The sequence below is a fragment of the Planotetraspora sp. A-T 1434 genome (assembly GCF_025420585.1).
Lineage (GTDB): Bacteria > Actinomycetota > Actinomycetes > Streptosporangiales > Streptosporangiaceae > JAOEGB01.
In genome coordinates this window covers 114,766-172,436 of record NZ_JAOEGB010000001.1, presented here as the reverse complement: position 1 = coordinate 172,436, position 57,671 = coordinate 114,766, and the positions used below count along the sequence as shown (strand labels likewise).

Below are 57,671 nucleotides of genomic sequence, written 5' to 3'. Positions count from 1 at the left end.
CGGATCGCCCTCCGGGTGACCGACGGCAGGGAGTCGGCCGACGTCATCGACGTGCCCGACGCGGCGCACATCTCCCGATCGACACCCGGCCGTTGCTACGTCAGGTCCGGGTCCGGCCCGGCGGTGGCCGTACAGACCGCCCGCATCGGAGGGCGCACTCCGTCATCCGGCCCCGGGAGCGGCGGCCCCGGCCGTGGCCGCGCTGTTGACGGCCCGCACCATGGCGGCGACGGGCCGCGTCATATCGGGGCGCGTCATGCCGAGGCGGGGCGGGGCGGCGACGACGTGCGGGTGATCGACCTGTCCTGGCAGGCGCTGGGCCACCCTCTCGAGGTCTCGGCCCGGGTGGAGACGTCGGCCGACACCGACCTCGCGCTGCTCGTGGACGCGATTGTCGAGGCCGGTCGCGGGATCCCGCGACAGCCCAGCCCGTGGCTCCCGCCGCTCTCCGACCGCGTCACCCTGGACGACCTGCCCGAGGCCGCCACGGGCCCTGACGCCGCCGGCCCGGAGACCAGGGACCCGGGCGCCGCCGGCCCAGGTGTAAGACGCGCCGAGGGGACCGGCTGGACGGCGTCTCCTGCCCAGCCGTACCGGCCGGGAGCGGAGGAGGTCCCGCCGCTGCCGTTCGGGATCGCCGACCTGCCGTGGGAGCAGGGCAGACGACCTCTCGTGCTCGATCCACGGCATGGGGGCCACCTGCTCATCGCCGGTACGGCACGCAGTGGCCGTTCGACGGCGCTCCGGACGATCGCGGGGTCGATCGCGGCCGGGGCGTCGCCCGAGGACGTCCACATACATGCCGTCGACTGCGGCTCCGGAGCCCTGCTGCCGCTCGTCGGCCTGCCGCACTGCGGCGCGGTGGTGACCCGTGACCAGCTCGACCGGGTCGAGCGCCTCCTCACGCGCCTGCGCGCCGAGGTCGGCCGCCGCCAGCAGCTCCTGGCCGAGGCCGGTTACGCGTCGCTGGCCGAGGCCCGCGCGGCGGCCAGGTCCCACCTGTCCCCTTCGGGCGCCGGCCGGGCCATCGGGCCCGAGGTCGGGCGGCTGCCGTACCTCGTGCTGATGGTCGACCGGTGGGAGGGCTACGTCGCCGCGTTCGAGAACTACGACTACGGGCGGCTGCTCGACGCGCTGATGCAGCTCCTGCGAGAGGGTCCGGCCGTGGGACTTCGTGCCGTCGTCACCTCGGACAGGTCGGGACTGCTCGGGCAGATCTCGACCGTCTTCGAGGACCGTCTGATCCTCCGGCTCGCCGACCCCGCAGACTACGGGCTGGCCGGGCTGCCGGTGCGCACCCTGCCCACCTCGATGCCGCCGGGCCGGACACTGTCGATCGGCGAGCACGGCCTGGTGGAGAGCCAGATCGCCCTGCTCGCGGACGACCCCTCCGGCCCCGCGCAGGTGGCCGCCCTCCAGGAGCTCGGCCGTACGGCCACGGCCCGGTTCGGCGGCGACCCGCGACTGCGAGGAGGCCTGACGCCTGGCGGATGGGCCTGGGAATCGGAGCCGCCGCTGCGGGTGGACGCACTGCCCATGCGCATCACGGCCGATCAGGCGCTGGAGCTCGCACCGTCGTTCGAGCCGCCGTCGCCGCTGTGGGCGCTGCTCGGCGCGGGCGGCGACGCCCTGGCCCCGCTCGGCGTCGACCTGCTGGCCCAGGGCCCGGCCGCGGTCGTCGCCGGACCGGCCCGCTCGGGACGGTCGTCGTGCCTCGTCACGGCGGCCAGGTCGCTGCTCCAGCGCGGCACGCCGATCCTGGCCGTCACTCCGCGCCGGAGCCCGCTGCGCGAGCTGGCGGGCTCGCCCGGCGTGCTGGCCGTACTGGACGGAAACGCCAGAAGCGTGGACGGCGGAGGCGCGGACGACTTCGGCGGCCTGCCGGGGGCGCACGATCCGCTCGCGCTGGTCGCGGGCCAGGAGCGGTACGTGCTGATCGTGGACGACGCGGAGCTGATCTCCCCCGAGTCGATGCTCGGCCTGGCGGTTGAGGAGGCGCTCCGGACGGCTCGGGACGGGGAGCACGGGCTACTGCTGGCGGGGACCACTGGGGACCTGGCGACGGCCTACCGCGGGTTCGTGGCGGAGGCGCGCAAGTCGCGGACGGGACTCCTACTGGCCGTGCAGAGCCCGGCCGACGGCGACCTGTTCAACGTACGGCTGCCGCGCGGCGCCGTGGGAGGCCCTCCGGGGCGCGGCCTGCTGGTGGTCTCGGGGACCGCGACCCCGATCCAGGCCGCGATCCCCGGATAGCCGAAATGGCTGTCTAGCTGTATTGCGGGCTTTATTGCGGGAGGCGTTAGCGGGTCGCGGACTCGATGTTGCCGCGGTAGGTGTTGATGACCCGGGACGCCTCGTTGAGCTCCTCCGACATGCGCTGGAACGCCGCCCGATAGCTCTGCCAGGCGTCGTGGAAGCGCTGCGCGCCGGGGCCGGTCCAGGCGGTGCCGACCTTGGCAGCCTCACGGTCGAGGTTGGCCATCGTGGCGCGAACCTGGTCCGCCTGCTGGGTGAACTGCGCGGCCATGCTCTGCATCTCCGCCGGGTTGCCGCCGAGCAAGCTGTTACTCATTCGGTCACTCCTTCATCGACAGGGGGCCGCCCTCACCGTAGATCCTCAGTCAATTCTGTGAACCCTTTATGCCGAGCGGCTATACCACTGGCGCCCGGCGGGCGCTTGACGCGCGCGGCTCCGCATCCCCTGAGGAGGACGCGCTTTGCCGGGGGTGGGGATCTCCCGAGCCGACTGGCCGCTTACACTCCATGAAGGTCAGCCAGGCCCGGGACGAAGGGATGACGGCGGTGCAGAAGGTCTTGATCGCCAACCGCGGCGAGATCGCCGTACGGATCGCCCGCGCGTGCAAGGACGCCGGGCTGACCAGCGTCGCGGTGTACGCCGACCAGGATCTGGACGCGCTCCACGTCCGGGTGGCCGACGAGGCGCACGCGCTCAACGGGCAGAGCCCGGCGGACACGTATCTCAACATCGGCAAGCTCCTCTCCGTGGCCCGGCAGACAGGGGCGGACGCCGTCCACCCCGGCTACGGCTTCCTCGCCGAGAACGCCGACTTCGCGCAGGCCGTGGAGGACGCGGGCCTGATCTGGATCGGCCCGCCGCCCGCCGCCATCACCGCCCTCGGCGACAAGGTCCAGGCCCGGCACATCGCACAGCGCGTCGGCGCCCCGCTCGTGGCGGGCACGCCCGACCCCGTGTCCGGAGTGGACGAGGTCATCGCGTTCGCCGAGGAGCACGGACTTCCGATCGCCATCAAGGCGGCCTTCGGCGGAGGCGGCCGCGGGCTCAAGGTGGCGCGCACGATCGAGGAGATCCCCGACCTCTACGAGTCCGCCGTCCGCGAGGCCGTCACCGCCTTCGGGCGCGGCGAGTGCTTCGTCGAGCGCTACCTCGACCGCCCCCGGCACGTCGAGACCCAGTGCCTCGCCGACCGGCACGGCAACGTCGTGGTCGTCAGCACCCGCGACTGCTCGCTCCAGCGCCGCCACCAGAAGCTGGTCGAGGAGGCCCCCGCGCCGTTCCTCTCCGGCGAGCAGCGGGACCTGCTCTACTCGTCGTCCAAGGCGATCCTGCGCGAGGCGGGCTACGTCGGCGCGGGCACCTGCGAGTTCCTCGTCGGCCAGGACGGCACCATCTCCTTCCTCGAAGTCAACACCCGGCTCCAGGTCGAGCACCCCGTCACCGAGGAGGTCTCCGGGATCGACCTCGTCCGGGAGATGTTCCGCGTCGCCGACGGCGAGGCCCTCGGCTACGACGACCCCGTGCTGCGCGGCCACTCGATCGAGTTCCGGATCAACGCCGAGGACGCCGGCCGGGGCTTCCTGCCCGCTCCCGGCACGCTGACGTCGATGCGCGCTCCTTCGGGCCCCGGCGTACGGCTCGACTCGGGCTACGAGACGGGTATGACCGTGCCGCAGTCCTTCGACTCCCTCGTCGCGAAGCTCATCGTCACCGGCTCCTCGCGGCGGCAGGCGCTGGAGCGGTCGCGCCGGGCGCTGGCCGAGTTCGAGATCGGCGGCATGCCCACCGTCCTTCCGTTCCACCGCGCCGTCGTGGAGGACCCCGCCTTCGTCGATGAGCCCTTCTCCGTGCACACCCGGTGGATCGAGACCGAGTTCGTGAACGAGATCCCGCTGTTCGAGGGGCCGGTGGAGGCCGGGGAGCAGGTCGAGCGGGAGCGCATCACCGTCGAGGTCGGCGGCAAGCGCCTCGAGGTCGTCCTCCCGTCTGAGCTCGGTACGGCCAGCCGTACAACGGCCAAGAAGACGCCCAGGCGTGGCGGTGGAAACAACCCGAAGAAGGCGGCGGTCGGCGGCGACTCCCTCGTCAGCCCGATGCAGGGGACGATCGTCAAGGTCGTCGCCTCGGACGGGGACACGGTGGCGGCCGGAGACACGATCGTCGTCATCGAGGCGATGAAGATGGAGCAGCCGCTCGCGGCCCACAAGGCCGGCACGGTCACGGGCCTCACCGCCGCGGCCGGCCAGACCGTGACCGCGGGAGCCGTGATCTGCGAGATCAAGGACGCCTGAGGCCCTCCCGGCGGGATCGGGCCGTCCAGGGCGTTCGACCAGGCGGTCCATGGGTAAGGGTTCGAGGATCTCTGAGGCATGAACATCTTCCGGAGAGGAACCATCGCGCCCTGCCGTTCGTCCTGTAGGGCGAAGGAGGCTTGAAGCCGTGACCATCACACAACCGCTGGGCCGCGTGGGGGCCGCCATGGCGGCGCTGCTCGTCGGTGTTTTCGCGCTGTTCGCGCTCTCCCCCGCCGCCCATGCCGCGACTCCGCCGAATCCCGACACCGTGATCGCGGCGTGGAAGAGCGGCGACCCGCTCTTCGTCCAGAGCGGCGCCCCGCTGTCGTCGAGCCAGCAGGACGACATCCGCAAGGCGCTGAAGGGCTCCAAGTCCAAGATTTACGTGGCCGCGCTGCCCGACGGCACCGTGACCACCGCCGAGGCGCGCACGTTCATCAACAGCCTCGGCAGGGGGCTCGACGCGGCGGGCCGGTCGAGTGCCACAGTCGCCGTCCTGGACGGGACCAGTGTCTTCGCCGCCTCTACGGCCCTGCCGCCGAACGTGTCCGCGGCTCGGCTCGCCAGGCTGTCCACCGCCAGCAACAAAGACGTCGCCACCGGCATGGAGGACTTCGTCAACCGCGTCAACCTCGCCGTGGAGGGCGACAAGGACGCACTGGACAGGGGCAGCGCGGCCGGAGGCGGAGGCGGCGGCGTGCTGGTCGGCATTCTGGGAGTCGCCGTCGTCGGAGGTGCCGGTTTGTGGATCATCTCTCGCCGCATGAAGCGGAAGCGCGAGGAGAAGGAGGCGGCCGAGCTCGCCGCGGTCAAGCAGACCGTCGAGGAGGACGTCACCAAGTTCGGTGAGGAGATCACCGCTCTGGACCTGGATGTCAAGATGCTGCCGCAGGCCGAGACCTCGTCCGACTGGCAGCGCGCGCTCGACTCCTACGAGCGGGCCAAGAACGAGCTCGCCGCGGTCAAGCGCCCCGACGAGCTCCGTACGGTCACCTCGACCCTGGAGGACGGGCGCTACGCCCTGGCCTGCGTCAAGGCGCGGGTGAACAACCAGCCCCTGCCGGAGCGGCTGCCCCCGTGCTTCTTCAACCCGCAGCACGGCCCGTCCGTCCGCACCGTCCGCTGGGCCCCGCCCGGTGGCGCGGTCCGCGACGTCCCGGCCTGCGCGGCCGACGCCGAGGCCGTCGAGCGCGGCTTCGACCCGCAGATGCGTGAGGTCGTGGTCAACGGCCAGCGCCGGCCGTACTGGGACGCCGGTCCCGCCTACCAGCCCTACGCCTACGGCTACTACGGCGGCTTCGGCGGCGATCTGCTGACCGGCATGCTGGTCGGCACCGTGCTCGGCGGCGCGTTCGGCGGCGGCTGGGGCGGCTACGGATACGGCGGCTACGGCTCGGGCTACGAGTCCGGCTACCAGGACGGCGTCGAGGCCGGTGGCGGCGACTGGGGCGGCGGCGGAGGAGACTTCGGCGGCGGAGGCGGCGACTTCGGCGGAGGCGGCGACTTCGGCGGAGGCGGCGACTGGGGTGGAGGCGGCGACTTCGGCGGCGGCGACTTCGGCGGCGGCGACTGGTAACCCCCCTCCCCCGGCGTGATCATGCACAGGTTCCCGATCACGGTGGGTGACCAGCGCATCCTTAATTGGTGATCATGCGCACTTTCCCGGGGTAGCCCGGTGGCCAGCGGTTTCTCCCCTCGTGACCTTGCACTTCACTCGGAGTGCGAGGTCACGAACGTTTATGGGCCGTACGGATCACGTGCATGATCACGATGTGAGGATGGCGCGGTCAACGGCCATCCGCGGGAAACTGCGCATGATCACAACTCGGGAATGGCGTGGTCAACGGCCAGCAGGGGAATGTGTGCATGATCACCACGTGCTCATCACGTGCTCATCACGTGCTCATCACGTGCTCACCACGTGCTCACCGCATGATCACCGCAAGGGGTGCGGCCGCGCGGTCGCGGAGGGATGTAAGGGGCTTGCAAGTCAGGGTTAAGATCACGTGAGAAACTCGGGGCGTTCCCCCAGGAGGCCCCCCAGTGCGTATCGCTCCCCTCACCGCCCCGCGTCGTTTCGATTCGCTCGTCGCCCCTCGTCGCATCGCCGCCCTCGCCGGCGCCGTGTTCTTCGCCGCCGCGTTGTCCGTCGCCGTCCCGGCGACAGCCGTACAGGCCGCCGCTGGGCCGTGCAAGCCGGGCAGCGGGCCCAACCTGCGCGGCAGGGACTTCACCCACGGCGCGACCCTCCCCTACGACCTGCGATGCGCCGATCTCACCAAGGCCAAGCTCGACGAGGTGGACCTCACCCAGAAGGACCTCACGGGTGCCATCCTGCGGGACGCCTCGCTGAAGGAAGCCGACCTCACGCAGGCCCACGTCGAGTACGGCGATCTGCGGGGAGCCGACCTCAGCAATGCCGACCTCGGGCAACTGCGGGCCAAGCAGGCCGACCTCCGCGGCGCGATCCTGATCGACGCCGAGGCCGGTCAGGCGGAGTTCCCCCACGCGGACCTGACCGAGGCGGTCCTCACCAGGGCTGTGCTGACCCAGGCCAACCTGACCGACGCCAAGCTGGTCGACACCGACCTCACGGGGGCCACACTCGGCCAGATCAAGGGCCGGACGGCCGACTTCACCAGGGCCAAGATCAAGGACGGCAAGCTCGGCCAAGCGGAGCTGCAGTACGCCGTGCTGAAGAACGCCGACCTTTCCAGGGCCGAGCTCACCCAGGCCGATCTGCAGGGCGCCGACCTGACGGGCGCCAACGTCCAGGGCGCGTCCTTCACCCAGGCCAGAGACCTCAACCTGACCGGGGCGCGCGGTGACGCCGTCAACCTCCCCGACGATGCCATCAAGGGCCGGCCCGCGTCGGCCGAGGAGACCGACGACCCAGGTGCGGGCACCCAGGACGTCCCGGATTCGGGGCCCTCCAAGGGTCTGTCGCCGGCGCTGATCCTGGTGATCGTGAGTGGCCTGGGGCTCAGCCTCACGCTGCTGATCTGGGGCGTCTCCCACCGGCGCAGGGAGCGCTTCGTGGCCGCCATGGCGGTGGCCCGTCACGCGGCCGAGGAGGAGGTCACCCGGTTCGGCGAGGAGATCGACGCTCTGGACTTCGAGATGAAGATCAACCAGGTGAGCGGGCCGACCCACGAATGGCGGGCGGCGCTCGACGCCTACGAGGCCGCCAAGCAGGCGCTGAACATCGCCCAAACGCCCTACGAACTGCAGGCCGCGGCGTCAGCCGTACAGCATGGGCGGTATGCCTTGCAGCATGTCAGGTCGCGGCTGTCAGATACCGGCGGTCAGCGGTGACATGAGGCGGCGGGCCGCCTCGGTGATCGACCCGGACAGCGACGGGTAGACGGCGAACGTGTGCGCGAACTGGTCGACGGTCAGCCGGTGCTGGACGGCGACGGAAACTGCCAGGATCAGCTCGGACGCCCGGGGAGCCACGATGACGCCGCCGAGCACGATGCCCGTGTTCGGCCGGCAGAACAGCTTGACGAAGCCGTCGTTAAAGCCCTGCATCTTGGCCCGGGCGTTGGTGGCGAGGGGCAGCTTGACGACGTTGGCCTCGATCTCGCCGCACTCGATCTGCTTCTGCGACACGCCGACGGCCGCGATCTCCGGGTCGGTGAAGATGTTGGAGGCCACAGTGGCCAGGCGGATGGGCTGTACGGCCTCGCCCAGCGCGTGCCAGACCGCGATGCGGCCCTGCATGGCGGCGACCGAGGCGAGCATCAGCACGCCGGTGCAGTCGCCGGCCGCGTAGACACCGGGCGCCGAGGTCCTGGACACCTTGTCGACCTCGATGAACCCGTTCCGGTCGAGCCGGACGCCGTTGTCCTCCAGGCCGATCCCGGCGGTGTTGGGCACCATGCCGACGGTCATGAGGCAGTGGGTGCCCTCGGCGGTCCGGCCGTCCTCCAGCGTGACGACGACGCCGTGCTCGGTGCGCTTGACGGACGAGGCGCGGGAGCGGCCCATGACGTTCATTCCGCGCCGCCGGTAGACCTCTTCGAGCACCTCGGCGGCGTCGGCGTCCTCGTTGGGCATCATGCGGTCGCGCGAGGACACCAGGGTCACCTCCGAGCCCAGCGACTGGTAGGCCCCGGCGAACTCGGCCCCGGTCACACCGGAGCCGACCACGATCAGGTGCTCGGGCAACTCCTGGAGGTCGTACAGCTGCCGCCAGCTCAGGATGCGCTCCCCGTCGGGCTCGGCGCCCGGCAGCACACGGGGGTGGGCTCCGGTGGCCACGATGACGACGTCGGCCCGGATCGTCCGGTCGCCCGCGCGAACGACCTGGGGATCGACCAGCCGTCCCGAGGCCCGGACGACCTCCACGCCCTCGGCGGCCAGCCGCGCGGCGACGTCGGCGGACTGGGCATGGGCCAGCTCCTTGACCCGTTTGTTCACGAGGGGCATGTCGGCCGTCACGCCGCCGACCTCGCCGTCGCCCCCACCGCTGAAATGGACGCCCAGGGAGGACGCGTCCAGCAGCGCCTGCTTACGGACGGAGGTGGCGATCAGGGTCTTGGAAGGCACGCAGTCGGTGAGCACGCACGCGCCACCAGGGCCTTCCTGCTCGACCACTGTGACCTGGGCCCCCAATTGCGCGGCCACGAGAGCCGCCTCATATCCGCCGGGGCCACCACCGATGATCACAATCCTCGTCACATGCTCCATTGTCCCGTATCGGGGCAACTGTGTCCCGATGAGGGGCCCATGAGAGGCGTGGTAACGGCTCGACTACGCGGATTTCCCCCGGGGAGCAGGTGGTCTTTCTCCCAGGAGTAGCTCGTCCGCGCTCCGTTCGTTCAACTTTCAGGATCTTGGATTAGTCTTGTGTGCCGTGCCTGTTTACGCGGCCTATGGCAGCAACATGGACCCCAAACAGATGGCAGAGCGGGCTCCCCACTCTCCCATGCGTGGTACCGGCTGGCTTCCGGGCTGGCGGCTGACCTTCGGTGGGGAGGACGTCGGCTGGGAGGGCGCTCTCGCCACCATCGTCGAGGACTCCGACGAGCAGGTCTTCGTCGTCCTCTACGACGTGCCGGAGTGGGACGAGTCCTCCCTCGACCAGTGGACCGGCACCGACCTGGGGTTCTACCGCAAGGTACGGCTCCGCGTCGCGACCCTGGAGGGCGACGTGCTGGCCTGGTCCTACGTGCTCGATTCGTACGAGGGCGGCCTGCCCTCGGCCCGCTACCTCGGCATCCTCGCCGACGCGGCGGAGAAGGCGGGCGCCCCGGACGACTACGTCGGCGGCCTGCGCACCCGGCCCTGCAAGTCCCTCGGCGACTGACGCCCTGTTCAATACGGCCGTGCGTGAGGTGGCGTGGTTGTTCCTGCGGCTCGGGACGATCGCGTTCGGCGGTCCCGCCGCGCACATCGCCATGATGCACGACGAGCTGGTCCGGCGCCGCGGCTGGCTCACCGAGCAGCGCTTCCTCAAGATCGGCGCCGTGCTGTACGGCGGCGGCTACGTGCTGCTGGCCTTCCTCCATGGGGACTTCGTCGAGCGGCTGCACTGGCTGACCGACGCCCAGCTCACGGACGCGATCGCGATCGGGCAGGTCACCCCCGGCCCGGTGTTCACGACGGCGACCTTCGTCGGCTACCTCGTCGCGGGAGTGCCGGGGGCCGTCCTCGCGACCGTGGGCATCTTCCTCCCGTCGTTCCTCCTGGTCGGCCTGCTGACGAAGCTGACCGACAAGATCCGGTCGAAGGAGTGGTCGTCGGCGCTGCTCGACGGGGTCAACGCCGCCGCCCTCGCGCTCATGGCCGGGCTGGGCGCCCAGCTTGCCCATGGGCCGCTCGTCGATCCGCTGACGGTGATCCTGTGCGCGGCAGCCGTACTGGCCCTGTGGAGGACTTCGCTGAACACCGCGTGGCTGATTCTGGCGGGTGGTGTTGCCGGGGTGCTTCATGCCGTTCTGTACGCTCACTAAAGTGACCAACGACGCTTACGTTCTGGCGGCAGAGGCCGCGACCACGCTGCGGAATCTCGCCGGCATCCCCTCCTTCGACGTCGCCCTTGTCATGGGCTCCGGCTGGGTGCCCGCGGCGGACGCGATCGGCGAGACGATCGCCGAGTTCCCTGTGACCAAACTGCCCGGTTTCACGCCACCCGCCGTCGCCGGCCACGCGGGCGTCATCCGCGCCGTGCGGACCGGCGCCGCGCTCAACGCCCTCATCTTCCTCGGCCGCACGCACCTCTACGAGGGCCGCGGCGTCGAGCCGGTGGTCCATGGCGTCCGTACGGCTGTCGCGGCGGGAGTGCGCACGGTCGTGCTGACCAACGCGGCGGGCGGCCTGCGCCCCGAGAGCCAGAACGTCGGCGACCCGGTCCTGATCAGCGACCACATCAACCTGACCGGCAGCAATCCGATCACCGGGGCCACGTTCGTCGACCTCACCGACGTCTACACCCCGCGCCTGCGGGAGCTCGCCCGCGAGGTGGACCCGTCACTGACCGAAGGCGTCTATGTGGCGTTCCGCGGGCCGACCTACGAGACACCCGCCGAGATCCGCATGCTCCGCACGCTGGGCGGCGACCTGGTGGGCATGTCAACCGTGCTGGAGGCCATCGCGGCCCGCGAGGCCGGCGCCGAGGTGCTCGGCATCTCCCTGGTCACCAACCCCGGCGCCGGCCTGGTCGGCGAGCCGCTCAACCACGAAGAGGTACTGGAGGTCGGCCGCGCCACCGCCGCGCGCATGGGCGTCCTGCTCGCCAAGGTCGTCGACAAGCTGTAACCCCACAACGCGATGGCAGCCCCCGGAAAGCAATGGGAGAATGAACGTTGACCTCCACTGACCTCGTACGGCTGGCCCAGGAGTGGCTCGACCAGGACCCCGACCCGGAGACCCGCGCGGAGTTGCAAGGCATCCTCGACCGGGAGGACCACGCCGAGCTGGCGGAGCGGTTCGGGGCCAAGCTCGAATTCGGTACGGCGGGCCTGCGCGGCGAGCTGGGCGCGGGGCCCAACCGGATGAACCGGGTGACGGTCATGCGGGCCGCCGCGGGGCTGGCCCGCGTCCTGGGGCGGGGGAAGCACGTCGTCATCGGCTACGACGCGCGGCACAACTCCGACGTCTTCGCCGCCGACACCGCCGCCGTGCTGACCGGGGCGGGCCTGCGCGCCTCCGTCATGGCCGGCAAGTGGCCGACGCCGATCCTGGCATTCGCCGTACGACACCTCGGCGCGGACGCGGGAGTCATGGTCACCGCATCGCACAACCCGCCGCGCGACAACGGCTACAAGGTCTACTGGGGCGACGGGGCGCAGATCGTCCCGCCCATCGACGGCGAAATCTCCCGCGCCATCGACACGGTCGGCCGCGTGGACGAGCTCGCCCTGGGTTCGGACTGGGAGACGCTGGGGCATCACGAGATCGTCGAGCCTTACCTCGACGCCGTGACCGCCCTCCCGATCGGCGATGACCGCGAGATCGCCATCGCGTACACACCCCTCCACGGCGTCGGCGGCCACATCCTCGCCGAGGCGTTCCGCAAGGCCGGATTCGAGACTCCGGTGCAGGTCGGACGGCAGGCGGCGCCCGATCCGGACTTTCCCACCGTGTCGTTCCCCAACCCGGAGGAGCCGGGTGCGATGGACCTCGCGCTCGACCTCGCCCGCAAGACCGGCGCCGACCTCGTGCTCGCCAACGACCCCGACGCCGACAGGTGCGCCGTCGGGACGCCGCTCCCCCTAGGCGGTTACCGCATGCTGAGCGGCGACGAGGTCGGCGGGCTGCTCGCCGAGCACGTGCTGCGCCACACCACGGGCGACGCCCGGCTCGTGGCCACCTCGATCGTGTCGTCGTCGCTGCTCAGCAAGATCGCCGAAGGTTACGGCGTCCGCCATGCCGAGACCCTCACCGGCTTCAAGTGGATCATGAAGGCCGGGTCCGGCTTGGTCTTCGGCTACGAGGAGGCCCTCGGCTACGGCGTCGGCTCGAACGCCGGCCTCCCCGTCCATGACAAGGACGGCATCGGCGCCGCCCTCACCATTGCCGGAATGGCCGCCCAGGCCAAGCGCGAGGGACGGTCGCTCATCGACCTCCTCGACGACCAGGCCCGCAGGTACGGCCTGCACGCCACCGGCCAGCTCTCGTTCCGCGTCGATGACCTGTCCCTCATCTCCCAGGCCATGGAACGGCTGCGCGCCAACCCGCCCATGGAGCTCGCCGGCCGCACCGTCGAGTCGGCCGAGGACCTCTCCGAAGGCGCGGCGGGCCTGCCGCCCACCGACGGCCTCCGCTACCGCCTCTCCCACGGCGCCCGCGTGATCGTACGGCCCAGCGGAACCGAGCCCAAGCTCAAGTGCTACCTGGAGGTCGTCATCCCCGTAGAGGACGACGTCACAAAGGCACGAGCTCAAGCCGTACAGGACCTCGATGCCCTCAAGAAAGACCTGGCCGTCGCCCTTGGACTTTAACCACACCAGCCCCGAACAGTGCTTCGCGCGACCTTGAAGGCCGGCCGCCACTACACCCCCACCCAAGCTCAGGAGCCTTCGCCCGGGCTCGTTGAAGCGATCACGCGGGCTACGGGGGCCGGCCTCACATGTTGATCATGTGACCGGCCAGCCCGTGGATCGCCTCCTTGATCGCCTCGCCGAGCGTGGGGTGGGCGTGGACGTTGCGCGCCACCTCATTCACCGTCAGGTCCCACTGCTGGGCCAGGGTCAGCTCGGGCAGCAACTCGGTTACCTCGGGCCCGATCAAGTGGGCGCCGAGCAGTTCGCCATACTTCGCGTCGCTGAGGATCTTGACGAACCCGGTGACGTCCCCCAGGCCGTGTGCCTTGCCGTTGGCCGTGAACGGGAACTTGGCCACCTTGACGTCGAAGCCGCGTTCGCGCGCCTGCGCCTCAGTGAAGCCGAAGCTCGCGATCTGCGGCTGGCAGTAGGTGGCCCGAGGGATCATGATGTAGTCGAGCTCCATGGTCTCCGCGCCCGCGATCGTCTCCGCGGCGACGATGCCCATCGACTCGGCAGCGTGGGCGAGCATCAGCTTCGCCGTGACGTCGCCGATGGCGAAGATATGCGGCACGCTGGTACGGCATCGCCCGTCGATGTCGACGGCGCCCCGGTCGGTCAGCCGTACGCCGGTGTTCTCGAGCCCGTAGCCATCCACCCGGGGCTGGAAACCGATGGCCTGCAGCACCTTGTCGGCCTCGATCACCGACGGCTGCCCGTTGCGTGAGACGGTCACACGGACCTTCTCGCCCGAGTCGTCGATGGACTCGACGCGGGTCGACGTCAGCACCTCGATGCCGAGCCGCTTGTACCGCCGCGCGAGCTCCGCCGACACCTCCTCGTCCTCGAGGGGCACGATCCGATCGAGGAACTCGACGATCGTCACCTTCACGCCGTAGCTGTTGAGCACGTACGCGAACTCGACGCCGATGGCGCCCGCGCCGGCGATGACGATGCTCTCCGGGAGCTTCTCGCTGAGGATCTGCTCCTCGTATGTCACGACACGCTCGGACAGGGAGGTCCCGGGCAGGAGCCTGGTTGTCGCACCGGTGGCGATGATGCAGTGGCCGAACGTCACCGTCTCAGTGCCGCCGGGGCCCTCCACCCGCAAGGTGTTGGCGTCAAGGAAGGCGCCGCGGCCGTCATACTCCCTGATGCCGTTCTTCTTCATGAGGTAGTGCACGCCTTTGACGCGCCCGTCGGCGACCTTGCGGCTGCGCCTGAAAGCCTCGCCGTAGTCGAAGGTCAGCTGGCCGTCCACCCTGATGCCGAACGTCTTGGCGTCGTTCGTGAGCAGATGGACGAGCTCGGCGTTGCGCAACAGCGCCTTCGAGGGGATGCATCCCACGTTGAGGCACACGCCGCCCCAGTAGCGTTCCTCGACTATTGCCGTTCTGAGTCCGAGCTGGGCTGCCCGGATCGCGGCGACATACCCACCCGGGCCCGCGCCGAGGACCACGACATCGTAGTGATCAGTCATGTACCGGACCTTATGCTCGCCGAAACGGCGCCCTTCACCAGGGGCGGCAGTATCCGCTCCGGAATGACGGCGGATGGAACCCCCGCGCCCCCACGCCGAAATTTGGCTCAGGCCAGGACCAGGGTGACCGCGACGAGGACGATGGCGGCGGCGGCAGCGGCGAGCGCGGACGGCGACCAGGTCACGCGGGTCTCGCCCGTTGAGGCACTATTCCTCGACGCGCTCATCTCGGTCAGCTGCTGCGCCACCCAGTCGGCGTGGGTGCGACCGGCGGCCTCGGCCATCGCGCGCTCGGCCATGGACATGCCGGCCCGTGAGGCCGCTTTCCCCGCGCGGCTGACGGCCTTGACCCGCTCACGGGTGCTGGCATGCGGGGTCCAGCAGCGGACCGTCGTATGTCCGGATTCGATGACGATCACGTTGGACACCAGCACGTCGCCGACGGCGTTCCAGGGGATCCAGGCGTTCCTCAGCGGGTTGCGTACGCGGACGCCGCCCTCCTCGACCACGACCGCCGGGCGGAGCGCCAGCAGGAAGACGAGCACCGTGATGACGCCCAGCACAGCGCCCGCGATCAGGGCCGAGGGCATCGAACCGTGCGCGATCAGGTCCCACGCGTTGTACGCCGCGAACACGAGCCAGACCCAGCCGAACACCTGGGCCACCTTCGACCTGTAGAGCTGTTTCTTCACGCGCGCCACTTCAACTGGGCGAAACCGGGCTTGATCACGCCGTTGATCAGCGCGAGCCGCTCATCGAAGGGGATGAAGGCGGACTTCATCGCGTTGACCGTGAACCACTGGAGGTCGTCCCAGTCATAGCCGAAGGCGTCCACGAGCTTGGCGAACTCCTTGGACACGCTCGTCCCGCTCATCAGCCGGTTGTCGGTGTTGACCGTCACCCGGAAGTACAGCCGACGCAGCAGGCCGATGGGGTGCTCCGCGATCGAGGCGGCGGCCCCCGTCTGCAGGTTCGACGTCGGGCACATCTCCAGTGGGATGCGCTTGTCGCGGACGTACGCGGCGAGCCGTCCAAGCTTGGCCTCGCCGTCACCGGACACCGTGATGTCGTCGATGATGCGGACGCCGTGGCCGAGCCGGTCCGCGCCGCACCACTGGATCGCCTGCCAGATGGACGGCAGTCCGAATCCCTCACCCGCGTGGATGGTGAAGTGGGCGTTCTCCCGCTGGAGGTACTCGAAGGCGTCGATGTGCCGGGTGGGCGGGTAGCCGGCCTCGGCGCCCGCGATGTCGAAGCCGACCACGCCGACGTCGCGGTAGCGTACGGCCAGCTCGGCGATCTCCATCGACCGCGCCTGGTGACGCATGGCGGTGAGCAGAGTGCCGACCTGGATGCGTGGCCGTCCGTCGGGACCGGCGGAACCCAGCCGGAAGCCCTCCAGCACGGCCTCGACGACCTCATCCAGACCGAGGCCAGCCGAGGTGTGCTGCTCCGGGGCGTACCGGACCTCGGCGTAGACGACGCCGTCGTCCGCCAGGTCCTCCGCGCATTCGGCGGCCACCCTTACCAGCGCCTCCCGTGACTGCATGACCCCGACCGTGTGAGCGAAGGTGTCCAGGTAGCGCTCCAGCGAGCCGGAGTCGGCGGCCTCCTGGAACCAGGTGGCGAGGTTGTCCGGATCGGTCGAGGGAAGCTCGTGGCCGCTGTCGCGGGCCAGGTCGACGATCGTCTCCGCGCGAAGCCCGCCGTCCAGATGGTCGTGGAGCAACACCTTCGGGGCGCTGCGGATTTCCTCATAAGTCGGTAGCCGGCTCATGCGCCCTCCTCGCTCCGCTCACTCATTTCACAATCCTATCGTCGGCCGTACAAAAAGGATCTTGAAGGCCGACCTCGCCGCCCGGCACGGGTGTCGGGTGGGCACGTCGATCCCCCTGAGCATGCCCACCAGTTTGTCAGCGCGCCACGTCGATCACGAGCCGGGTCGGCGCGGACTGCTCCAGCACCCGGAACCCGGCCTTGTGGTCGAGCACCAGACCGATGCTCACCACGCCCTCGAAATCGCCGTTGTTGACGACCTCGACGATGTTCGGCAGCTTGGCGGTGACCTGCCGGGGCCCTACCCAGGTGGAGTTGCCCGCGTCGTCGTGGGCGTTCGCCGGGTACAGCGTGAGCTGGAGGTAGGCCCCGCCCTTGACGTCCATCGCCGCGCCGGAGCCGTCCTGGACGATCTTGCTCACCCAGCGGGCCGTGTAGCCGGTCATAGGCCCTTGAAGATCGACGACCACCCTGTCGAAGTCGCCGTGACCCGCGAATCTCACCCCCGTGACGGTAGGAGGCTTCGAGGGGGTGCGCCGCACCGTGACCGGCTTCGTGGAGGACGGCGGCGCCAAATCGGTCGGCTCCGGCGACCCCGAGGGAGGCGGAGTGACCACGGCCGTCCCGGAAGCCGAGGGAGCCGATGATGCCGAGGGAGCCGAAGACGCCGGGGCGGTGGCAGAAGCCGGGGGAGCCGTGGTCAAGGTGGACGACGGCTCGGCCGGTGAGCCGTCCGTGCTGGTGGTCCCACAGGCGATGACGACGGCGAGCGGAAGGACGGCGAGGGCGAGGCGGGTCTTCATGGCGGCGGCTTCTTTCGAAGGATTCGTTGCCCGTTAGATGCGGGGATCAAGCGCTCGGTTCACATGGTGGGCTACTCTGAGCGCCTCCAGAGCACGGCAAGAACGGATATATCCCTATTTGGTACGGGGGCGAGGACGGTAGTGAGCGAGCCGATCGGTGGTCACCCCGAAGCGACGGGCGACAAGGGCTAGCCATGCGCAAGCTGCCCGGGTTCCCGGTGTTCGCGGCCGACCAGACACCGCCGCTTGCCCGCACGGCCTTTCTCCTCACCGGTGACGCGGACCTCGCCCGCGCGCTTGTGGTCAAATCACTCACCAGGGTCGCCGCCCGATGGAGCTCGGTCCGCTGGGTCTCCCCCGCCGAGACCGCCCGTCGTGAGCTGTTCGCGCTTTTCCTGAAGCATCCGCGCTCTGGCAAGGACCCGCAACGGCGGCCCGGCGCCTCCGGTGGTGGTCGTGACGCGGCCAGCGCCTCACAGCTCGCCATGGCCCTGGCCGCGCTGACGCCTGGCCAGCGGGCGCTTATCGTGGCGCGCCACCACGACGGGGCCGCTGAATGGCAGGCAGCCGATCTGTGCGGCTTCAACCTCCACACGGCCCAGACCGAGACCGTCGTCGCCCTTTCAGAACTCCGCCACCGGCTCCCCTCGCTCGCCACCGCCTCCGACCTCGGTACGGCTCCCGCGTCACAGCCCGGCACGGCTCCCGCCTCCGAAACCGGCGAATGTGCCGGCCCAGGGTCCGAAGTGAGTACGGCTCCCGCCCCGGACAACGGAGTGGCACCCCACATCGACTCCGCTGGGACATCGGAGAGAACGGCGGCCGTACGGGATGGGGAGACCTCACAGGGGCTTCTCCCATGGCAGGCGGAGAGCTCGATCACCGACGTGAAAGCGCCGTGGGCGCCGCCCACGGACGAACCGGCCTCACCGACCTCAGCGCCCGCGTTCGCCGACCCGGGACAGGGTCGTACGGAAGACCGGGCCGGCCTTGCGCGGTCTGCGGGATCGCCGGCCTGGGGCGCTCCTCCCGGCCCGGGTGAGGACGCCTGGCATGCCGGGTTACGCCGGGGGCTGGCCACTCTGGGGGCCGAGATGCCCGCCGCCGACATCGTCGACGGGGTCACAGCCGAGACGCTCCGCGCCGTACGGCGGCGCCGCGCCGGCCGGAGGGGCCTCGTCACGAGCGTCAGCCTCATGGTGACGGCCCTCATCCTGACGCCCATCGCCTTCGGCGTCGCCGCCGTGTTCGGCAAGATCCAGGAGAGCGGCGGCGTGGCCGACCCTTTCGCGGACCCGTTCGCGGACGGGGACCACGGCGACTCCGGGAACACGCCGGACCCGCTTCCCGCTGTGGTCGGCGATCCCATCCGATACGCGTACCACGACTTCTGCGCCCCGGGCGCCCATGGGCCGGAGGATTCCGACTGCGAGCAGTGGCGGGTGGTGACCACCAGGGGCGACCAGTGGCGGATCCCCGATATGGATCCCGACTACAGCGGCCTCAGGTCCCCGTTGGCGCTCAGCAGGGACGGCAACCGGATGGCCTACTACAGCAGTTCGATGTCGGAATTCGTCGTGAAGGATCGGCACGGCTCAGTGCCGGTGTCGAGTCACCTGACCGAGGGGATGGATGGGCCGACCGGCAAGGCGGGGCTGTTCATCTCCCCTTCAGGGCGGTGGCTCGCCGCCGACTTCGGCGAGACCGACGGTGCCCACAGGCCACGGGTGCACGACTTCACCACGAGCCGGACGTGGACCCTTCCGAAGCCGATGACGATTGTGGCCCTCTCGGACGACGGCACAGTCACGGCGACGATGACACGGGATGTGACAGACGTTCCCGGGCGCATTCACGCCACTGAACTCGTGCGGATGCGGCCCGACGGCCGCGTGCTGAGCCGGGTGCCCGCTGATCTGACACTGTTCGACAGCGGCGCGGCGTTGTCCCCCGACAAAACCGCCGTCGCGCTGTCGGCCGAGCGCTCCCATCCGGCGGAAGGCGATCACGGACTGCTGGTCACCATGGCCCCGGACACGGGAAGAATCCTGAGCCGGGTCGAGGCCTCCCTCCCGGAGGACACCAGCATCCAGGAGGTCCGCGGCTGGGCGAGCGACCATGAGGCCATCGTGGAGGCGATGACGGACACGGGCGAGGTCGGGGACGAGGAGTACTCCGTCTATGCCGTCGATGTGCGGTCCGGCGCGGCGCGGGAGATCGTCCTCAGTGACGACGGCGTGCCCGGCCAATGGGCCCCCGGCACGCTCAAGTAGGCCTGGCGAATCACGGCGCGGAGATCGCCCGGCGAAGCATCCGCGGCGGCGGGCAGGCGCACGTCCGGGTCACGCCGGGTCAGGCCGGGTCACGCCGGGTCAGGCCGGGTCACGCCGGGGCAGGCCGGGTCAGGCCAGGCCCAGGTCAGGCCCAGGTCAGGTCGCGTCAGGTCCTCCACCATGCCGGCTACCCCGCACGAGGACGATGCGGCGCAGCCAGAAGGGGCGTCCCGCCCCCGGGACGCCCCTTCTCCGCGCGGCCATCAGACCGTTTCGAGCACTCTCTCCTCGGCGGCCTCTGCCGTACGGGGCCGGAAGCGGAGCCCGGTCAGGGCGACGACCAACCCGATGAGGGCGAAGAGACCGGAGACCACGATCGCGGCGCGGAACCGGCCGATCGGATCCCCCTCCGAGCCGGAGGTCAGCACGGCGGTCACGATCGCGAGCACGACGGCTCCGCCGACCTGCCCCGAGGTGTTGAGGAGGCCAGAGGCCAGGCCCTGCTCGTCGTCGTGGACCCCGGACGTGGCCTGGATGTTGAGCGACGGGAAGGACAGAGCGAACGCGATGCCCAGCAGGACCATGCCCGGGAGGACCATCGTCGCCAGGCTGGGGTGCTCATCGACCTGGAGGAAGACGCCGTACCCGGCCAGCAGCGCGATCGAGCCGACCACGATGAGGCGTGCCGTGCCGAACCGGTCGGCGAGGGTGCCCATCTTGGTCGAGCTGACCGCGACCAGCAGGCCCGCGGGGAGGAAGGCGAGTGCGGTCTGGAGTGCGCTCCAGCCGAGCAGGTTCTGGAAGTACTGCATGGCCACGAACTGGAAGCCGACATACGAGCCGAACAGGATGACCAGCCCGATGTTGGCCCGGGCCAGCGGCGCGGAACGGAGGATGCCGAGGCGGACCAGCGGGTGGCTGACCCGGCGCTCCCACCACACGAACAGCGCGAGCAGCGCGGCCACCCCGACGGCCGACAGCACGGTGCGCAGAAGGCTGACCTGGGGAGCCTCCACCACGGTGAAGACCAGGAGCAGCATCGCCGCGGTGATCGTCGCGGCGCCCAGGAGGTCGTGACCGCCCTCGCCGCGCTCGTCGGAGCGGTGGAGCAGCCGGGCACCGGCGACGAGGGCGAGGATGGCGACCGGGACCGGCATGAGGAACGTCCAGCGCCAGCCGATCTCGGTCAGCACCCCGGACAGCACCAGTCCCAGCGAGAAGCCGCTTGCGCCGCAGGCGGTGAAGATGCTCAGGGCCCGGTTGCGCGCGGGCCCTTCGGCGAAGGTGGTCGTGATGATCGACAATGCGGCGGGAGCGGTGAACGCCGCGCTGATGCCCTTGATGAAGCGGGCGGCGATCAGCAGGGTGCCGTCGGTCACCAGCCCGCCCAGCAGTGAGGCGGCGGCGAAAACGACCAGGGCGGCGAGGAACACCCGGCGTCGTCCCAGCAGGTCGGCGGTCCGGCCCCCGAGAAGCAACAGACCGCCGTACCCGAGCACATAGCCGCTCACGACCCATTGCAGTGACGACGTGGTCATCCCGAGGTCCGCCTGGATGGACGGCAGGGCCACGCCGACCATGGAGACATCAAGGGCGTCGAGGAAGATGACTGCGCAGAGAACGGTGAGGGCACCCCACAGGCGCGCCCCCCAGCGCTCGTCCTGAGTGGAGGGAATCATGTCAGCGAAGATACATGCACCTGCATTCAATGCACAAGCATTTAATGCAGTTGCATATATTGCGCGTGCATGCTACGATCACGCGAGAAAGGCGGTTCGGTCGCATGAACGACACGGATTTCATGGTGACGGCATGGCGTGAGCTGCTCGAACGGCACGCGCGTGTGTCGTGCGCGCTGGAGCGGGAGCTCAGCGAGAAGCACGGGCTGGGGGTCAGCGAGTTCGAGCTCCTCGATCGCATGGCCGAGGCCATGACGACCTGCGACGACGAAGGCAAGCTCAAGTTCCGCGTTCAGGAGCTGGCGGAGCACATGCACCTCAGCCAGAGCGCGATGTCCCGGCTGATCGCCCGCCTCGAGCGCGAGGGCCTCGTCATGCGGGCGACCTGCGACGTGGACCGGCGAGGCGTCTTCGTGCACATCACCGATGAGGGCCGCGGGCGTCACGCCGAGGCGCTGCCGACCCACCGCTCCGTCCTCGAGTCGCGCCTCGTCCCCTACCTCACGGGCACACCACCCGAGGGCACGCCGCCCACGGACACGCTGCCCAAGGACACGCCGCCCAAGGACACGCCATCCACGGAGCACGTCCCAAAGGCCCGAGACGCCCACAGCGACCGGAACACCCAGGTCGACCGGAACACCCAGGTCGACCGGGACACCGACGGCGACCGGGACACGGGGAACACCGCCCACGCGCGAGCTACGGACAAGGCACTGGAAGCGAGCCTCACCCGCTGACGGCGAAAGTCCGGCCGAGCGGGGCCTATGCCGTGATGCGGTCGATGACCAGGGGCAGGAGGCCGGGGTCTGCGGTTTCGGTGACCTCGTAGGCTCCCTCGAGGGCCTGGAGCGCCCGCTCGAACCTCGCCGTCTCGTCCGCGTGCAGCGTCATCAGCGGCTGCCCCTTGCGGACGGCGTCGCCGGGCTTGGCGTGCAGCGTGATGCCGGCGCCGAACGACACCGGGTCCTCCTTGCGCGCCCTGCCCGCGCCGAGCCGCCAGGCGGCGACGCCGACACCCAGAGCGTCGAGCCTGGACAGGACACCCGACTCCGGAGCCGTGATCTCCATGAACTCGGCCGCTCTCGGCAGGACGGCATCCGGATCGCCGCCCTGGGCGCTGATCATGCACCGCCACGCGTCCATCGCCGAGCCGTCCTTCAGCGCCTCCTCGGGGTCTCTGGCCCCGGGCAGTCCGGCCGCTTCGAGCATCTCCCGTGCCAGCCGTACGGTCAGGTCGACCACGTCGGAGGGGCCGCCCCCGGCGAGGACCTCGACGGCCTCCTCGACCTCCAGGGCGTTGCCCACGGCGCGCCCCAGGGGGCGGTCCATCGCGGTGAGGAGTGCGACGGTCCGCACGCCCGCGTCGGTGCCGAGCGCCACCATGGTCCGGGCCAGCTCTCGGGCGTTGTCCACATTTTTCATGAAAGCGCCGGAGCCGACCTTGACGTCGAGCACGAGCGAGCCCGTGCCTTCGGCGATCTTCTTCGACATGATCGACGAGGCGATCAGCGGGATCGACTCGACCGTTCCGGTGACGTCCCGCAGCGCGTAGAGCTTCTTGTCCGCGGGAGCCAGCCCGGTGCCGGCCGCGCAGATGACCGCCCCGGCCGTACGGATGACCCCCAGCATCTCGTCGTTCGACAGGGATGCCCGCCACCCGGAGATGGACTCGAGCTTGTCCAGCGTGCCCCCGGTGTGGCCGAGCCCCCGGCCGGAGAGCTGGGGCACGTACGCGCCGCACGCCGCCACGAGCGGAGCCAGCGGCAAAGTGATCTTGTCACCCACTCCGCCCGTGGAGTGCTTGTCGGCGGTGGGCCGGTCGAGCGCGGACCAGTCCATCCGCTCCCCCGACCGGATCATGGCCTGGGTCCAGTCCGCGATCTCCCGGCGGTTCATCCCGTTGAGCAGGATCGCCATCGCTAGCGCCGACATCTGCTCGTCGGCCACCTCGCCGCGTGTGTACGCGTCGATCACCCAGTCGATGTGGGCGGTGGACAGCTCGCCACGGTCTCGCTTGATGGTGATGATCTCGACCGCGTCGAAACCCATGCTTTCCCCTTTATCGCGACAAGTCATCAGGGCCGAAGGCGAACGGCAGGAGATCCGCCATCGGCCACGGGCCCTCCGGCGTCTCGACCAGCAGGTCGGGGCCACCGTGTTCGAAGAGCACCTGGCGGCAGCGGCCGCAGGGCATGAGCAGCTCGCCGTGCCCGTCGACGCAGGTGAACGCCACCAGCCGCCCGCCGCCGCTCGCGTGCAGCGCGGACGCGAGGCCGCACTCGGCGCACAGCCCCAGGCCGTACGACGCGTTCTCGACGTTGCAGCCGGTCACGATGCGGCCGTCGTCCACCAGAGCGGCCGCGCCGACGGGAAACTTGGAGTACGGCGCGTAGGCGTGAGCCATGGCCTCCCGGGCCGCGACGCGGAGCGCCTCCCAGTCGATCGCGCCGCCGCCTGTCGTCTCCCTCGTGTTGTCCCTCGTCATATCGTCTGCCCCCTCCGATAGGGAATGCCGTCGGCCGCGGGCATGCGAAGCCGTTGTGAGGCCAGCGACAGCACCAGCAGCGTGGTCAGGTGAGGGGTGAACGAGGTGAACTGCTCGGGCACCGTGTCCGTCACCGCGAACACCGCGAAGACCACGATCGCGCCGATCGCCGTGATCAGCGCCGCCGTGTTCCGCCGCTGCCGTACGAGCTGGTAGACCGCGACGGCGGCCAGCAGCATCGCCACGACGAGCAGCAGCGCGTGCACCGAGGTCCCGCCCTGCCGCAACTGGAGCGCGTCGGTGTAGCCGAAGAGCACCGCGCCCCCCGCCAGACCCCCCGGACGCCAGTTGCCGAAGATCATGGCGGCGAGGCCGATGTACCCGCGGCCGCCCGTCTGCCCGTCACGGTAGATACCCGCCGCGACGATCGACAGGAAGGCGCCGCCCAGCCCGGCGAGCGCGCCGGAGATGAGCACCGCGATCCACTTGTACAGGTAGACGTTGACGCCCAGGGACTCGGCGGCCCCCGGCCGCTCGCCGCAGGCCCGCACGCGCAGGCCGAACGCCGTCCTCCACAGAGCGTAGAACGACAGCGGGACGAGCAGAATCGCCAGGATGGTGAAAGACGACACGTCCTGGGTGATACCGCGGAGCACCCCGGCGAAATCGGATAGGAGGAACCAATGCCTGGCCTCCAGGGTCCGCAGCGGTTCGCCGATCCCCGGCACGCTCAGCGTCGGCATGTGCGGCAGGCCCGGCGACTGCTTGGCGCCGCCCCCCGGCATGCCGTCGAAGAACAGCTTCGACAGATACTGCGTGAAGCCGAGGCCGACGATATTGATCGCCACGCCGGCGATGATGTGGTCCACCCCGAAGGTCACCGTGGCAAGGGCGTGGATCGCTCCGCCCAGGGCGCCGCCGATCGCTCCGGCGATCACCCCTGCCCAGGGGCTGTGGAACTGGAGTGAGCCCCAGGCCCCGAACCAGGTGCCGAGGATCATCATGCCTTCGAGGCCGATGTTGACCACGCCCGACCGCTCGGACCACAGGCCGCCCAGGCCGGCCAGCCCGATCGGTACGGCGAGGCCCAGCGCGGCGCTGACCGTGCCGCCCGAGGTGATGTCGTTCGCCCCGGTGACGACGCGGGCGATGGAGAGCAGCACGACGAGCGCGGCCACTCCCGCGAGCAGGATGGGGAGCGTCAACCTGAATCGCCGCGCCGGCGGCGCCTCCAGGGGCCGCCCGACCGACACGCCGGTGACGGTCATGCCGCGGCTCCTTCCGGCTGGGAGGGGACGGCCAGCTCGCGGCTGACCCGGCGCTGCTTGGCTGCCTGCGCGTACCGGTGCACCAACTCGTACGCGACGATCACGGAGAGCACGATGGTTCCCTGCATGATTTGAACGATCTCCGGGGAGATGTCGACGAGTTGGAGGCTGTTCTTGGAGTTGTCCAGGAAGCTCCACACCAGCGCGCCGATCGCCATGCCGACCGGGTTGTTCCGGCCGAGGAGCGCGATCGCGATGCCGGTGAAGCCCAGGCCCGTGGGGAAGTTCGTGCCGTACTTGTACGACCCGCCGAGGAGCTCGGGCATCCCCGCGAAGCCGGCGATCGCCCCCGAGAGAACCATCGTGGTCACGACCATCCTCTTCACGTTGACCCCACTGGCCACCGCCGCGGACTCCGACCTTCCGGTGGCCCGGAGGTCGAACCCGAACCGGGTCCGGTTCAGCAGGACGTAGTAGGCCACGCCGAAGATCGCCGCCAGCACGATGAAGCCGGTGACCTGCGCCGACGTCCCGGGGATGACGGACAGGCCCGGAACCCGGGAGTCCGGCGGGATCTCCTTGGTGGCGAGCTCGTTGCCCGAGCGCACGCCCAGATACCTGATCACCAGCCAGGAGCCGATGCCGGTGGCGATGGCGTTCAGCATGATGGTCGAGATGACCTCGCTGACGCCGCGCGTCACCTTGAGCAGGCCCGCGATGGCCGCCCAGAGCGCGGCGACGAGCACCGCGACGACCATCACGAGGATGATGTTCAGCACGCCGGGGAGCAGGGCGGCGCCTCCGACGCCCGCGGCGACCACCGCGGCCAGCCGATACTGCCCGTCCACACCGATGTTGAACAGGTTCATCCGGAAGCCGATCGCCACGGCGAGGGCGGAGATGTAGTACTGCGTCGCAAAGTTGATGATCAGCACTGCCCCGCTCGGCTGGACGACGTAGTGCGCCAGCGCGGTGAAGGCGTCCAGCGGAGGCTTTCCAGCGACGAGCAGGACGCCCGAGGTGATCAGTACGGCGAAGACGACGGCCAGGAGCGGCGCCACCACGGCGAGCCAGCCGCCGAGTTTTACCCTGCCGAACAGCCGGTCGAGGAACGTGCTCATGCGCCCTCCCCGGCGCCCGTCATGGCCGAGCCGAGCTGCTCCGGCGTGACCTCGGCGGGATCGACGTCGGCGACGATCCTCCCGCGCAGGATCACCTTGAGCGAGTCGGACAGGCCGATGAGCTCGTCGAGGTCAGCGGATATCAGCAGTACGGCGAGGCCGGCGGCGCGGGCCGTACGAAGGTGGTCCCAGATGGCGGCCTGGGCGCCGACGTCGACGCCCCGTGTCGGGTGGCTGGCGATCAGCAGCAGGGGATCGCTGCTCATCTCCCTGCCGACGATGAGCTTCTGCTGGTTGCCCCCGGACAGGGCCGCCGCGTCCACGTCGATTCCGGGGGTACGGACGTCATACTCTTCGACGATCCGCCGGGTGTCCTCACGCGCGCCGGCACGGTCGATCCAGATGCCCTTGACGTTGGGCCGGCGGGTCTGGTGGCCGAGGATCCTGTTCTCCCAGAGCGGGGCCTCCAGCAGCAGCCCGTGCCGGTGCCGGTCCTCCGGGATGTAGCCGATGCCGCCCTCGCGCCGCTTCAGCGTCGGCCAGCCGGTGATGTCCCTGCCGTTGAGGGTGAGGGATCCGGAAGCGAGTGGGCGCATGCCCATGATGGCCTCGACGAGCTCGGCCTGGCCATTCCCCTCGACTCCGGCGATGCCGAGCACCTCGCCCTTGTGGATGTCGAAGCTGACGCCCTCGACGATCGCCCGCCCGTCGGCGGTCCGCACGGTCAGGTCGCGTACGGAGAAGGCCACGACCTCGGTGACGGTGGACTCGCGCGTCTCGGGGCTGGGCAGCTCGCTGCCGACCATGAGCTCGGCGAGCTGGCGGGCGGTCACGTCCTGGGGGTTCACCGTGGCCACGGTCGTGCCGCGGCGGATCACGGTGATCGCGTCGGCCACCCGGAGAACCTCGTCGAGCTTGTGGGAGATGAACAGGATCGTGAGGCCCTCGCGGACCAGGCCACGCAGGTTGTCGAAGAGCTCGTCGACCTCGTGTGGAACGAGCACGGCGGTCGGCTCGTCGAGGATGAGGATCCGGGCACCGCGGTAGAGGACCTTGAGGATCTCCACTCGCTGGCGGTCGCCGACCCCCAGCTCCTCGACGGCGACGTCAGGCGTGATGCCCAGCCCGTACGCGTCGGAGATCTCTTTGATCTTCTTGCGGGCCGCGCCGAAGTCGACGGCGACGCCGCCCTTCCGCGGCTCGCTGCCGAGGATGACGTTCTCCAGGACCGTGAGGTTGTCGGCCAGCATGAAGTGCTGGTGGACCATGCCGATCCCGGCGGCGATGGCGTCGGCGGGGGTGTGGAAGGCGACGGGGGATCCGTTGATCCGGATTTCACCCTCGTCCGGGCGCTGCATGCCGTACAGGATCTTCATGAGGGTGGACTTGCCCGCGCCGTTCTCGCCGACGAGTGCGTGAATCTGTCCCTTTGCCACATGGAGATCGATGTCGCGGTTCGCGACGACTCCGGGGAACCTCTTGGTGATCCCGGCCAACTCTACGGCGGGCTCTGTGGCGGTCGCGGTGGTAATGGCGGCCTCCTCCTGCGGAGTGCCTGTTGACGGACGGTGGTAGTGCCCGGGTGACAGACAGTGGTAGTGAGAGTAGACCAAGGGGCCCGGGGGCAGCGCCACCGGGCCCCACGACGGCGCAGGTCAGGAGCTGGGGACCGTGATCTCGCCGCTGATGATCTTCTGCTTGTACTCGTCGATCTTGGACTTGATGTCGTCAATCTTGCCGCCGGTCGTGGAGTAGTCCACGCCGCCCGCCTTGAGGTCATAGATGGCGGGGCCCGCCTTGACCGTGCCGGCCGCGAAGTTCTTCAGGAAGTCGAAGACCGCGACGTCGACCTTCTTGAGCATCGAGGTGATGATGACGTCCTTGTCGTCCGCGTACGCCGGGAGGGCCGCCTGGTCGGAGTCGACGCCGATGGCCATGCCACCCGCGGCCTTCGCGGCCTCGAACACGCCGGCGCCGGAGCCGCCCGCCGCCTGGTAGACCACGTCGGCGCCCGCGTCGAACATGCCCTGAGCGGCGGTCTTGCCCTTGGCCGGGTCGCCGAAGCCGCTGAAGTCCGGCGGCTGGGTCAGGTACTTCTTCTGGATCTTGATGTCCGGCTTGGCCGCCTTGGCGCCGGCCACGAAGCCCGCCTCGAACTTGTGGATCAGCGGGACGTCAACGCCGCCGACGAAGCCGACGTTGCCCTTCTGCGACTTCAGCGCGGCCGCCACGCCGACCAGGAACGAGCCCTGCTCCTCGGCGAACAACAGGTTCGTGATGTTCGCGCCCTTGGCCCCGTCGTCCACGATGGCGAACTTGATGTCGGGGAACTCGGCGGCGACCTTGGTCACGGCCGCGGAGTAGGCGAAGCCGACCGCGATGACCGGGTTGAAACCGCCGGAAGCGAGGAGGCGGAGGCGCTCCTCCTTCTGCGCGTCGGTCTCACCCTGGGTGGCCTCGAGCTCCTTCTTGTCCACCTTCAACTCGGAGACGGCCTTGTCGAGACCCGCGGCGGCGGCGTCGTTGAAGGAACCGTCACCACGACCGCCGATGTCGTAGGCCAGGCCGACCTTCACACTCGCGGCAGCGGGGGCGCTGGAGGCGCCACCGGTCGATGCCGTTGTCGGGCTGTCACTGCCCCCACACGCCGCGGCGGCCATGAGCATGGCTCCCGCAGCAGTGGCGGCAGCCAGCTTGCTAAGTCGATTGCGGAGCAAGGTGAAACTCCCCTTCCGTGTCCGTGCCTGTCCACGGCGTCCAACTTCCGTCGCACGCACGCAGGAACGCACGGCAACCCTGCACGGAAGATAGTTGTTTGACCTGCATAGACCAAACCGGCATACGACTCCGCAATACGTCCGTTATGCAGCTCAGGCCACCTCGTGACCAGGTGGTCAGTCCACGCCGACCCTGATCTTGTGGTGGATGATCTCCTGCTTGAGCTGCTCCAGCTTCGGTTGGATGTCCTTGATGTGTCCCCCGCCGGTCGCGTAGTCCACCCCGCCCAGAGCGAGGTCATAGACCACCGGCCCCGACTTGACGGTACCGTCCACAGTGTCCGCGAGGTAGTCGTACACCGCCACGTTCACCTTCTTCATCATCGACGTGAGGATGTGGTCCCGTACGGCCGGGTCGGCGGTGAGGGCCTGGTCGGAGTCCGCGCCGATGGCCCACGCGTCATGCTCCTTGGCGGCTTCGAAAACGCCGGCGCCCGAACCTCCCGCGCCCTGGTACACGACGTCCGCGCCGGCGGCGTACATGGCGTCCGCCGCGGCCTTGCCCTTGGCGGGGTCGTTGAAGCCGGTCAGGTCCGGCGGCTTGGTCAGATACCTCGCCTGGACGGTGATGCGCGGATCGATGTGGGCCACACCCTGCCGATAGCCGGCCTCGAACCTCTTGACGACCGGCGCCACGACGCCGCCCACGAAGCCGACGTTCCGAGTCTTGGTCTTGAGAGCGGCCGCCGCTCCGACCAGGAACGCGCCCTCCTCATCGGCGAACATCAGGTTGGTCACGTTGCGCGCGGTCACCGAATTGTCGTCGACGACCGCGAACCTGGTGCGCGGGAATTGTGGCGCGACCTTCTTCATCGGCGCGGAATAGGCGTAGCCCAGGGCGATGATCGGGTTGTACCCACTTGCCGCGAGGGACCGGAGCCGGTCTTCCTTGTGTTGGTCCGTCTCCCCCGCGACGCCCTCGACCTCCTTGCTGTGCACGATGCCGAGGTTCTTCTTGGCGTCGTCGAGACCGCTCGCCGCGAAGTCGTTCCAGGAGTGGTCACCACGTCCGCCGATGTCGTATGCGAGGCCGACACGCAGCGTCGAGGCGTCCGCACCCCCGGCGGAGGCCCCGGGACCCTCAGCCGAAGTCCCACAGCCGGCCACGGTGATCAGGAGGGAGGCGCACGCCACCAGGGCTGCGATCGACCGCACGAGGTTCTCCTTTACTCCGCTCAGGTCACCACTGTGACCCACGCGAAGTAAGGCATAACTAGCGACCCATACAACCTTTGTCCAAATAAATCGCCTTAGGCTGTTTCGCCCCAAAGGGCGGTGAGTGCAGTGGCGGCCATGACCTTCACGCCCACGCCGATCGCGCGCTCGTCGACGTCAAACTGTGGCCGGTGGATGTCCACCTCGTCGATCGAGCCCGGAGCACGGGTGCCGAGCCGGGCGAGGGCGCCGGGCACCGACTCGACGTACCAGGAGAAGTCCTCGCCGCCGAGGCTCTGCGGGGTCGGCACCGAGGCGGTCTCCCCGACGACCTGCGTCACCGCGTCGTGCAGCATCTGGATGCTCCTGGCCTCGTTCACCGTGGGCGGCGTGCCGCGCCGGTAGTCGAGCTCCGCGTCCACGCCGTACGCCCCGGCCACCGAGTCCAGCAGCGCCTTGACCAGGTCGGGCGCCTGGTGCCAGGCCTCCTCGTCGAGGGACCGCACGGTGCCCTGCGCCATGCCGACATCCGGGATGGTGTTGAAGGCGGAGCCCGCGGAGACCTGCCCCCACACGAGGCTGAGGCTCGACCGGGGATCGACCCTGCGGGAGAGCGCGGCCGGCAGCTCAGTGATGATCTTGCTCAGCGCGTAGACGAGGTCCACGGTCAGGTGCGGGCGGGCCGTGTGGCCCCCGGGGCCGCCGACATGGATGCGGACGCTGTCGCAGGAGCCCGTGATCGGACCCGTGCGCAGACCGACTTGACCGACGTCGATCCTCGGGTCGCAGTGCACCGCGAAGATGCGGTCCACCTCGTTCAGACCGCCGTCCCGCATGACCTCCAGCGCGCCGCCCGCGACCTCCTCGGCGGGCTGGAAGATCAGTCGTACCCGGCCGGGGAGAGCCCCCGCGTCGGCCTGGGACGCGAGGAACAGCCCCGCGCCGAGGACGACGGCGGTGTGGACGTCGTGGCCGCAGGCGTGGCAGGCGCCCGAGTTGGTCGACCGGTACGGAACGTCCTTCTCGTCCTCCATCGGCAGGGCGTCGATGTCGGCCCGCAGGGCGACCGTGGGCCCCTGGTCCCGCCCGAGGTCCACCCACATGCCGGTTCCACGCGACAGCATCCTCGGCGTCAGGCCCGCGTCGGCCAAACGCTCAGCGATCTTCTGGGTGGTGCGATGCTCGCTGAAGGCGATCTCCGGATGCGCGTGGATGTCACGCCGGAACTCGATCAGCTCATCGTTGTGCTCGCGAAGGAAATCCGCCAGCTGCGCGGCGAGGTCGTTCGCCCCGGGGGGCGCCGCGTCCGGCGGTGCGAGCTTCGATGAGGTGGCCACAGATCTTCCCTTCCCCAGCGAACCGTCCTGCCACGGATCGCGGGATCGAATCAAAACGTCGGATCAGAACATCACGCCAGGCAGATCACGTTGAAAAGCCGAAAGGGCCGCGCGGGCGCCGTCTCGCCACCACCGACCCTTCGTTCACAATCTTTCCATGCCGCGACCTTCCGAGGCGGGGGATTGCCCAGTATTTACCCTGGCAACTGATTTGCCGATCACTTTCCGGAATGCTCGCCCTCGCGGTTGGGGTTCGAGGTCACGAACCTGTCCTCGGCGAGCTCGATCACGGTCGCGTCGACGACATCCTGGAGGGTTCCTCCGTCGGCGAGGATCGCCCGCTGGCGCTCGCAGGAGCTCCCCTGCTCCAGCACGTCCGTCATCACGGCCAGCTCCTCGGCACAGCCGAGCCGATCGGCGACCGGTTCGAGTTCGCGCTGAAGCTCATACAATACGTCGCGCATCGGAGCCGTGGAGCCGTGGTCGTCGGTGATGACGTCCGCGTCGAGGCCGTAGCGCGTGGCGCGCCACTTGTTGTCGCGCACCACCCAGGCCGCCGGATGCGGCAGCTTGTAGCCCCGGTCGATCTGCTGGTCGAACTGCTGCACCAGGCATTGCGACAGGGCGGCGACCATGCCGACCTCGCGCGGCGTGGGGATGCCGTCGAACATCCGGATCTCGATCGTGCCGAAGTCGGGATGCGGCCGGATGTCCCACCACACCTCCTTGATGCTCCGGATCGTCCCCGCGCGCTTCAGCGTGTCCATGTACTCCTCGAACTCCGTCCAGTCCGCCAGCAGGTGCGGAGGGCCGGCCGTCGGCAGGGAGCCGAAGACGATCGCCCTGCTGGAGGCGAGCCCGGTGTCCTGGCCTCCCCAGTAGGGGCTGGAGGACGTCAGCGCGAGGAAGTGCGGCAGATGGGCGGCCAGGGCGTTGACGATGGGGATGACCTTGTCCCGGTCGGTCACGCCCACGTGGACGTGCACGCCGAAGGTCTGGATCCGCCACGCCAGCCACTGCATCTCCTCGACCAACTCGGTGTACCGCTGGATCGGGGCGTAGACGGCGTCCCGCCAGTCGCTGATGGCATGGGTCCCCGTACAGGCGAGCGCCGTCCCCCGCGGCTCGACGGCCTGGCGCAGCCTGTCAATGCTCCTCCGCAGATCCTGCACCGCCTCGGCGACCGTGTGGCAGACGTCGGTGACGATCTCGATCTGCGACTGCATGAGCTCGTGCATCGCCTTCGGCCGCTGGGCCTCGCTGAGCTCCGGAACCGCCGCCAGCACTTCCTTGGCGTCCTGGCGGAGCTGGCGACTGTGCCGGTCGACGAGCTGGAGCTCCCACTCAACGCCCAGCGTCGCGCCGCGCGAGGGGTTGAACTCGATCGTCACCACATGCCTCCATCGGGTCGGAAATCCCCTTTGGTTAAGGCCTACCCCTGATCCAGGCGCGCACGCCAATGCCGCCCAGCACCAGCGCCAGGATCAGGTTGACGGCGATCAAGATGCCGTGAACCACGTAGAAGCCGGTCTCATGGCCGTCCTGCAGGTTGAAACCGAGCGAAATCCACTCAAAGATCATGAAAGCAGCGAGGGCCAACAGAAAGCCCGATACACGTCTCGTCATCTTCACAGTATCGGCGGGTGCGCCTCCGGAGTGTTCCGGTGATCTCTGGGGCATGTGCCATCACATGCGAAAAGACTCGAAGCTAGGCTGACTTCCCTATGGGGACGAACTACCGCGCCCTGGCGGCCGCGTTCATGACGACAGCCCTGATCGGCCTCACTACAGCAGGCTGCGGCGGAGCGCCCGCCGTGACGCGAGCCGTACCCGCCGTGACGCGAGCCGTACCGAAGGTGGAGAAGATCGCGAGCGGGCCCGTCGGCGGGGAGCTGCTCGGCGGGCGCGGGCTGATCGCCCCGGCCGGGATCAAGGAGCCTCCCAAGACGGAGGCCTCGGCCTATGTCATCGCGGACGCCGACACGGGCGCCGTGCTCGCCGCGAAGGACCCGCATGGGCACTACATGCCCGCGAGCACGCTGAAGACGCTGACCGCCGTCACGCTCATCCCAAAGCTCGACAGGGACCGCACGATCAAGCCCAGCCAGTGGGCCTGCAACGAGGAGGGCAGCGCGGTCGGGCTGGTCCCGAAGCCGATCTACAAGATCGACGACCTCTGGCGGGCGCTGCTGATGGTGTCGGGCAACGACGCGGCCGACGCGCTGGCCGAGGCCAACGGGAGCCTGGACAAGACGCTCGCCGACATGAACAAGGAGGCCAGCAGGCTCCAGGCGTACGACACGGTGGCCAAGACGCCCAACGGCCTCGACAAGCCGGGGCAGCAGAGCTCGGCCTACGACCTGGCGCTCATCGCGCGAGCCGGCCTGGCGCTCCCGGCCTTCCGGGAGTACGTCAGCACCAAGACCGCCAAATTTCCCGCGCCCAAGGGCTACTACGAGATCGGCAATCACAACAAACTGCTGTGGCGCTACAAGGGCATGATCGGCGTCAAGAACGGCTGGACGACCAAGGCGCTCGGCAGCTTCGTCGGCGCGGCCTCCCGCGACGGCCACACCATCATCGTCGTGATCATGCACCACCAGGGCGGCTTCTGGGACGAGGTCGCCGGTCTGCTCGACTGGGGGTTCGCCGCGGACGGCAAGGCATCCCCTGTCGGAGAGCTCGTCAAACCGGTCCCCGAGGCGGCCCCTTCGTCCTCCGCCATCGCCGTACGGCCCGGCTCCACTCCCGCGCAGACGCCCGCCTCGGCGGCCAAGCAGAGCGGCAAGGGCCCGCTCGTCGCGACGTTGGTCCTCGGCGCCGGCCTGCTCGCCGTACTGCTCCTCGCCCTGTACGGCACGCGCCGGCGGAGGCGGCCTCGTCACTCCTGATCGGCCGTCGCGGGCGTGGCGTTCGACGGCACGGGAGTCGGCTCGGGAGGCGGTCCGAGCGTGGCCGTGGCCGTCCACGCCGCCGCGTAGAGGATCACCCGGGCGGACAGGTTGATCCACAGGAGCAGGCCAACGACCACGGCGAACGTGCCGTACACGGGATTGTGGAGGGTCCGCGCCAGGATCAGCGTGGCGAGCTGCTTCAGGACCCCGAAAGCGACCGCGCCCAGCAGCGCGCCCTTGAGGACCACCCGGAACGACTGCGCCGGCCTGCCCAGCCAGCCCAGGATGACGAGGAAGAGCAGCAGGTCGAACAGCAGACCGGCGACGACCCCGGTGATCCAGACGAAGGACCCGGCGAGCCCCGACTGGCCCAGCCCGATCCACCCCGCCACCGTGCCGGTCGCCCCGGTCGCGAAGCCGCTCACGATCACTGAAGCGATCATGGTGATGCCCATGAGGACCAGCGCCACGAGGTCGCGGAGCTTTCCCAGGAAGTAGTTGAGCGGTGGCTCACAAGTCATCGAGATTTCGCGGAGCGCGCCGCGCAGGGCGTCCATCGAGCCGAGCCCCGCGTAGAGGAGACCGAGCAGACCGATGATCCCGGCACTCGCGCGGGCGCCCGCGAGCTGGTCGATGTGGAGCTGGTCGGCGAGCCCCGGAAGCTGCTCGTTGATGGCCTTGGTCAACGTCACGAGCGCGTCCGGGCGGAATGTCACGACGTAGCCGAAGATGGCGAACGCGAGGGCGATCAGGGGGAAGAACGACAGGAACGCGAAGTAGGTGATCGCCGCCGCGAGCCGTTCGCCCGACTGCACCTGGTACCGCTGGACCGTCTGGATGAGATGGTCCAGCCAGGGGAACCGGATCCTCTCACGCTCGACGAACCGACGGCCCCATGCCTTGAGCGCATCGATGCGCCGCGTGACTGGCTCGAACATGCCCACCCCCACGGCCCGGCCACTACCCTCCGGAGGCGGTCCGACGCCCCCACCGAGGTTGTGATCATGCAGAGATTCCTTGATCGCACCCCCACCTGGGACAACTGTAGTGGTGATCATGCACAGAATCCCCGATCGCGCGCCTCACCTGCGACAATCCCCGTCGTGATCATGCGCTGCCCCCTCAGAAACCCATGCATGATCACAAGTTGCATCGTCACAGGGTCAGCGGCGCCCACGGGAAACTGCGCATGATCACAAGTTGCATCACCGCAGGTCAACGACGCCCGCGGGAATCCGCGCATGATCACGCCCGGGGTGGGGGCTTTCAGCGCGTCATGGGGTGGGGATGAAACCGATCCGGTCGCGGACCTTGGCCATCGTCTCCTGGGCGACCACGCGGGCGCGGGCGGCTCCGGCGGCGAGCAGCCGGTCCAGCTCGGCCTCGTTGGCGAGCAGCTTCTCCGTACGCTCCCGGATGGGCGCGAACGCGTCCACGATGACCTCGGCGACCTCCTTCTTGAAGGCGCCGTAGCCCTGCCCGGCGAACCGCGCCTCCAGGTCGGGGACGGAGACGCCCGACAGCGCCGAGTGGATCCGCAGCAGGTTGGTGACGCCCGGCTTGTTCTCCTCGTCGGCGACGACCTCGGAGCCGGTGTCGGTGACGGCGCGCATGACCTTCTTGCGCAGCGAGGCCGGATCCTCCAGCACGTCGAGGATGCCCTGCGGGCTGGACGACGTCTTGGACATCTTCGCCGTCGGGTCCTGGAGATCGCCGATCTTCTCGACCTCCTTGAGGATGTACGGGTTGGGCACCTTGAAGGTCTGGCCGTACCGGCTGTTGAACCGCTGGGCGAGGTCGCGGCTGAGCTCCAGGTGCTGCTTCTGGTCGAGCCCCACTGGCACCTGGTCGGCCTGGTAGATCAGGATGTCGGCCGCCTGGAGGATCGGGTAGGTGAACAGGCCGACGCTGGCCGAGCTCTCGCCGTACTTCGCGGACTTGTCCTTGAACTGCGTCATCCGGCCCGCCTCGCCCATGCCGGTCTGGCAGATGAGGATCCAGGCCAGCTCGGAGTGCTCGCGGATGTGGCTCTGGGCGAAGACGGCCGCCTTCTCGGGGTCGAGCCCGGCGCCGAACAGCTGCGCGGCGGCGACCCTGGAGCGGCGGCGCAACTCGTCGGCCTTGGGCGCGACGGTCAGCGCGTGCAGGTCGGCGATGAAGTAGAACGCCTCGTGGGTGTCCTGGAGCGCGACATACTGCCGCACCGCGCCGAGATAGTTGCCCAGGTGGAAGGAGTCGGCAGTGGGCTGGATGCCGGACAGAACACGAGGACGATCCATGACACGTAATTCTGTCAGGAACAGGCGCGTGCCTGCGACAGGGTTACCCGTCCCCCTCGTTACCCGTCCCCTCCGGCGCGTCGCCGTCTTCCTCCGGCGGAGGAGGAGCCGTACGGGTCACCCGGACACGGGAGATTCGGCGGCCGTCCATCTCGGTCACGGTGAGCTTGAGGCCGGGAGCCTCGGCGGCCTCGCCGGTCTCCGGGAGATGACCGAGGTCGGCCATCACGTAGCCGCCGAGCGTCTCGTAGGGCCCGTCGGGAAGCCGGACACCCGTCTGCGCGGCGAACTCGTCGAGGTTGACCAGCCCCTCGATCTCCATGTCGCCGGCGACGAGGCGGACGGGCTGCCCCTCGTCGTCGTACTCGTCGCGGATGTCGCCGATGAGCTCCTCGACCAGGTCCTCCAGGGTCACGATGCCGTCGGTCCCGCCGTACTCGTCGACGACGATCGCGAGGTGGTGGCCCTCGTCGCGCATCTCCGCCAGCGTGGCGAGGACCCGCTTGCTCGCCGGCACGAGCTTGACCGGCCTGATCGGCACGAGCTCGCTGATCGGCTCGACGCGCCCGGTCAGGACCGGGTCCAGCAGGTCGCGCACGTGGACGAAGCCGACGATGTCGTCATACGACTCGCGGTAGACCGGGAACCGGGAGTGCGGCATCGCCGCCGCGAGGACGGCCGCCTCGGCCAGCGGCGTGTCGGCCGCCATGAACTCGACCTCGGTGCGCGGCAGCAGCACCTCCCTGAGCTGGCGTTTGCCCGCCGCAAAGACCTCCGCGATCACGTCGCGCTCGTCCTGGGTGAGCTCCTTGTGGCCCACGACCATGTCGCGGAGCTCGTCGGTGGTCATGGCGGCCCGGTCGGCCGACGGATTGCCGCCGAGCAGCCGGACGACGCCGTTGGTCGACTTCGACAGCGCCCAGATCACCGGTCTCGACAGCATCGCGATACGGTCGAGCAGCGGCGCGACCAGGAGCGACAGTCCCTCGGCGCGCTGCCTCGCGAGCCTCTTGGGCGCGAGCTCGCCCAGCACCAGCGTCACGTAGGAGATGGCCAGCGTGACGACCACGAAGGCGGTCGGGGCGGCCACGCTGTCGTCGAGCCCCCAGCCGACGAGCAGCGGCTTCAGCCGCCCCGCTAGCGTGTCGGCGCCGAGCGCGGCCGACAGCACGGTGGCCACGGTCACGCCGACCTGGACCGCCGACAGGAACCTGTTGGGGTCACGCGCCAGCTTCTGCACCCGGGCGCCCCGGCGGCCGTGCCCGCTCAGCCTGCGGATCTGGCTCTCCCGGAGGGAGACCATGGCCATCTCGGCGGCGGCGAAGAAACCACAGATCAGGATGAATATCAGGACCAGGGTGATGGTCACCGCGACGTTGTCCACGTCCTCAGTCCGTTCACAGGGGTGTTGATCGTGTCAGCGTACTGCCTGGCGTTTGCACGCCCCTCACGCGATGAGCGTAAGCTAGGCAGCTAGTCGTACATAATCAAACAGATCCAAACAGGAGTAAACAGTGAAGCTGCTGGTTACTGGGGGCGCTGGATACATCGGCAGCGTCGTGGCGGCCCAGCTCGTCGAGGAGGGGCACGACGTCACGGCGCTGGACGACCTGTCGACGGGACACGCCGACGCGGTCCCGAGCGGCGCGCGGTTCGTGGAGGGGTCGATCACCGAGGCCCGCGGCCTGCTGTCCGAGGGATTGGACGGGGGGTTCGACGGCGTGCTGCACTTCGCGGCGAAGTCGCTCGTGGGCGAGTCGGTCGAGAAGCCGGCGCTCTACTGGTCGCACAACCTCGGCGGCACGCTCGCCCTGCTCGACGCCATGCGGGAATCCGGCGTGAACCGGATCGTCTTCTCCTCCACCGCGGCCACCTACGGAGAGCCCCCGATCGACGGCACGCGGAGCAGGCCGATCCTGGAGACCGACCCCACCCGGCCGACCAACCCCTACGGCGCGTCGAAGCTGGCCGTGGACACCACGCTGACCGCCTTCGCGGGACTGTACGGCCTGGCCGCCGTCAGCCTGCGTTACTTCAACGTCGCCGGAGCGTACGGGCGGTTCCGTGAGCGCCACGCGGTCGAGACGCATCTGATCCCCAACGTCCTCAAGGTCGCGCTGGGTGAGCGCGAGTCGGTGAGCGTGTTCGGCGACGACTACCCGACCGCCGACGGCACCTGCGTCCGCGACTACGTGCACGTCGCCGACCTCGCCCGCGCGCACCTGCTGGCCCTCGACGCCTGTACGGCGGGCACGCACCAGATCTTCAACCTCGGCAGCGGCACGGGCTTCTCGGTCAAGGAGGTCATCGACGTGTGCCGCCAGGTCACCGGCCACGAGATCCCGGCGGTCGCCGGCCCGCGTCGCCCCGGCGACCCCGCCGTGCTGGTCGCCTCGTCCGACAAGATCCAGCGGGAGCTCGGCTGGAAGCCCGACCGCGCCTCCCTGGACGCCATCGTGGCCGACGCCTGGGCGGCATGCCGAACCCCGGAATCCGGGCCCGCCGCGTGACGGATCGGCTAACCCCTGCGGAGGGCGACGCGCATGCGGGCGCTGTTGTTCGCGGGGCGGCGGTCGCCGAAGCGCTGGGAGTAGACGGTGGCCATCGTCCCCACGGCGTGCGAGGCCCGTGACGGCACGCGGAACACCAGCCGCAGCAGGCCCCTCGACCCCGACCTGATCGGCGGGAGCGCGCAACCGACGAAGGACCGCCCGCCGCGGCACCGCGCTCCCGACGCCGACAGGAACCGGGCCTCGCGGGGCTGGAAGAAGACGTAGGCGTCCCGCACCACCCGGGGGCCCCGGTTGCGCACCTCGGCCCGGACGGCGAACCAGTGCCCCGGCCGGGTGAACCTGGTCGACGACCCGAACCGCACGGCCAGGTCGGCCCCGTCGTCCACTCTCGTCACGGCCTCCGCCGTGTTGTCGGTCTCGTCGCCGTCCACCACTTCGGACGACAGGGTGGCCTCGGCCCGGAGCGGCCCGTGGGCTCCGGGCCGGATCACACCGGTGATGGTCATGCCGCCCGAGCCGCCCGCCATGACGTCCTTCGACGACTGGCAGACCACCTCGTTGAACCCGCGCCCCGGCCCGCACTCGGCGACGTCCACGTTGACGATCTGAAAGTCCCGCGGCATCTGGACCCGCAGGACGGGGAGGACCGCGTCCCCCGGCCCGCTGTTGTGCACGTTGACGTGGTAGGTCAGCGGCTGGCCCGGCTGGGCGACCTTGGGCGAGGCGGAGATCCCGACCTTCAGGTCCGCCGTTCCCCATCGGTCCGTCCCGAGCGCCGGTTGCGGCGCTCCGGCGACGAACACGCAGACCAAACCCGTGACACCCGTGACGACCCTACGACCCATGCGGCTCCCCCGAACGCTTGAGATCAATTCAACCGTGCCGGGAAGGCCGGGCATCCGTCCGACACGCTGTGCGCCGCCCGGTTCCGCTACGCCCCCCTTTCCCGGTCCCCGCTAGACCTCGGCGAGCACCCGTTCCGGCATCGGGCGGCCGAGCCGTACGGCGCCGCCGGGCAGCAGCGCGAGCGCGAGGAGGGCGACGAGCGCGCCCGTGACGCCGAGCCACGGGATGACGGTCGCGGTCGCCGCGGCGTGCGCCGCCTGGGGGCCGTGGACGGGGACCTCGCGGGTCATCACGGAGGTGTAGGCCGTGCCCGCCACGGCCAGCGCGACCGAGCCGCCGATCTGGCGGAAGAATGTGAGGTTGGCGCTCGCAGTGCCGATGAACTGCGGCGGGACGGCCGACTGGATCGCCACCGTGAGCCCGGACAGCATGGGGCCCATGCCGAGGCCGATCAGGACCATCCACGCGGCGAGCGTGAGCGTCCCGGTGTTCACGGCCAGGTTGGCGCAGAGCAGGGTGCCCGCCACGAGGAAGGCCGGCGCGGTCACCAGCCAGGGCTTGTAGCGGCCGGTCCTGGAGATCAGCGCGCCGGTCACCGCGCTGCCGACGACCATGGCGAGCATCAGCGGGTAGATGTGCAGGCCGGACGAGGTGGCGCTGAGGCCATGAGCCTCCTGGAAGTAGCGGGGCAGGAAGACCACTCCCGCGTACATGCAGAACGCGGTGAAGAACGAGGCCACGTTGACCAGCGTGTATGTCCGGTTGGCGAACAGGTGCAGGGGGACGATCGGCTGACCGGCCCGCCGCTCGACGGCCACGAAGACGATCAGCGCCAGCAGCGCTCCCCCGATCGGGCCGATGACGGGGGCGCTCGTCCAGGTGTGGCCGTCGATGCCCTTCTCGGTCAGGCCGATGAGCAGCGCGCTGATCGCCGCGCCGAAGACCGCGATGCCGAGGTAGTCGGGGCGCGCTCCGCCGCCGTGGCCGGGCAGGTACGGCAGCCTGAGCCAGATGATGGCGACCAGCACGACTCCGATGGGCACGTTGACGTAGAACGCCCAGCGCCAGCTCGCGTGGTCGGTGAACAGGCCGCCGAGGAACGGCCCCGCGAGGTAGCTGAGGGCCATCACGCCGCCGAGCGCGCCCTGCACGCGGCCGCTGCGCTGCGGCGGGAACAGGTCGATGACCAGCGCCAGCGACAGGGGTAGCAGCGCTCCGGCGCCGAGACCCTGGAGCCCCCGGAAGGCGATGAGCTGGCCCATGTCCTGCGCGACTCCACACAGGATCGACCCCACGAGGAAGATCCCCACGCCGATCAGGAGGAGCGGCTTGCGGCCGTACGCGTCGGACAGCCTGCCGTACAACGGGACCGTGACGGTGGAGGTCAGCAGATAGGCGGTGACCACCCAAGTGTAGAGGCCGGTGCCGCCCAGCTCGGAGGTGATCCGGGGCAGCGCCGTGCCCACGATCGTCTGGTCCAGCATCGCGAGGAACATCCCGCCCAGCACGGCGAAGAGGAGGATCCCGTTCTTCTGCTTCATGGGTCGAAAGTGACATGTAAGAGATGACATGTCAAGGTTTAGCTATAGTGAAGGCATGTCCCTGCGGATCGCCCTCCTCGGCCTGCTCACCGCCTCCGGTCCGGCGAGCGGATATGACCTGGCCAAGACGTTCGAGACCTCGGTCGCCCACGTCTGGCAGGCCGGGCACAGCCAGATCTATCCCGAGCTCGCCAAGATGGCGGCGGACGGACTGGTGGCCGTCGAGGCCGAGGGGCCGCGCGGGCGGAAGATCTACACCATCACCGACGAGGGCAGCCAGGAGCTACGGCGCTGGATGCTCGACCACAGCCCCTCCGCGGCGTACCGCAGCGAGGAGTCGCTCCAGGCCTTCCTCATGCCGCTGCTCGACCCGCGCGAGGCGATAGCGCTGCTCCAGCGGATGAAGGTCCACTACGAGACCAAGCTGGCTCAACTGGAGGAACTGCGCCGGAACCACCCCGCCATGCGGCGGAAGGGCGAAGGCTGGGGCCATTTCGGCGTGTACGCGCTGGACCTCGGCATCCGCCGGGTGCGCGCCGGCCTCGAGTGGGCCGTCGACTCCATCGCCGACATCGAGCGCCGGCTCTGAGCTGCCCTTTTCAAGACTCCTGGCGGCAGGGCAGCATGACCGGGATGTCCCGTTCGGGATGGAAGTCAACGCGGGAGAAGTGGCTTTCGAGCAGCTTCTTCATGGTCCCGTCGTCGTACATCCGGGAGATGGCGGACCTGACGGCCTCGCAGGTGCGGGCGTCCTTCCTGGGCAGCCCGACGGAGTAGCGCTGGTCGGTCAGGTCGAGCCCGAGCACCGCCAGTTCGAGGCTCGTCTCGCGGTCGGCGAACCCGGCCAGGATCAGGTCGTCACCCGGAATGGCGTCGACCTGGCCCGCCAGAAGCTTGTTCATGCACTCCGAGTAGTCCTTCGCGGGAACCGGGGTCGCCCTCACCTTCGCCTGCACGACCCTGAAGGAATCGCTGCCCAGCGGCGCGCACACGGGGCGGCCGGTCAGGTCGTCGAGCTTCCGGATGGGCGAGTCCTTGACCACGAGCACGTCGGTGTGGGCGACGTAGTACGGCCCGGCGAAGGTGACACCGTCCCGCTTGTTGTCGTCGTAGGCATAGGTCGCGAAGACGAGGTCGACGTCGCCGTTCGCGAGCGCCCTGGCCCGGTCGCCCTTGGTGACCCTGCGGAACGTGATCCCCGTCTCGGGCACCTGGAGGCTGTTCGCCACATATTTGGCGACGTCCACGTCGAACCCGCTGAACGACTGCCCGGACACCAGGCCGACGCCGGGCAGGTCGCCCTTCACTCCGATGGTGAGCTTGTGCGTCCGCGCCGCCTTGTCCGCCACGGAGCCGAAGGTGGGCGAAGGGCTGGGTGATTTCGACGGTGACTTCGACGGCGGGCGGGTGGACACGCTCGCCTCGCTGGTGGCCGTGGGATCGCCCCCTCCCCCACGTCCGGCCCCCATCTGGCTGAACGCCACAGCTCCGCCCGCCGCCACCACGGCGACGGCGGCCGTGATCACGGCGATCCAGCGGCCCCTTCCCGATTTGGCGGACGGGGGCGAGAAACGGGTCTCCGGCGGAGGACCCGCGGGGTCGGCGGAATCGGTCGTGCCGGCGGGCCTCCCAGGGCGATCGGGAGTGCGGGCCGGGCTGTCGGGATTGGCGGCGTGGGCGCCCTCGGACAGCACGATCGTGGAGGCGTCGCCCGACGCCGGACGGCCGAGCAGCCGCAGCAGGATCTGGTCCGCGGTGGGCCGCGCCGCGGCGGACTTGCTGAGACACGACCTGACGACGCCGCGCAGCGGCTCCGGGAGCACGCCGACGTCGATGTCGTGGTTGAGGATCCGGTTCAGCACGACCGCGATCGAGTCGCCGCCGAAGACGGCCTTGCCCGTCGCGGCGTACGCGATCGTCGAGCCCCAGGCGAACACGTCGGCCGGCGGCCCCACGGTGTCGCCGGAGATCTGCTCGGGAGCCATGTAGGCGGGCGTGCCGATCGCCCGGCTGGTGATCGTGCCGGTCGAGTCGACGATGCGGGCGATGCCGAAGTCGACCACCCGGGGCCCATCGGCGGCGATCAGCACGTTGTCGGGCTTGAAGTCGCGGTGGACGATCCCGGCGTGGTGGATCGCGGTCAGCGCGGTGGCCGTGCCCACCGCCAGCCGCTCCAGCGCCGCGCCCGTCAGCGGCCCGGACGCCTCCACGGTGTCGCGCAGAGACTCGCCCTGGATGTACTCGCTCGCGATGTACGGAATGTCGCCCTCGAGGTCGGCGGCGATGACCCTGGCGGTGCAGAAGCTCGCGACCCGCTGGGCCGCCCGCAGCTCCCTGGCGAAACGCGACCTGGCGACGGCGTCGCCGCTGAACTTGACGTGCAGCAACTTCACGGCGGCCGGCTCGCCGGCCTCGTTCCGCCCCAGGTAGACCACGCCCTGGCCGCCCTCACCGATCCGGCCGGACAGCACGAACGGACCGAGCTGGGCGGGATCACCCGGCCCGAGCGGCGCGATCTGCGGCATCCAACGATCCCCACGGTTTGGCAAAGTACCGACCAGCAGAACTTTACGGCCCTGCCGTACTCCTGCCTGACAGGCGATACCACGCCGTGATCTCCGGATGCGTACACACCAAAAGGGCCGCCCGGAGGCGGCCCGTTCGGGGTGACGCTGTTCGCCGGGGGTTTCCCCAGGCTGATGGTTTCCTCAGGCTCAGAGAGCCATCTTCTTCTTGAGGTTCTCGTCCAGCGCGGCGAGGAAGTCCTGCGTGGTCAGCCACTCGGCGTCGCCGCCGACGAGGAGCGCCAGGTCCTTGGTCATCTGGCCGCCCTCGACGGTCTCGACGCAGACCTGCTCCAGCTTCTCGGCGAAGTCGATCACCTCGGGCTGGTTGTCGAGCTTGCCACGGTGCTGCAGGCCACGGGTCCAGGCGAAGATCGAGGCGATCGGGTTCGTGGAGGTCGGCTTGCCCTGCTGGTGCTGGCGGAAGTGCCGGGTCACCGTGCCGTGGGCGGCCTCGGCCTCGACGGTCCGGCCGTCCGGCGTCATGAGCACGCTGGTCATCAGGCCGAGCGAGCCGAAGCCCTGGGCGACCGTGTCGGACTGGACGTCGCCGTCGTAGTTCTTGCACGCCCAGACGTAGCCGCCCTCCCACTTGAGGGACGCGGCGACCATGTCGTCGATCAGGCGGTGCTCGTAGGTGATGCCGGCGGCCTCGAAGTCGGCCTTGAACTCGGACTCGAAGACCTCGGCGAAGATGTCCTTGAAGCGGCCGTCGTAGGCCTTGAGGATCGTGTTCTTCGTCGACAGGTAGACCGGGTAGCCGCGGTTCAGGCCGTACCGCATCGAGGCACGGGCGAAGTCGCGGATCGACTCGTCCAGGTTGTACATGGCGAGCGCGACACCCGCGCCGGGGAAGTCGAAGACGTTGAGCTCGATCGGCTCGCTGCCGTCCTTCGGCGTGAAGGTGAGGGTCAGCGTGCCCTCGCCCGGGATCTTCAGGTCGGTCGCGCGGTACTGGTCGCCGAAGGCGTGACGGCCGACGACGATCGGCTTCGTCCAACCGGGCACGAGCCGCGGGACGTTCGACATGATGATCGGCTCACGGAAGATCACACCGCCGAGGATGTTGCGGATCGTCCCGTTCGGGGACTTCCACATGTGCTTCAGGCCGAACTCCTCGACCCGGGCCTCGTCAGGCGTGATCGTGGCACATTTGACACCGACGCCGTACTGCTTGATCGCGTTCGCGGCGTCGATCGTGACCTGGTCGTCCGTGGCGTCGCGGTGCTCGATGCCGAGGTCGTAGTACTTCAGGTCGACGTCGAGGTAGGGCAGGATCAACTGGTCCTTGATGAACTGCCAGATGATCCGGGTCATCTCGTCGCCGTCAAGCTCGACGACCGGACCCGCTACCTTGATCTTGGGCATGCGTGGGGTTCCCCTTCTGAACTAACTTGGCCAGACAGTCCTTTTTGAGGCTCACTGGCCGTGAGGCTATCGGACGGGCGTGATGCGCCCGTGGCTAGGTGTTGTGCAGGCGCAGCAGCAGGCTGAGCGAGCCGAGCACCAGGGCGGCGCCGAGGACGCCCAGGATGACCACGTCCGTCCTCCGGCTCCGGATCGCGAGCGGGCCGGCCCGCTCGTCGGAGACGATCAGCCGGATGGCCGACCCCAGGATCAACGCGCCCCCCAGGATCACGCCCCCGGCCCAGGGGGGCGCTCCGAAGACGATCGCGCCCAGCCCGGCACCCGCACCCGCCACCACCAGCAGGTACGGTCCCCAGGCCGTGCCGGTGCCGCTCGCCTTCACATCCTCACTCGCCCTGGCTGCTCACCGCTCGTCAATCGGGATCCACTTCTGGTCGCGCTCGCCGATGTACTCGCTGTCCGGCCGGATCAGGCGGTTGTCGGCGTGCTGCTCGATCACATGGGCGGTCCACCCCGACATCCTGCTCACCGAGAACACCGGCGTGAAGAGGTCGGTCGGGATGCCGAGGTAGTGGTAGACGGTCGCCGCGTAGAAGTCCACGTTCGGGTACAGGCCCTTCTCCGCGAAGACGACCTCCTCCATCTCCCGGGACATCCGGTAGAACGTGTCGTCGCCCGACGCCTCGCCGAGCTCCCGCGACATCCGCCTCAGGTGGGTCGCCCGCGGGTCCTCGGTCTTGTAGACCCGGTGCCCGAAGCCCATGATCTTCTCGCCCTTGGCCAGCTTGTCCCGTACGGCCTGCGCGACCCCGCTCGGGTCCAGCGATTCCAGAGTACGCATGACCTGCTCGTTGGCGCCGCCGTGAAGGGGGCCCTTGAGCGTGCCGATGGCGGCGACGATGGCCGAGTGCATGTCCGACAGCGTGGCGGCGCACACCCGGGCGGCGAACGTGGACGCGTTCATCGTGTGGTCGGCGTGCAGGACGAGGCAGGCGTCGAAGATCTCCACCTCGCGCGGCGATGGCTGCCGTCCGGTGATCTGGAGCAGGAAGTTCGCGGCGATGCTCAGCTCGGGGTCGGGCTCCGGAACGGTGCCGCCGGTCCGGGCCGCGTGATACCTGGCGACCAGGATCGGCTGCTGCGCGGTCAGGCGCGCGGCCTTGCGGCAGTTGGCGTCCGCGGCGTTGGTGTCCTTGTCCGGATCCTCCGCCCCGCTGAGGGAGACGAGTGTGCGCAGAGCCTCCATGGGCCCCTGCTTCTCGGCGATCTCGGGGATGTTGCTTTCGACGAGAGCGCCCAGGCTACGGCCCCTGACGAGCTCGGCTCCGTAGTCGGCGAGCTGCTCACGGGTCGGCAGCGAGCCGTGCTGGAGCAGGTGCGCGGTCTCCTCGAAAGTGGTGCGGCCGGCCAGGTCGTGGATGTCGTAGCCACGATAGAAGAGCCGACCGGCCTTGCCGTCGATGTCGCTGAGCGCTGTGGACGCGGCAACGACATCGGCGAGGCCTTTGGTGGGCTTGTCCGCCATGAGTGTTTCCTCCGCTTATCTTCGCCCGAAGTCTACCCGTGAGCAGGTAAACCGCTCTCCAAAGGTCCAGACCAATTTCAAGAAGGATTCTCCTTATGGCAAAGGAGATTCCAGATCGCCACGTCTGGGTAAGCCGGAGCTGTAGCGAAAGTAACGGCGGGCTACCTGGGGAGGAACTGCCGTGGAGGGGCCGTTCATTCGGATCGAGGACAGCGGCGAGGTAGTGCCGTTGCGCCCCGAGATCACCACGATCGGCCGAGGGCGAGGCGTGGACATCCGGCTGACAGATCCGAGCGTGTCACGGCTGCACGCCGAATTCGTCCGTCGCGGGCCCTACCTGTACGTCGTTGACCTGGGTCTGTCCCGCAACGGCACCCGGGTGAACGGCAGGCCGATCGCCAGGAGGGTGCTCGACGACGGCGACGTCGTCTCCTTCGGCGCCGCCCGGGCCCGGGTCGGCGGCATCCCCCGCGAGGACTTCGCCCCCGAGGTGGAGCTGCGCCGGGCCGCCGCCCCCGAGCTGACCCGCCGCGAGGTCGACGTGCTGACCTCGCTGTGCCGGCCGGCCCTGTCCGACGAGGCGTTCGTGGCCCCGGCGACGGCCCGGGAGATCGCCGACGACCTCGTCGTGACCGAGGCCGCCGTCAAGCAGCACCTGCTGCGGCTCTACCAGAAATTCCGCATCCCCGAGGGGACGAACCGGCGGACCCGGCTGGCCAACGAGGTCGTGGCGCTGGGGCTGGTGCGGCCGACCCCGGTGGTGCCGCCGCAGCGGGCGACGGGACCGGCCGAGGCTGAACCTCAGCGGGCCCCGGCCAGCCGCCGCGCGTCGTGATCCCTACTTGACCGCCTTCACGAACTCGGTCGTGTGGGCCTTGGCGAGGTCGATCGTGTCCTTCTTGCCCTTCACGTTTCGGGGAGAAGGAGCCGAGCACGTCGAGGACGTTCGGAGGTCAGGCGCGCGGCGGTCGGGTCGGTCGTCATGCCGCCGACGACGCCCGCTCGCACGGGGTCGGCCTGGCGCTCGCCCGGCGGCTGACCCGCAGGCACGGCCGCGACCTGTCGCTGACCCGGCCGTCGGGAGCGGACTGCGGCGCGGTCTTCGTGGCCCGCATCCCGGGCGCGATCGAGTCACCGGCCGCCCCGCGGGCTCACCTGTCCGGCGCGGTATCGATCCCGGGAGGGGCGCCGTGATCAGGGTCCTCGTCGTGGACGACGACTTCCGGGTCGCCGACCTGCACGCGCGGTATGTCGGCAGGGTGCCCGGGTTCATGCTCGCGGCCGTCGCCCACACCGCCGCCGAGGCCGCGGTCGTCCGGGAGGCGCTCGGCCGCGGCGTCGTCAACTACCTGGTCAAGCCGTTCTCCGAGAGCGACCTCGCCGAGGGGCTTCGCGCGTACGCGCGGTTTCACGGGCGGCTGGGCGGCGCCCTGCCGCTCAGTCAGGCGGAGATCGACCGCGCCGTGTGGACGCTGCACGAGGGCGACCGCGTCGACGCGGCGGTCAGGAAGGGGCGTTCCAGCCACACGGCCCAGCTTGTCGTGGACGCCGTGCGCGGCGCCGGTGGGCCCGTCACCGCGACGGACGTCGCGGGAAGGCTCGGGCTGTCCCGCGCCACGGCCCAGCGGTACATCTCCGACCTGGCGGCCGACGGACGGGTGACCGTCGGTCTCCGGTACGGCACCACCGGACCGCCCGAGCACCTCTACCGATGGCCCGCCCCACCGTCGCAGTAAGCCCCTTCGCAGGCCCCGCAGCCAGGCACCGGGCCTCGGCGGGCCGATCGTCAGGAACGCCTCCGCCTGGAGCGCCGAGACGCCGATGCGCGGCAGGTCACGAGCCGTCGGGTACACCAGGAACCGCGGCTCCCAGAACGGGCGGAACTTGGCGTTGAACTTGTACAGCGACTCGATCTGGAACCAGCGGGACAGGAACACGAGGATCCCCCGCCAGGCCCGCAGCACCGGCCCGGCGCCCAGGCGCTCCCCTCTGGCCAGGGTCGAGCGGAACATGGCGAAGTTGAGGGACACCCTGGTCACGCCCAGCCGGGGCGCGGCCTGCAGGGCCTTGACGATCAGCAGCTCGTTCAGCCCTGGGTCGGCCTCGCGGTCACGGCGCATCAGGTCGAGCGAGATGCCGTCCGGGCCCCATGGCACGAAGTGCAGGACCGCCCGGATGTCCCCGCCCGGCGTCGCCGTACCCTCCTGAACGGTGTCCCTGGCCTGAACGGTGTCCCCGGCCTGAACGGTGTCCCTGGCCTGAACGGTGTCCCCGGACGCGCCGGCGGCCGGGTCCTTGTGGGCGGTTACGACGATGCAGCCGGCGTCGGCGGGGTCGCCGAAGCGGCCGAGCGCCATGGAGAAGCCGCGCTCGGTCTCGGTGCCGCGCCAGAAGTCGGCGGCGTTGCGGATCCGCTCGCGCTCCACCTCCGTGAGATCGCCGACCCGCCGCACCTGGCAGATGTAGCCGAGCCGTTCCGTACGGTTGACCATCTGGCGGACGTTGCGCATGGCCCGGCCCTCAAGGGTGAAGTCGGCGACCTCGACGATGGCCTCGTCACCCAGCTCCAGGGCGGACAGGTCGCCCTCCCTGGTCCACACCTCGCCGCCGGTCTCGCTGCATCCGATGACGGCCGGGACCCAGGCGTGCCGCCTCGCCTCCTCCAGAAAGCGCTTGATCGCTCCCGGCCACGCCTCGACGTCTCCGATCGGGTCGCCACTGGCGAGCATCACCCCCGCGACCACCCGGTAGGCGATGGCGGCCTTCCCCGACGTGGAGAAGATCACGCTCTTGTCCTGTCTCAGCGCGAAGTAGCCGAGGGAGTCCTGCCTGCCGTACCGGTCGAGCAGGGCGCGGAGGCGCCGGTCGTCGTCGGGGGTGAGCGCCGCAGCGGGCCGCTCCGGCCGGAGCGCCAGGTAGAGCGTGGTGACGGCGGTCAGCGCGCCGAGCCCCGCGAGCGAGTAGTAGACCAGGTCGCCGGTGCGCTCCGAGGCGTACTGGATCGGCCCCTCCAGCCCGAACAGGCCGAGAAGCACGTGCTGGAGCTGGTCGCTCAAGCTCGGCTGGCCGATCATGGCGCGGGAGTGGGTGATGACGAGAACCCACCCGATCACGATGTCGAAAGCGCCGAGAGCGAGGAAGTTCCACAGCGCCCGCCAGCGTGATCGCGGATCGGAAAGGGCGTAGAACTCGCGCCTATTGACCAGGAGAACGACGAAAAGGACCACGCTGATGGAGGCCGCGATCGAATGCCGCCACCGCAGCGCCTCGACGACGGCCCCGAGCGGCAGGAGCACGATCACCGCACGCCAGGCCCGCACCTTCCGCCGCCGCAGGGCGTGCGCGAGCATGATCAACAGGACGCCGACCAGCAGCATGGCCGCCTCGGCCAGCGTGGTGACGCTTCCCGGCAGAACGCTGGCGATCTCGCTGATCCTGCTCGCCCGGAAATGCGGGACAACGCCTTTGATGATGTCCAGAATGCCGATGACAAGCGCGGTGTAACCCGCCGCCGCCGGCACCCAGGAACGCGAGATCACGCCTCGCCGAATACGTGTCCGACCACTCACGGAAGCACACACTAAATGGTGAAATCCGGTCCGCAAGCCTCCATTCGGATCCTTAACCCTGCCCTTACCTCGGCGGAGTAACTTTGCTTGAGCCGGCCGCAGGGGGGGACGGCGGGGGGAGACCGGATGGGACTCACGGCTACAAAGGTCCAGTTGGTGTTCGCCGTGATCGCCGTCGCCGGCCTGGTGGCGACCGTGTGGGCGTGGCCACGGCTGAGCAGCCGGACCTGGCCATCGGTGGCGGGCCGGGTCGCCGTGCTCGTGCTCAACCAGATCCTCATCCTGCTGGCGCTCGGCTTGGTGATCAACGCGTACTTCGGCTTCTACGGCTCCTGGGGCGACCTGTTCGGCACGGACGACTCCACGGCGCCCATCCTGCCTCTCGGCGCGGGCGCGGCCGTCGGCCAGTCGGATCTCGTGCGGGTGCTCGGGAGCCGGCCGGTGCTCGTTCCCAAGGCGAAGGCGGGCCACTCCGGCGGCAGGCTGGAACAGGTCGTCATATCGGGACCCCAATCCCGGCTGAGCGCCCCCGCCTACGTCTATCTGCCGCCGCAGTACTTCGAGAAGAAGTTCGCCAACACCCGGTTCCCCGCGATCCTGGCGCTGACCGGATATCCCGGGGACGCCAGGAACCTGATCACCCGGCTGGACTTCCCGGTCCTCGCGGCCAAGTCGATCCTGGCGAAGCAGATCAGCCCCACGGTGCTGGTGCTCATGCGCCCCACCGTCGCACCGCCCCGTGACACCGAGTGCGTGGACGTGCCCGGCGGGCCCCAGGCGGAGACGTTCCTCGCCAAGGACGTGCCGCACGTGATGGCCGGCGCCTTCCGCGTCGGCACCGACGCCGGGAACTGGGGCGTCATCGGCGGCTCCACGGGCGGCTACTGCGCGCTCAAGCTCAGCATGCGCCACCCGGACGCGTTCTCGGCCGCCGTGTCGCTCTCCGGCTACTTCCACGCGCTGACCGACGTCACGACCGGAGATCTCTTCGGCGGCAGCCGGCAGTTGCAGGACGAGAACGACCTGATGTGGCGGCTCGCACACCTGCCCGCCCCGCCGGTCTCCGTGCTGGTCACGACCAGCAAGCACGGGGAGGCCGACTACAAGACGACCGAGCAGTTCCTAAAGGCGGTCAAGGCCCCCATGCAGGCGGCGTCGCTCATCCTGCCGAGCGGCGGGCACAACTTCGCCACGTGGAACCGGGAGCTTCCCGAAGCGCTGCCGTGGCTCGCGCAGCAGCTACACGCGCCCGCGCAGCCCCAGACGAGGCTTACCGCCGCTCGGCCGCCTCGACCACGTTCGTCAGCAGCATCGCTCGCGTCATCGGCCCGACACCGCCAGGGTTCGGGGCGACGAACCCGGCCACGTCCTTGACGTCGAGCGCCACGTCACCGGCGATCTTTCCGTCCACGCGGGACACGCCGACGTCGAGCACGGCCGCGCCCGGCTTCACCATGTCGGCCGTGATCAGCCCCGGCACTCCGGCGGCGGCCACGACGATGTCGGCGTTCCGGACGTGGGACTCCAGGTCGTGGGTGCCGGTGTGGCAGAGGGTCACCGTGGCGTTCTCCGTGCGGCGGGTCAGCAGGAGGCCCAGCGGGCGGCCCACCGTGATCCCCCGGCCGATCACGACCGCCTCGGCGCCCTTGGTCGGCACGCCGTACTCCTGAAGCAGGACCACGATGCCGCGCGGGGTGCACGGCAGCGGGGCGTCGACCATGTGGACGAGCCGGCCCAGGTTGACCGGGTGCAGGCCGTCGGCGTCCTTCCCCGGGTCCATCCGCTCGATCAGGGACTGGGTGTCCAGGTGGCGGGGCAGCGGGAGCTGGATGATGTAGCCGGTGCAGGCGGGATCGGCGTTGAGCTCGTCGATCGCGGCCTCCACCTCGGCCTGGCTCGCCGTGTCCGGAAGGTCCCTGCGGATCGACGCGATGCCGACCTCCGCGCAGTCACGGTGCTTGCCCGCGACGTAGATCTGGCTTCCCGGGTCGTCACCGACCAGGATCGTGCCGAGACCGGGGGTGATCCCCCGCTCCGCCAGCGCCGCCACCCGTCCCGCCAGGTCGGCCTTGATCTTCGCGGCGGTGGCCTTGCCATCCAGAATCTGCGCGCTCATGGCTCCCCATCCTTCCATGCGTTCCTAGTCGGCACTTTCGCGGCGCTCCCTTTGCTAGCTGCCGCCTTCGCGGCGCTCGAGGATTCGCCGGGTGACCGGGATGAACTCCACGATCCGCCATCCGAAGTAGGCGGCGGCGAGCGCGAGGGGAATGAGCGCGACCGGGCTGCTCCACAGCGCGTTCATCGTGACGAACACCGTCGCGAGGGAGCTCAGGACCGGTTCGAGCATGGGCATGGGGGGACTCCAGGGCGGGGTGGGTTAGGTCGTGCCCGACAAATCAAGCCCTGCTGCGCGCGGCTCAGGCTCGCGACGGGCAGCATTTGTCAGACGCTCCCAAGGGCCTCCCAGGCTAACCCGCGCCCGCCGATGCCCGGACCCGTTTCGTCCAGGTACGGCTGCCGCCTGATGGTTTGCGGCGGCAGCCGTACGCGATGGATCAAAGGGATCAGTGGAAGAAGTGCCGGGTGCCGGTGAAGTAGAGCGTGATGCCGGCCTCCTCGGCGGCCGCGATGACATCCTCGTCGCGGATCGAGCCGCCGGGCTCGACGATCGCCTTGACCCCCGCCTCCGCCAGGACCTGGAGACCGTCGGGGAACGGGAAGAACGCGTCCGACGCGCCCACCGATCCGGCCGCGCGATCGCCGGCCCGACTGACCGCGAGACGCGCGGAGTCGACCCGGTTGACCTGGCCCATCCCGACGCCCACAGTCGCGCCGCCGGAGGCCAGCAGGATGGCGTTCGACTTCACCGAACGGCAGGCCTTCCAGGCGAACGCCAGGTCGGCCAGCACCTCGGGCGACGCCGCCGTGCCGGTCTTGAGCTCCCACGTCGCCGGGTCGTCGCCGGGCGCGTCCACCCGGTCGACGGTCTGGACCAGCAGGCCGCCGTCGATCCGGCGGAACTCGGCGGCGCCCGCCGGGCCCTCCGGGCAGGCGAGCAGCCGGATGTTCTTCTTCTCCCGCAGCACGGCCAGCGCCTCGGGGGCGAACGAGGGCGCCACGACGACCTCGGTGAAGATCGGGGCGATCTGCTCGGCCAGCTCGCGCGTGACCTCCCGGTTGACCGCGATCACGCCGCCGTAGGCCGACACCGGGTCGCACTCGTGCGCCTTGCGGTGGGCCTCGGTCACGTCGGCGCCGACGGCGATGCCGCACGGGTTCGCGTGCTTGATGATCGCCACGCAGGGCTCGGCGAAGTCCCAGGCCGCCCGCCACGCGGCGTCGGCGTCCACGTAGTTGTTGTAGGACATCTCCTTGCCGTGCAGCTGCTCGGCGTTGGCCAGGCCGCCGGTCTGGCCGGTGTAGAGGGCGGCCCGCTGGTGCGGGTTCTCGCCGTAGCGCAGCGCTGCCTTGCGCTCCCAGGTGGCGCCCATGAAGTCCGGCCACTCCGCCCCCTGCCCGGCGTACACGCTGGCGAACCACGAGGCGACCGCGACGTCGTAGGAGGCGGTGTGCGCGTAGGCGACCGCGGCGAGCCGCCGCCGCTCGGTCAGCAGGAAGCCGCCCTCGGCGACCGCGGCGAGCACCTGCCCGTACGCCGACGGGTCGACGACCACGGCCACGGTGCCGTGGTTCTTCGCGGCGGCGCGGATCATGGCCGGGCCGCCGATGTCGATCTGCTCGACACACTCGGCGTCGGACGCGCCCGAGGCGACCGTCTCAGCGAACGGGTAGAGGTTCACCACCGCGAGCTGGAACGGCTCGATCTCCAGCTCTTCGAGCTGCTTGACGTGCGACGGGTTCTCCCCGTCGGCGAGCAGGCCGGCGTGGACGCGCGGGTGCAGGGTCTTGACCCGGCCGTCCAGGCACTCCGGGAAGCCGGTCAGCGACTCCACCTTGGTCACCGGCACGCCGAAGGACGCGATCTTGGCGGCGGTGCCACCGGTCGAGACGATCTCCACGCCCGCGGCCTCGAGCCCCCGGGCCAGCTCCTCCAGCCCCGTCTTGTCGTATACCGCGATCAGCGCGCGCCGGATGGCGATGCGGGTCACTTCGTGGTCCTCCCTTGTCGCTGGGACTCCTTGCCGTCGAGGCCGCCTGTCCGGCTGCCCTCGCGGCTGGCTTTCTGCCGCCCGAGGCGGACTTCCCGGCCGGTCACCGTCCAGCCGTCGCGGGCCATGCGGCCGACGACTTCGACGAGCAGCCCGCGCTCGACGGTCTTGATCCGCTCGTGGAGCGACTCCTCGTCATCGTCGTCCGCGACGTCGACCGCCTGCTGGGCGATCACCGGGCCGGTGTCGACGCCCGAGTCGACCAGATGGACCGTGCAGCCGGTGACCCGCACGCCGTACGCCAGCGCGTCCCGGACGGCGTGCGCCCCCGGAAAGGACGGCAGCAGCGCCGGATGGGTGTTGACCACGGGAAACGCCCCGAGGACGCGGTGGCCGAGGATCTTCATGAATCCCGCCGAGACCACGAGGTCGGGCCTGTGTTCGGCGATGCGCGCCGCGAGGGCCTCGTCCCACTCGTCGCGGCCGGCGTGGTCGCCGACCCGCACGACGAACGTCGGGACCCCGGCCCGCTCCGCCCGGGCCAGCCCCTCGATCCCGTCGCGGTCGGCGCCGACGGCCACAACCCGGGCGCCGAACGCCTCGCTGGTCGTGGCATCCAGAAGGGCTTGTAAGTTGGTCCCCGAACCGGAGACGAGGACCACGAGCCGGAAGGACAGGGCGGAACTCCTTCGTGAGCGGGCTGCGTTTCACAGGTGATTGTCGAGAGATGATCGCTTGGAGGCGAGCATCCCTCGACGCAGGTAAAAGGGTATCGGGCGCCGGCCACTATGACCCACGCCGGTCCAGCCCGGCGGAGCGCGAGGCGAGGAGATCGTGACAACACCCCTCCAGATGTCGGCCCCCGAGACGGGAGGCCGCAGGGCACTCACCCTTGCCATCATGGCGCTGGTCTTCACGTTGATGCTGCCCGCGGCCGGGCTGGCGCTGTCCGTGTTCGGGATCATCATCGCGATCCGCGACCTGCGTTCCCTGCAGCGTGGGCGGCAGAGGGTCGGGATGGCCACGAGCGCGCTCGTGATCTCCTCCATCGCCTTCCTGCTGGGCGCCGGGACGACCGCCGTCCAGCTCTACTTCTCGGCCGAGATCTCCGCCTACACCGAGTGCCGGAAGGGCGCGGGGACGGTCGAGGCCCAGCAGGAGTGCTCCGACCAGTTCAAGCATGCCTTCGAGCAGAAGCTAGGCGTCCCCTGGCCGGCAGGCATCCCCGCCCCGGCCTAGTGCCCCTCCCGTCAATCTTTGCCCCGTCGCGTCGCCCAGGGCGGCGCTTCGCCGCGTTGTCGTCGTCGCTCGTAGGCTCCGCTACGACCTCCTCCTCCGCCTTGCGATGCACCACCCTGGACACCGCTCCTTCCGGGCAAACCTCGACGGTCAGGGCACTAGTCTCGGTCCCACGCGTACGGGTCCACATAGATCACATGGCCGCCGCGGTCGTCGGACTCGTCCACGATGTCCCTGCGTGGCCGGTCGGGACCGCCGGGACGAGGGGGACGACTGGAGCGGCTCGGACTTTTGGGACTGTCGGGTCGCCTGGACCGGATGTCGTCGAACGTCTCGGCGGTGGCGGCGGCATGCTCGTCCGTCCAGTCATCCTTGATCACTGGGATCGGCTGGGTATCGGCCTCGGTGGCGTCCAACCAGTGGCCGGGGAGCACGCGGGCGTTCTTGTCCGCCACCCGGACCCGGCCCGCCGCCTTGGCGATCACCGCTCCCGCCTTCCGCACGGGCTCGGGAGGAGCGAGCGGCCGTCGCGAGATCAGCCACAGGTTGGCGATCCCGGCCGAGATGCCCGCCGCCACGCCCACCTCCAGCGTGACCGAGAGCGCCACCTCCCAGGGGGACGGCCCCACGGCGGACAGCCTGGCCCCGCCCAGCGGGCCGCCGGACAGGGCGGCCAGCACCCCCGCCGTGGCTCCCGAGCACACCCCGCACGCGAACCCCCACAGCGGCGCGGCCTCGATCGTCGGTGTCGGCGCGATGCGCACCACCACGACGCCCGCTATCGCCCCCGCCACGAACGGCACGGCGATCACCGCCATGACCCAGGTCGGCGACGTGCCCGACATCGGCAGGGCCCCCAGGAGGGGCAGCGTGGGGACCGCGCTCAGCTTCACGCCGGTCGGCGCCACCAGCGTCCCGGTGCCGATGGCGAACCCGGGCCCCGCGATGTATGACAGGCCCCAGATGACCGCGTTGAGCAGGTAGAGCCCCTCCAGCAGCAGGAGCAGCAGCCCGCCGACGAACCCGGGGCTGAGGACGTCGGACAGCCTCTGGACCTCGCCGAAGTTCACCACGATCGCCGCGAGCACCAGCAGCATCCCGGCGGCGAGCAGCACCGACACCGCGACAGCCGTACCGACGACGACCGAGCGGGGACGCTCGGGGAGCAGACGGAGCATCGACCGCCAGGGGCCGATCGTGCGGGCGGTGGCCACCGAGCCCGCCAGGAAGGCCAGCACCAGATGGCTGACGAGCGCCTCTCCGAGGAACGGCTGCGTGACCTCGTTGCGGGCGACGAGCGAGATCACTCCCGCGAGCAGCGCGTACGGCGCGGCCAGCGAGATGCCCGCCTGGGCGACCAGCAGGAGTTGCGCACGGCGGCGGGCGTTCTCCACGTCGCGGGGCGTGCCCTTCGGCAGCCGGGCAGGCATGCGCAGCCGGAGGTCGGCGTCGCGCGCCATCCACAGACCGGCCCGGTAGAGCAGCGTGCCCGGCAGGATCATCAGCCCGAGGGGCAGCAGGCCGACGCGCCCTCCGGGGATCGCGAACCCGGCGTGGTGGGCGGCGAGCCAGAGCTGGCATGCCGTACGGAACACGCCGGGGAGGCCCGCGCCGAAGGCACTGCGCGGCGCGGCGATCCACCCGGCCAGCGTCAACGTGGTGAGGACCGCGAGGCCGGCGCCGAGGGTCCAGACGGCGGCAAGCATGCCGGAGACCGGGAGAGGACGGCGGGTCTCCTCGTCGTCGCCGAAGGGGAAACGGCTGAGGACCGCACGAGGGGCGGTCCGTAGCTGGTCGAGAAGGGCCGTCACGCTACCCCATGCTCCCAGCCCGGGCCGCTCTTTCCACGCAGCCACGCCGTCCCGTTCCCCACGCAACCGGCGTGATCATGCACCTCCTGCGTGATCATGCACAGATTCCCGCGCATCGCCGGTGACGTGGGCATATAACGCTCGTGACCTTGCACCTCGGAAGAGTGTGCAAGGTCACGAAGGCCGAATGCGCAGGTCAACCTACCCGTTCAGGAA

At 69.8% G+C, this 57,671-nt stretch carries 49 protein-coding genes and 1 pseudogene (1 of these 50 running past the window's edge); 18 read left to right on the top strand and 32 right to left on the bottom strand.

The features are described 5' to 3' along the window. Positions 1-2,253, top strand: partial view of an FtsK/SpoIIIE domain-containing protein gene (locus N5079_RS00830; protein WP_261581294.1) — the end only. 2,892 nt of this gene lie to the left of the window's left edge; the window shows 2,253 of its 5,145 coding nt (coding positions 2,893-5,145); its start codon lies beyond the left edge, outside the window; its stop codon occupies positions 2,251-2,253. A 46-nt stretch (positions 2,254-2,299) separates the two neighbouring features. Here N5079_RS00830 and N5079_RS00825 read toward each other — a convergent pair whose 3' ends face one another. Next, the gene (locus N5079_RS00825; RefSeq protein WP_261581293.1) at positions 2,300-2,572 is read right to left on the bottom strand and encodes a WXG100 family type VII secretion target; all 273 of its coding nucleotides are present in this window, start codon (positions 2,570-2,572) and stop codon (positions 2,300-2,302) included. A 230-nt stretch (positions 2,573-2,802) separates the two neighbouring features. Here N5079_RS00825 and N5079_RS00820 point away from each other — a divergent pair, with 230 nt between their 5' ends. From N5079_RS00820 to N5079_RS00810, 3 genes are all read left to right on the top strand, one after another. After that, positions 2,803-4,548: an acetyl/propionyl/methylcrotonyl-CoA carboxylase subunit alpha gene (locus N5079_RS00820; RefSeq protein ID WP_261581292.1), complete on the top strand. Its 1,746-nt coding sequence runs from the start codon at positions 2,803-2,805 to the stop codon at positions 4,546-4,548. Positions 4,549-4,696: 148 nt separating this feature from the next. Further along, on the top strand, positions 4,697-6,127 hold the full coding sequence (locus tag N5079_RS00815) for a hypothetical protein (RefSeq protein ID WP_261581291.1): 1,431 nt from the start codon (positions 4,697-4,699) through the stop codon (positions 6,125-6,127). Positions 6,128-6,594: 467 nt separating this feature from the next. Beyond that, complete coding sequence (locus N5079_RS00810; protein WP_261581290.1) at positions 6,595-7,866, top strand: pentapeptide repeat-containing protein; 1,272 nt, start codon at positions 6,595-6,597, stop codon at positions 7,864-7,866. Here the strand turns inward: N5079_RS00810 and N5079_RS00805 are convergent. Beyond that, the gene (locus N5079_RS00805) at positions 7,843-9,234 is read right to left on the bottom strand and encodes an NAD(P)H-quinone dehydrogenase (RefSeq protein WP_261581289.1); all 1,392 of its coding nucleotides are present in this window, start codon (positions 9,232-9,234) and stop codon (positions 7,843-7,845) included. The genes N5079_RS00810 and N5079_RS00805 overlap by 24 nt on opposite strands. 175 nt (positions 9,235-9,409) lie before the next feature. Between N5079_RS00805 and N5079_RS00800 the strand changes: the two genes are divergently transcribed. The 4 genes from N5079_RS00800 to N5079_RS00785 are packed head-to-tail and all read left to right on the top strand — an operon-like array spanning position 9,410 to position 12,998. After that, positions 9,410-9,862 (top strand): gamma-glutamylcyclotransferase, encoded by a 453-nt coding sequence (locus N5079_RS00800; protein ID WP_261581288.1) that lies wholly within the window; start codon positions 9,410-9,412, stop codon positions 9,860-9,862. Positions 9,863-9,881: 19 nt separating this feature from the next. After that, positions 9,882-10,508 (top strand): chromate transporter, encoded by a 627-nt coding sequence (locus N5079_RS00795; RefSeq protein ID WP_261581287.1) that lies wholly within the window; start codon positions 9,882-9,884, stop codon positions 10,506-10,508. A 1-nt stretch (position 10,509) separates the two neighbouring features. Beyond that, complete coding sequence (locus N5079_RS00790) at positions 10,510-11,313, top strand: purine-nucleoside phosphorylase (protein ID WP_261581285.1); 804 nt, start codon at positions 10,510-10,512, stop codon at positions 11,311-11,313. A 47-nt stretch (positions 11,314-11,360) separates the two neighbouring features. Next, a complete protein-coding gene (locus N5079_RS00785; protein ID WP_261581283.1) occupies positions 11,361-12,998 on the top strand; it encodes a phospho-sugar mutase in 1,638 nt (545 codons plus the stop codon). 124 nt (positions 12,999-13,122) lie between these two features. Here the strand turns inward: N5079_RS00785 and lpdA are convergent, their stop codons facing one another. From lpdA to N5079_RS00765, 4 genes are all read right to left on the bottom strand, one after another. After that, positions 13,123-14,520 (bottom strand): dihydrolipoyl dehydrogenase, encoded by a 1,398-nt coding sequence (lpdA, locus tag N5079_RS00780; RefSeq protein WP_261581282.1) that lies wholly within the window; start codon positions 14,518-14,520, stop codon positions 13,123-13,125. Positions 14,521-14,627: 107 nt separating this feature from the next. Further along, entirely contained in the window at positions 14,628-15,212 is a 585-nt protein-coding gene (locus N5079_RS00775; RefSeq protein ID WP_261581281.1) for a PH domain-containing protein, read from the bottom strand. After that, complete coding sequence (locus tag N5079_RS00770) at positions 15,209-16,297, bottom strand: adenosine deaminase (RefSeq protein WP_261581280.1); 1,089 nt, start codon at positions 16,295-16,297, stop codon at positions 15,209-15,211. The genes N5079_RS00775 and N5079_RS00770 overlap by 4 nt, the downstream gene beginning before the upstream one ends. Positions 16,298-16,433: 136 nt before the next feature. Beyond that, complete coding sequence (locus tag N5079_RS00765; protein WP_261581279.1) at positions 16,434-16,799, bottom strand: hypothetical protein; 366 nt, start codon at positions 16,797-16,799, stop codon at positions 16,434-16,436. A gap of 4 nt (positions 16,800-16,803) precedes the next feature. Between N5079_RS00765 and N5079_RS00760 the strand changes: the two genes are divergently transcribed. Beyond that, entirely contained in the window at positions 16,804-17,136 is a 333-nt protein-coding gene (locus tag N5079_RS00760) for a hypothetical protein (protein ID WP_261581278.1), read from the top strand. A 157-nt stretch (positions 17,137-17,293) separates the two neighbouring features. Continuing rightward, positions 17,294-19,372: a hypothetical protein gene (locus tag N5079_RS00755; protein WP_261581277.1), complete on the top strand. Its 2,079-nt coding sequence runs from the start codon at positions 17,294-17,296 to the stop codon at positions 19,370-19,372. 263 nt (positions 19,373-19,635) lie between these two features. Here N5079_RS00755 and N5079_RS00750 read toward each other — a convergent pair whose 3' ends face one another. Further along, a complete protein-coding gene (locus N5079_RS00750) occupies positions 19,636-21,051 on the bottom strand; it encodes an MFS transporter (protein WP_261581276.1) in 1,416 nt (471 codons plus the stop codon). 104 nt (positions 21,052-21,155) lie between these two features. On the opposite strand from N5079_RS00750, the gene N5079_RS00745 reads away from it, so the two are divergent. After that, positions 21,156-21,791 carry a MarR family winged helix-turn-helix transcriptional regulator gene (locus N5079_RS00745; protein ID WP_261581275.1) on the top strand — a complete coding sequence of 212 codons (636 nt, stop codon included), beginning with the start codon at positions 21,156-21,158 and terminating at the stop codon, positions 21,789-21,791. A 25-nt stretch (positions 21,792-21,816) separates the two neighbouring features. Here N5079_RS00745 and N5079_RS00740 read toward each other — a convergent pair whose 3' ends face one another. The 10 genes from N5079_RS00740 to N5079_RS00695 form a co-directional block, all read right to left on the bottom strand. Beyond that, positions 21,817-23,103 (bottom strand): thymidine phosphorylase, encoded by a 1,287-nt coding sequence (locus tag N5079_RS00740; RefSeq protein ID WP_261581274.1) that lies wholly within the window; start codon positions 23,101-23,103, stop codon positions 21,817-21,819. A gap of 10 nt (positions 23,104-23,113) precedes the next feature. Then, entirely contained in the window at positions 23,114-23,539 is a 426-nt protein-coding gene (locus N5079_RS00735; protein ID WP_261581273.1) for a cytidine deaminase, read from the bottom strand. Next, positions 23,536-24,807 (bottom strand): ABC transporter permease, encoded by a 1,272-nt coding sequence (locus N5079_RS00730; RefSeq protein WP_261581272.1) that lies wholly within the window; start codon positions 24,805-24,807, stop codon positions 23,536-23,538. The genes N5079_RS00735 and N5079_RS00730 overlap by 4 nt, the downstream gene beginning before the upstream one ends. Next, positions 24,804-25,928: an ABC transporter permease gene (locus N5079_RS00725; protein ID WP_261581271.1), complete on the bottom strand. Its 1,125-nt coding sequence runs from the start codon at positions 25,926-25,928 to the stop codon at positions 24,804-24,806. The genes N5079_RS00730 and N5079_RS00725 overlap by 4 nt, the downstream gene beginning before the upstream one ends. After that, positions 25,925-27,460, bottom strand: a complete 1,536-nt coding sequence (locus N5079_RS00720) for an ABC transporter ATP-binding protein (RefSeq protein WP_261581843.1) — start codon at positions 27,458-27,460, stop codon at positions 25,925-25,927. The genes N5079_RS00725 and N5079_RS00720 overlap by 4 nt, the downstream gene beginning before the upstream one ends. Before the next feature lie 123 nt (positions 27,461-27,583). Next, a complete protein-coding gene (locus tag N5079_RS00715) occupies positions 27,584-28,588 on the bottom strand; it encodes a BMP family protein (protein ID WP_261581269.1) in 1,005 nt (334 codons plus the stop codon). Between the two features lie 234 nt (positions 28,589-28,822). Then, positions 28,823-29,860 carry a BMP family protein gene (locus N5079_RS00710; RefSeq protein WP_261581268.1) on the bottom strand — a complete coding sequence of 346 codons (1,038 nt, stop codon included), beginning with the start codon at positions 29,858-29,860 and terminating at the stop codon, positions 28,823-28,825. Positions 29,861-29,955: 95 nt separating this feature from the next. Next, on the bottom strand, positions 29,956-31,197 hold the full coding sequence (locus N5079_RS00705; RefSeq protein WP_410007722.1) for an amidohydrolase: 1,242 nt from the start codon (positions 31,195-31,197) through the stop codon (positions 29,956-29,958). Positions 31,198-31,415: 218 nt separating this feature from the next. Beyond that, the gene (locus N5079_RS00700) at positions 31,416-32,588 is read right to left on the bottom strand and encodes a glutamate--cysteine ligase (RefSeq protein ID WP_261581267.1); all 1,173 of its coding nucleotides are present in this window, start codon (positions 32,586-32,588) and stop codon (positions 31,416-31,418) included. Between the two features lie 34 nt (positions 32,589-32,622). After that, complete coding sequence (locus N5079_RS00695; protein WP_261581266.1) at positions 32,623-32,823, bottom strand: SCO4848 family membrane protein; 201 nt, start codon at positions 32,821-32,823, stop codon at positions 32,623-32,625. 98 nt (positions 32,824-32,921) lie between these two features. Here N5079_RS00695 and N5079_RS00690 point away from each other — a divergent pair, with 98 nt between their 5' ends. Next, complete coding sequence (locus tag N5079_RS00690) at positions 32,922-34,088, top strand: D-alanyl-D-alanine carboxypeptidase family protein (protein ID WP_261581264.1); 1,167 nt, start codon at positions 32,922-32,924, stop codon at positions 34,086-34,088. Here N5079_RS00690 and N5079_RS00685 read toward each other — a convergent pair. From N5079_RS00685 to N5079_RS00675, 3 genes are all read right to left on the bottom strand, one after another. Then, a complete protein-coding gene (locus N5079_RS00685; protein ID WP_261581263.1) occupies positions 34,079-35,029 on the bottom strand; it encodes a YihY/virulence factor BrkB family protein in 951 nt (316 codons plus the stop codon). The genes N5079_RS00690 and N5079_RS00685 overlap by 10 nt on opposite strands. Before the next feature lie 336 nt (positions 35,030-35,365). Then, the gene (trpS, locus tag N5079_RS00680; RefSeq protein WP_261581262.1) at positions 35,366-36,370 is read right to left on the bottom strand and encodes a tryptophan--tRNA ligase; all 1,005 of its coding nucleotides are present in this window, start codon (positions 36,368-36,370) and stop codon (positions 35,366-35,368) included. Positions 36,371-36,413: 43 nt separating this feature from the next. After that, a complete protein-coding gene (locus N5079_RS00675) occupies positions 36,414-37,754 on the bottom strand; it encodes a hemolysin family protein (RefSeq protein WP_261581260.1) in 1,341 nt (446 codons plus the stop codon). Positions 37,755-37,884: 130 nt separating this feature from the next. Here N5079_RS00675 and galE point away from each other — a divergent pair, with 130 nt between their 5' ends. Beyond that, positions 37,885-38,880, top strand: a complete 996-nt coding sequence (gene galE / locus N5079_RS00670; protein WP_261581259.1) for a UDP-glucose 4-epimerase GalE — start codon at positions 37,885-37,887, stop codon at positions 38,878-38,880. Positions 38,881-38,888: 8 nt separating this feature from the next. Here galE and N5079_RS00665 read toward each other — a convergent pair whose 3' ends face one another. Together N5079_RS00665 and N5079_RS00660 are read right to left on the bottom strand one after the other, a co-directional pair. Then, the gene (locus N5079_RS00665) at positions 38,889-39,728 is read right to left on the bottom strand and encodes a DUF11 domain-containing protein (RefSeq protein ID WP_261581258.1); all 840 of its coding nucleotides are present in this window, start codon (positions 39,726-39,728) and stop codon (positions 38,889-38,891) included. Between the two features lie 111 nt (positions 39,729-39,839). Then, complete coding sequence (locus N5079_RS00660) at positions 39,840-41,270, bottom strand: MDR family MFS transporter (RefSeq protein WP_261581257.1); 1,431 nt, start codon at positions 41,268-41,270, stop codon at positions 39,840-39,842. A 55-nt stretch (positions 41,271-41,325) separates the two neighbouring features. Between N5079_RS00660 and N5079_RS00655 the strand changes: the two genes are divergently transcribed. Continuing rightward, on the top strand, positions 41,326-41,859 hold the full coding sequence (locus N5079_RS00655) for a PadR family transcriptional regulator (RefSeq protein ID WP_261581256.1): 534 nt from the start codon (positions 41,326-41,328) through the stop codon (positions 41,857-41,859). Positions 41,860-41,869: 10 nt separating this feature from the next. Here the strand turns inward: N5079_RS00655 and N5079_RS00650 are convergent, their stop codons facing one another. From N5079_RS00650 to N5079_RS00635, 4 genes are all read right to left on the bottom strand, one after another. Continuing rightward, entirely contained in the window at positions 41,870-43,795 is a 1,926-nt protein-coding gene (locus tag N5079_RS00650) for a serine/threonine-protein kinase (RefSeq protein ID WP_261581255.1), read from the bottom strand. Positions 43,796-43,984: 189 nt separating this feature from the next. Next, positions 43,985-45,202 carry an NADP-dependent isocitrate dehydrogenase gene (locus N5079_RS00645; RefSeq protein ID WP_261581254.1) on the bottom strand — a complete coding sequence of 406 codons (1,218 nt, stop codon included), beginning with the start codon at positions 45,200-45,202 and terminating at the stop codon, positions 43,985-43,987. 94 nt (positions 45,203-45,296) lie between these two features. Continuing rightward, on the bottom strand, positions 45,297-45,584 hold the full coding sequence (locus tag N5079_RS00640; protein WP_261581253.1) for a DUF3017 domain-containing protein: 288 nt from the start codon (positions 45,582-45,584) through the stop codon (positions 45,297-45,299). 21 nt (positions 45,585-45,605) lie between these two features. Then, the gene (locus tag N5079_RS00635; protein WP_261581252.1) at positions 45,606-46,727 is read right to left on the bottom strand and encodes a citrate/2-methylcitrate synthase; all 1,122 of its coding nucleotides are present in this window, start codon (positions 46,725-46,727) and stop codon (positions 45,606-45,608) included. A 181-nt stretch (positions 46,728-46,908) separates the two neighbouring features. On the opposite strand from N5079_RS00635, the gene N5079_RS00630 reads away from it, so the two are divergent. Together N5079_RS00630 and N5079_RS35425 are read left to right on the top strand one after the other, a co-directional pair. After that, complete coding sequence (locus N5079_RS00630) at positions 46,909-47,562, top strand: FHA domain-containing protein (protein ID WP_261581251.1); 654 nt, start codon at positions 46,909-46,911, stop codon at positions 47,560-47,562. A gap of 436 nt (positions 47,563-47,998) precedes the next feature. Next, positions 47,999-48,463 carry a helix-turn-helix domain-containing protein gene (locus N5079_RS35425; RefSeq protein ID WP_410007734.1) on the top strand — a complete coding sequence of 155 codons (465 nt, stop codon included), beginning with the start codon at positions 47,999-48,001 and terminating at the stop codon, positions 48,461-48,463. A 123-nt stretch (positions 48,464-48,586) separates the two neighbouring features. Here the strand turns inward: N5079_RS35425 and N5079_RS00625 are convergent. Then, positions 48,587-50,248, bottom strand: a pseudogene (locus N5079_RS00625) (phosphatidylglycerol lysyltransferase domain-containing protein); the annotation flags it as partial. Positions 50,249-50,422: 174 nt separating this feature from the next. Between N5079_RS00625 and N5079_RS00620 the strand changes: the two are divergent. Then, a complete protein-coding gene (locus tag N5079_RS00620) occupies positions 50,423-51,670 on the top strand; it encodes an alpha/beta hydrolase (RefSeq protein ID WP_261581248.1) in 1,248 nt (415 codons plus the stop codon). On the opposite strand, the gene N5079_RS00615 is transcribed toward N5079_RS00620, so the two are convergent. The 4 genes from N5079_RS00615 to purN form a co-directional block, all read right to left on the bottom strand. Next, positions 51,567-52,412, bottom strand: a complete 846-nt coding sequence (locus tag N5079_RS00615; RefSeq protein WP_261581247.1) for a bifunctional methylenetetrahydrofolate dehydrogenase/methenyltetrahydrofolate cyclohydrolase — start codon at positions 52,410-52,412, stop codon at positions 51,567-51,569. The two genes, N5079_RS00620 and N5079_RS00615, sit on opposite strands and share 104 nt — an antisense overlap. Positions 52,413-52,466: 54 nt before the next feature. Beyond that, a complete protein-coding gene (locus N5079_RS00610; protein WP_261581246.1) occupies positions 52,467-52,649 on the bottom strand; it encodes a hypothetical protein in 183 nt (60 codons plus the stop codon). Positions 52,650-52,860: 211 nt separating this feature from the next. Then, complete coding sequence (purH, locus tag N5079_RS00605; protein ID WP_261581245.1) at positions 52,861-54,405, bottom strand: bifunctional phosphoribosylaminoimidazolecarboxamide formyltransferase/IMP cyclohydrolase; 1,545 nt, start codon at positions 54,403-54,405, stop codon at positions 52,861-52,863. Continuing rightward, the gene (purN, locus tag N5079_RS00600) at positions 54,402-55,082 is read right to left on the bottom strand and encodes a phosphoribosylglycinamide formyltransferase (RefSeq protein WP_261581840.1); all 681 of its coding nucleotides are present in this window, start codon (positions 55,080-55,082) and stop codon (positions 54,402-54,404) included. The genes purH and purN overlap by 4 nt, the downstream gene beginning before the upstream one ends. Positions 55,083-55,239: 157 nt before the next feature. On the opposite strand from purN, the gene N5079_RS00595 reads away from it, so the two are divergent. After that, complete coding sequence (locus N5079_RS00595) at positions 55,240-55,644, top strand: hypothetical protein (protein ID WP_261581244.1); 405 nt, start codon at positions 55,240-55,242, stop codon at positions 55,642-55,644. A 158-nt stretch (positions 55,645-55,802) separates the two neighbouring features. Here the strand turns inward: N5079_RS00595 and N5079_RS00590 are convergent, their stop codons facing one another. After that, positions 55,803-57,455 carry a DUF6350 family protein gene (locus N5079_RS00590; protein WP_261581243.1) on the bottom strand — a complete coding sequence of 551 codons (1,653 nt, stop codon included), beginning with the start codon at positions 57,453-57,455 and terminating at the stop codon, positions 55,803-55,805. Positions 57,456-57,671: the final 216 nt, after the last annotated feature.

Excerpts from the sequence above, each read along its gene's own strand:
- N5079_RS00750 (WP_261581276.1), bottom strand. The coding sequence starts at position 21,051 with ATGATTCCCTCCACTCAGGACGAGCGCTGGGGGGCGCGCCTGTGGGGT.
- N5079_RS00740 (WP_261581274.1), bottom strand. The coding sequence starts at position 23,103 with ATGGGTTTCGACGCGGTCGAGATCATCACCATCAAGCGAGACCGTGGC.
- N5079_RS00755 (WP_261581277.1), top strand. The coding sequence starts at position 17,294 with ATGCGCAAGCTGCCCGGGTTCCCGGTGTTCGCGGCCGACCAGACACCG.
- N5079_RS00825 (WP_261581293.1), bottom strand. The coding sequence starts at position 2,572 with ATGAGTAACAGCTTGCTCGGCGGCAACCCGGCGGAGATGCAGAGCATG.
- trpS (WP_261581262.1), bottom strand. The coding sequence starts at position 36,370 with ATGGATCGTCCTCGTGTTCTGTCCGGCATCCAGCCCACTGCCGACTCC.
- N5079_RS00735 (WP_261581273.1), bottom strand. The coding sequence starts at position 23,539 with ATGACGAGGGACAACACGAGGGAGACGACAGGCGGCGGCGCGATCGAC.
- N5079_RS00655 (WP_261581256.1), top strand. The coding sequence starts at position 41,326 with ATGTCCCTGCGGATCGCCCTCCTCGGCCTGCTCACCGCCTCCGGTCCG.
- N5079_RS00650 (WP_261581255.1), bottom strand. The coding sequence starts at position 43,795 with ATGCCGCAGATCGCGCCGCTCGGGCCGGGTGATCCCGCCCAGCTCGGT.
- N5079_RS35425 (WP_410007734.1), top strand. The coding sequence starts at position 47,999 with ATGCTCGCGGCCGTCGCCCACACCGCCGCCGAGGCCGCGGTCGTCCGG.
- N5079_RS00730 (WP_261581272.1), bottom strand. The coding sequence starts at position 24,807 with ATGACCGTCACCGGCGTGTCGGTCGGGCGGCCCCTGGAGGCGCCGCCG.
- N5079_RS00745 (WP_261581275.1), top strand. The coding sequence starts at position 21,156 with ATGAACGACACGGATTTCATGGTGACGGCATGGCGTGAGCTGCTCGAA.
- lpdA (WP_261581282.1), bottom strand. The coding sequence starts at position 14,520 with ATGACTGATCACTACGATGTCGTGGTCCTCGGCGCGGGCCCGGGTGGG.
- N5079_RS00770 (WP_261581280.1), bottom strand. The coding sequence starts at position 16,297 with ATGAGCCGGCTACCGACTTATGAGGAAATCCGCAGCGCCCCGAAGGTG.
- N5079_RS00660 (WP_261581257.1), bottom strand. The coding sequence starts at position 41,270 with ATGAAGCAGAAGAACGGGATCCTCCTCTTCGCCGTGCTGGGCGGGATG.
- N5079_RS00690 (WP_261581264.1), top strand. The coding sequence starts at position 32,922 with ATGGGGACGAACTACCGCGCCCTGGCGGCCGCGTTCATGACGACAGCC.
- N5079_RS00665 (WP_261581258.1), bottom strand. The coding sequence starts at position 39,728 with ATGGGTCGTAGGGTCGTCACGGGTGTCACGGGTTTGGTCTGCGTGTTC.
- N5079_RS00615 (WP_261581247.1), bottom strand. The coding sequence starts at position 52,412 with ATGAGCGCGCAGATTCTGGATGGCAAGGCCACCGCCGCGAAGATCAAG.
- N5079_RS00610 (WP_261581246.1), bottom strand. The coding sequence starts at position 52,649 with ATGCCCATGCTCGAACCGGTCCTGAGCTCCCTCGCGACGGTGTTCGTC.
- N5079_RS00685 (WP_261581263.1), bottom strand. The coding sequence starts at position 35,029 with ATGTTCGAGCCAGTCACGCGGCGCATCGATGCGCTCAAGGCATGGGGC.
- N5079_RS00635 (WP_261581252.1), bottom strand. The coding sequence starts at position 46,727 with ATGGCGGACAAGCCCACCAAAGGCCTCGCCGATGTCGTTGCCGCGTCC.
- N5079_RS00645 (WP_261581254.1), bottom strand. The coding sequence starts at position 45,202 with ATGCCCAAGATCAAGGTAGCGGGTCCGGTCGTCGAGCTTGACGGCGAC.
- N5079_RS00715 (WP_261581269.1), bottom strand. The coding sequence starts at position 28,588 with ATGGCCGCCGCGGCGTGTGGGGGCAGTGACAGCCCGACAACGGCATCG.
- N5079_RS00725 (WP_261581271.1), bottom strand. The coding sequence starts at position 25,928 with ATGAGCACGTTCCTCGACCGGCTGTTCGGCAGGGTAAAACTCGGCGGC.
- N5079_RS00620 (WP_261581248.1), top strand. The coding sequence starts at position 50,423 with ATGGGACTCACGGCTACAAAGGTCCAGTTGGTGTTCGCCGTGATCGCC.
- N5079_RS00695 (WP_261581266.1), bottom strand. The coding sequence starts at position 32,823 with ATGACGAGACGTGTATCGGGCTTTCTGTTGGCCCTCGCTGCTTTCATG.